Origin of the sequence: Lelliottia jeotgali (assembly GCF_016771845.1) — a bacterium.
Taxonomy (GTDB): Bacteria; Pseudomonadota; Gammaproteobacteria; order Enterobacterales; family Enterobacteriaceae; genus Enterobacter; species Enterobacter jeotgali.
This window is the reverse complement of sequence record NZ_JAENMQ010000004.1, coordinates 173,015-230,685: the sequence shown is the minus strand read 5'-3', so window position 1 is coordinate 230,685 and position 57,671 is coordinate 173,015. Positions and strand designations below refer to the sequence as shown.

General features: G+C 51.9%; 54 protein-coding genes and 1 tRNA gene (1 of these 55 cut by a window edge). 24 read left to right on the top strand and 31 right to left on the bottom strand.

Annotation, left to right across the window (positions count from 1 at the left end; all coding sequences use genetic code 11):
- Positions 1-684 carry the 5' portion of an MFS transporter gene (locus JBO43_RS11860; protein ID WP_103949535.1) on the bottom strand. 537 nt of this gene lie to the left of the window's left edge, so 684 of the gene's 1,221 nt are visible here — the first part of the coding sequence; it begins with the start codon at positions 682-684; the stop codon falls past the left edge of the window.
- Positions 685-847: 163 nt separating this feature from the next.
- On the opposite strand from JBO43_RS11860, the gene ushA reads away from it, so the two are divergent.
- Positions 848-2,500 carry a bifunctional UDP-sugar hydrolase/5'-nucleotidase UshA gene (ushA, locus tag JBO43_RS11855; RefSeq protein ID WP_202674380.1) on the top strand — a complete coding sequence of 551 codons (1,653 nt, stop codon included), beginning with the start codon at positions 848-850 and terminating at the stop codon, positions 2,498-2,500.
- Between the two features lie 91 nt (positions 2,501-2,591).
- On the opposite strand, the gene ybaK is transcribed toward ushA, so the two are convergent.
- The 3 genes from ybaK to copA form a co-directional block, all read right to left on the bottom strand.
- The gene (gene ybaK, locus JBO43_RS11850) at positions 2,592-3,071 is read right to left on the bottom strand and encodes a Cys-tRNA(Pro)/Cys-tRNA(Cys) deacylase YbaK (protein WP_095281053.1); all 480 of its coding nucleotides are present in this window, start codon (positions 3,069-3,071) and stop codon (positions 2,592-2,594) included.
- A gap of 201 nt (positions 3,072-3,272) precedes the next feature.
- Entirely contained in the window at positions 3,273-4,067 is a 795-nt protein-coding gene (locus JBO43_RS11845) for a TraB/GumN family protein (RefSeq protein ID WP_103946776.1), read from the bottom strand.
- Positions 4,068-4,220: 153 nt separating this feature from the next.
- Positions 4,221-6,719, bottom strand: coding sequence for a copper-exporting P-type ATPase CopA (gene copA, locus JBO43_RS11840; RefSeq protein ID WP_202674379.1), 2,499 nt, complete (start codon positions 6,717-6,719; stop codon positions 4,221-4,223).
- Between the two features lie 97 nt (positions 6,720-6,816).
- Here copA and cueR point away from each other — a divergent pair, with 97 nt between their 5' ends.
- Entirely contained in the window at positions 6,817-7,227 is a 411-nt protein-coding gene (cueR, locus tag JBO43_RS11835) for a Cu(I)-responsive transcriptional regulator (RefSeq protein ID WP_095281056.1), read from the top strand.
- Here the strand turns inward: cueR and JBO43_RS11830 are convergent.
- Together JBO43_RS11830 and JBO43_RS11825 are read right to left on the bottom strand one after the other, a co-directional pair.
- Positions 7,224-7,676 carry an NfeD family protein gene (locus JBO43_RS11830; protein ID WP_103949532.1) on the bottom strand — a complete coding sequence of 151 codons (453 nt, stop codon included), beginning with the start codon at positions 7,674-7,676 and terminating at the stop codon, positions 7,224-7,226. The genes cueR and JBO43_RS11830 overlap by 4 nt on opposite strands.
- Positions 7,673-8,587: an SPFH domain-containing protein gene (locus JBO43_RS11825; RefSeq protein ID WP_095281058.1), complete on the bottom strand. Its 915-nt coding sequence runs from the start codon at positions 8,585-8,587 to the stop codon at positions 7,673-7,675. The genes JBO43_RS11830 and JBO43_RS11825 overlap by 4 nt, the downstream gene beginning before the upstream one ends.
- Positions 8,588-8,739: 152 nt before the next feature.
- Between JBO43_RS11825 and fetA the strand changes: the two genes are divergently transcribed.
- Both fetA and fetB read left to right on the top strand, forming a co-directional pair.
- The gene (gene fetA, locus JBO43_RS11820) at positions 8,740-9,417 is read left to right on the top strand and encodes an iron efflux ABC transporter ATP-binding subunit FetA (protein ID WP_202674378.1); all 678 of its coding nucleotides are present in this window, start codon (positions 8,740-8,742) and stop codon (positions 9,415-9,417) included.
- Positions 9,404-10,186, top strand: coding sequence for an iron efflux ABC transporter permease subunit FetB (fetB, locus tag JBO43_RS11815; RefSeq protein ID WP_202674377.1), 783 nt, complete (start codon positions 9,404-9,406; stop codon positions 10,184-10,186). The genes fetA and fetB overlap by 14 nt, the downstream gene beginning before the upstream one ends.
- 122 nt (positions 10,187-10,308) lie before the next feature.
- Here the strand turns inward: fetB and JBO43_RS11810 are convergent, their stop codons facing one another.
- The 3 genes from JBO43_RS11810 to tesA are packed head-to-tail and all read right to left on the bottom strand — an operon-like array spanning position 10,309 to position 12,648.
- Positions 10,309-11,163: a co-chaperone YbbN gene (locus tag JBO43_RS11810; RefSeq protein ID WP_103946772.1), complete on the bottom strand. Its 855-nt coding sequence runs from the start codon at positions 11,161-11,163 to the stop codon at positions 10,309-10,311.
- A 59-nt stretch (positions 11,164-11,222) separates the two neighbouring features.
- Positions 11,223-12,032 (bottom strand): SDR family oxidoreductase, encoded by an 810-nt coding sequence (locus tag JBO43_RS11805; RefSeq protein WP_095281061.1) that lies wholly within the window; start codon positions 12,030-12,032, stop codon positions 11,223-11,225.
- On the bottom strand, positions 12,022-12,648 hold the full coding sequence (gene tesA / locus JBO43_RS11800; RefSeq protein ID WP_100780759.1) for a multifunctional acyl-CoA thioesterase I/protease I/lysophospholipase L1: 627 nt from the start codon (positions 12,646-12,648) through the stop codon (positions 12,022-12,024). Before tesA ends, JBO43_RS11805 begins: the two co-directional genes overlap by 11 nt.
- On the opposite strand from tesA, the gene ybbA reads away from it, so the two are divergent.
- From ybbA to JBO43_RS11770, 6 genes are all read left to right on the top strand, one after another.
- Positions 12,616-13,302: a putative ABC transporter ATP-binding protein YbbA gene (gene ybbA / locus JBO43_RS11795; protein ID WP_095281063.1), complete on the top strand. Its 687-nt coding sequence runs from the start codon at positions 12,616-12,618 to the stop codon at positions 13,300-13,302. The two genes, tesA and ybbA, sit on opposite strands and share 33 nt — an antisense overlap.
- A complete protein-coding gene (gene ybbP / locus JBO43_RS11790; RefSeq protein ID WP_202674376.1) occupies positions 13,299-15,713 on the top strand; it encodes a putative ABC transporter permease subunit YbbP in 2,415 nt (804 codons plus the stop codon). The genes ybbA and ybbP overlap by 4 nt, the downstream gene beginning before the upstream one ends.
- Positions 15,714-15,889: 176 nt before the next feature.
- Complete coding sequence (locus tag JBO43_RS11785; RefSeq protein ID WP_202674385.1) at positions 15,890-17,041, top strand: porin; 1,152 nt, start codon at positions 15,890-15,892, stop codon at positions 17,039-17,041.
- Between the two features lie 409 nt (positions 17,042-17,450).
- Positions 17,451-18,284, top strand: coding sequence for a MetQ/NlpA family ABC transporter substrate-binding protein (locus tag JBO43_RS11780; RefSeq protein ID WP_202674375.1), 834 nt, complete (start codon positions 17,451-17,453; stop codon positions 18,282-18,284).
- A gap of 58 nt (positions 18,285-18,342) precedes the next feature.
- Complete coding sequence (sfbB, locus tag JBO43_RS11775) at positions 18,343-19,356, top strand: virulence-associated ABC transporter ATP-binding protein SfbB (RefSeq protein ID WP_103949528.1); 1,014 nt, start codon at positions 18,343-18,345, stop codon at positions 19,354-19,356.
- Positions 19,349-20,008 carry a methionine ABC transporter permease gene (locus tag JBO43_RS11770; RefSeq protein ID WP_095281068.1) on the top strand — a complete coding sequence of 220 codons (660 nt, stop codon included), beginning with the start codon at positions 19,349-19,351 and terminating at the stop codon, positions 20,006-20,008. The genes sfbB and JBO43_RS11770 overlap by 8 nt, the downstream gene beginning before the upstream one ends.
- Before the next feature lie 4 nt (positions 20,009-20,012).
- Here the strand turns inward: JBO43_RS11770 and mnmH are convergent, their stop codons facing one another.
- The 5 genes from mnmH to ppiB form a co-directional block, all read right to left on the bottom strand.
- A complete protein-coding gene (gene mnmH, locus JBO43_RS11765; RefSeq protein ID WP_202674374.1) occupies positions 20,013-21,083 on the bottom strand; it encodes a tRNA 2-selenouridine(34) synthase MnmH in 1,071 nt (356 codons plus the stop codon).
- A gap of 98 nt (positions 21,084-21,181) precedes the next feature.
- Positions 21,182-22,249: a 5-(carboxyamino)imidazole ribonucleotide synthase gene (gene purK / locus JBO43_RS11760; RefSeq protein WP_202674373.1), complete on the bottom strand. Its 1,068-nt coding sequence runs from the start codon at positions 22,247-22,249 to the stop codon at positions 21,182-21,184.
- Positions 22,246-22,755: a 5-(carboxyamino)imidazole ribonucleotide mutase gene (gene purE, locus JBO43_RS11755; RefSeq protein ID WP_095281071.1), complete on the bottom strand. Its 510-nt coding sequence runs from the start codon at positions 22,753-22,755 to the stop codon at positions 22,246-22,248. The genes purK and purE overlap by 4 nt, the downstream gene beginning before the upstream one ends.
- A 116-nt stretch (positions 22,756-22,871) precedes the next feature.
- A complete protein-coding gene (gene lpxH, locus JBO43_RS11750; protein ID WP_202674372.1) occupies positions 22,872-23,594 on the bottom strand; it encodes a UDP-2,3-diacylglucosamine diphosphatase in 723 nt (240 codons plus the stop codon).
- A gap of 3 nt (positions 23,595-23,597) precedes the next feature.
- Positions 23,598-24,092 (bottom strand): peptidylprolyl isomerase B, encoded by a 495-nt coding sequence (gene ppiB, locus JBO43_RS11745; protein ID WP_095281072.1) that lies wholly within the window; start codon positions 24,090-24,092, stop codon positions 23,598-23,600.
- Between the two features lie 173 nt (positions 24,093-24,265).
- Here ppiB and cysS point away from each other — a divergent pair, with 173 nt between their 5' ends.
- Positions 24,266-25,651: a cysteine--tRNA ligase gene (gene cysS / locus JBO43_RS11740; protein WP_202674371.1), complete on the top strand. Its 1,386-nt coding sequence runs from the start codon at positions 24,266-24,268 to the stop codon at positions 25,649-25,651.
- Between the two features lie 66 nt (positions 25,652-25,717).
- On the opposite strand, the gene malI is transcribed toward cysS, so the two are convergent.
- The 4 genes from malI to folD form a co-directional block, all read right to left on the bottom strand.
- Complete coding sequence (malI, locus tag JBO43_RS11735) at positions 25,718-26,734, bottom strand: Mal regulon transcriptional regulator MalI (protein WP_095281074.1); 1,017 nt, start codon at positions 26,732-26,734, stop codon at positions 25,718-25,720.
- 83 nt (positions 26,735-26,817) lie between these two features.
- Positions 26,818-28,317 carry a PTS transporter subunit EIIC gene (locus JBO43_RS11730; RefSeq protein WP_095281075.1) on the bottom strand — a complete coding sequence of 500 codons (1,500 nt, stop codon included), beginning with the start codon at positions 28,315-28,317 and terminating at the stop codon, positions 26,818-26,820.
- 361 nt (positions 28,318-28,678) lie between these two features.
- On the bottom strand, positions 28,679-28,891 hold the full coding sequence (gene ybcJ, locus JBO43_RS11725; RefSeq protein ID WP_095281076.1) for a ribosome-associated protein YbcJ: 213 nt from the start codon (positions 28,889-28,891) through the stop codon (positions 28,679-28,681).
- A 3-nt stretch (positions 28,892-28,894) separates the two neighbouring features.
- Positions 28,895-29,761: a bifunctional methylenetetrahydrofolate dehydrogenase/methenyltetrahydrofolate cyclohydrolase FolD gene (folD, locus tag JBO43_RS11720; RefSeq protein WP_095281077.1), complete on the bottom strand. Its 867-nt coding sequence runs from the start codon at positions 29,759-29,761 to the stop codon at positions 28,895-28,897.
- Between the two features lie 306 nt (positions 29,762-30,067).
- Between folD and fimA the strand changes: the two genes are divergently transcribed.
- The 6 genes from fimA to sfmF all read left to right on the top strand — a co-directional run bounded on the left by fimA (position 30,068) and on the right by sfmF (position 36,095).
- Complete coding sequence (gene fimA, locus JBO43_RS11715) at positions 30,068-30,631, top strand: type 1 fimbrial major subunit FimA (protein WP_095281078.1); 564 nt, start codon at positions 30,068-30,070, stop codon at positions 30,629-30,631.
- A 66-nt stretch (positions 30,632-30,697) separates the two neighbouring features.
- Positions 30,698-31,243 carry a type 1 fimbrial protein subunit FimI gene (gene fimI, locus JBO43_RS11710; RefSeq protein ID WP_103949524.1) on the top strand — a complete coding sequence of 182 codons (546 nt, stop codon included), beginning with the start codon at positions 30,698-30,700 and terminating at the stop codon, positions 31,241-31,243.
- 43 nt (positions 31,244-31,286) lie between these two features.
- Positions 31,287-31,979 (top strand): type 1 fimbria chaperone FimC, encoded by a 693-nt coding sequence (gene fimC / locus JBO43_RS11705; protein WP_095281080.1) that lies wholly within the window; start codon positions 31,287-31,289, stop codon positions 31,977-31,979.
- Between the two features lie 14 nt (positions 31,980-31,993).
- Positions 31,994-34,561, top strand: a complete 2,568-nt coding sequence (locus JBO43_RS11700) for a fimbrial biogenesis usher protein (protein ID WP_202674370.1) — start codon at positions 31,994-31,996, stop codon at positions 34,559-34,561.
- A complete protein-coding gene (gene fimH, locus JBO43_RS11695; RefSeq protein ID WP_095281082.1) occupies positions 34,554-35,561 on the top strand; it encodes a type 1 fimbria D-mannose specific adhesin FimH in 1,008 nt (335 codons plus the stop codon). Before JBO43_RS11700 ends, fimH begins: the two co-directional genes overlap by 8 nt.
- Before the next feature lie 9 nt (positions 35,562-35,570).
- The gene (gene sfmF / locus JBO43_RS11690; protein ID WP_202674369.1) at positions 35,571-36,095 is read left to right on the top strand and encodes a fimbria assembly protein; all 525 of its coding nucleotides are present in this window, start codon (positions 35,571-35,573) and stop codon (positions 36,093-36,095) included.
- Between the two features lie 51 nt (positions 36,096-36,146).
- Here sfmF and fimZ read toward each other — a convergent pair whose 3' ends face one another.
- The 3 genes from fimZ to JBO43_RS11675 all read right to left on the bottom strand — a co-directional run bounded on the left by fimZ (position 36,147) and on the right by JBO43_RS11675 (position 39,024).
- Entirely contained in the window at positions 36,147-36,779 is a 633-nt protein-coding gene (fimZ, locus tag JBO43_RS11685; protein WP_095281084.1) for a fimbria biosynthesis transcriptional regulator FimZ, read from the bottom strand.
- A gap of 798 nt (positions 36,780-37,577) precedes the next feature.
- Positions 37,578-38,297: a helix-turn-helix transcriptional regulator gene (locus tag JBO43_RS11680; protein WP_202674368.1), complete on the bottom strand. Its 720-nt coding sequence runs from the start codon at positions 38,295-38,297 to the stop codon at positions 37,578-37,580.
- Between the two features lie 10 nt (positions 38,298-38,307).
- Positions 38,308-39,024 carry an EAL domain-containing protein gene (locus tag JBO43_RS11675; RefSeq protein WP_331251894.1) on the bottom strand — a complete coding sequence of 239 codons (717 nt, stop codon included), beginning with the start codon at positions 39,022-39,024 and terminating at the stop codon, positions 38,308-38,310.
- Between the two features lie 283 nt (positions 39,025-39,307).
- Here JBO43_RS11675 and JBO43_RS11670 point away from each other — a divergent pair.
- Positions 39,308-39,384 (top strand) — tRNA-Arg (locus JBO43_RS11670).
- A gap of 64 nt (positions 39,385-39,448) precedes the next feature.
- Here JBO43_RS11670 and JBO43_RS11665 read toward each other — a convergent pair.
- From JBO43_RS11665 to JBO43_RS11635, 7 genes are all read right to left on the bottom strand, one after another.
- Positions 39,449-40,273, bottom strand: a complete 825-nt coding sequence (locus tag JBO43_RS11665; protein WP_237730021.1) for a fimbria/pilus periplasmic chaperone — start codon at positions 40,271-40,273, stop codon at positions 39,449-39,451.
- 9 nt (positions 40,274-40,282) lie between these two features.
- Positions 40,283-40,861 carry a fimbrial protein gene (locus tag JBO43_RS11660; protein ID WP_202674367.1) on the bottom strand — a complete coding sequence of 193 codons (579 nt, stop codon included), beginning with the start codon at positions 40,859-40,861 and terminating at the stop codon, positions 40,283-40,285.
- Between the two features lie 8 nt (positions 40,862-40,869).
- Positions 40,870-41,403 carry a fimbrial protein gene (locus tag JBO43_RS11655; RefSeq protein WP_202674366.1) on the bottom strand — a complete coding sequence of 178 codons (534 nt, stop codon included), beginning with the start codon at positions 41,401-41,403 and terminating at the stop codon, positions 40,870-40,872.
- Between the two features lie 11 nt (positions 41,404-41,414).
- Complete coding sequence (locus JBO43_RS11650; protein WP_202674365.1) at positions 41,415-42,482, bottom strand: fimbrial protein; 1,068 nt, start codon at positions 42,480-42,482, stop codon at positions 41,415-41,417.
- A gap of 103 nt (positions 42,483-42,585) precedes the next feature.
- On the bottom strand, positions 42,586-45,261 hold the full coding sequence (locus JBO43_RS11645; RefSeq protein WP_202674364.1) for a fimbrial biogenesis usher protein: 2,676 nt from the start codon (positions 45,259-45,261) through the stop codon (positions 42,586-42,588).
- A 66-nt stretch (positions 45,262-45,327) separates the two neighbouring features.
- Complete coding sequence (locus JBO43_RS11640; RefSeq protein WP_095284200.1) at positions 45,328-46,026, bottom strand: fimbria/pilus periplasmic chaperone; 699 nt, start codon at positions 46,024-46,026, stop codon at positions 45,328-45,330.
- Between the two features lie 194 nt (positions 46,027-46,220).
- Entirely contained in the window at positions 46,221-46,781 is a 561-nt protein-coding gene (locus JBO43_RS11635) for a fimbrial protein (RefSeq protein WP_103946758.1), read from the bottom strand.
- A gap of 538 nt (positions 46,782-47,319) precedes the next feature.
- Between JBO43_RS11635 and JBO43_RS11630 the strand changes: the two genes are divergently transcribed.
- The 6 genes from JBO43_RS11630 (at position 47,320) to JBO43_RS11605 (ending at position 53,359) form a co-directional block, all read left to right on the top strand.
- Positions 47,320-48,051: a fimbria/pilus chaperone family protein gene (locus JBO43_RS11630; RefSeq protein WP_095281092.1), complete on the top strand. Its 732-nt coding sequence runs from the start codon at positions 47,320-47,322 to the stop codon at positions 48,049-48,051.
- Positions 48,052-48,094: 43 nt separating this feature from the next.
- Complete coding sequence (locus JBO43_RS11625; protein ID WP_095281093.1) at positions 48,095-48,832, top strand: DUF1120 domain-containing protein; 738 nt, start codon at positions 48,095-48,097, stop codon at positions 48,830-48,832.
- Positions 48,833-48,851: 19 nt separating this feature from the next.
- On the top strand, positions 48,852-49,598 hold the full coding sequence (locus tag JBO43_RS11620; protein WP_202674363.1) for a DUF1120 domain-containing protein: 747 nt from the start codon (positions 48,852-48,854) through the stop codon (positions 49,596-49,598).
- A gap of 90 nt (positions 49,599-49,688) precedes the next feature.
- Positions 49,689-52,166 (top strand): fimbria/pilus outer membrane usher protein, encoded by a 2,478-nt coding sequence (locus JBO43_RS11615; protein ID WP_202674362.1) that lies wholly within the window; start codon positions 49,689-49,691, stop codon positions 52,164-52,166.
- Positions 52,135-52,695, top strand: coding sequence for a DUF1120 domain-containing protein (locus JBO43_RS11610; RefSeq protein ID WP_202674361.1), 561 nt, complete (start codon positions 52,135-52,137; stop codon positions 52,693-52,695). The genes JBO43_RS11615 and JBO43_RS11610 overlap by 32 nt, the downstream gene beginning before the upstream one ends.
- Positions 52,688-53,359 (top strand): DUF1120 domain-containing protein, encoded by a 672-nt coding sequence (locus JBO43_RS11605; RefSeq protein WP_202674360.1) that lies wholly within the window; start codon positions 52,688-52,690, stop codon positions 53,357-53,359. The genes JBO43_RS11610 and JBO43_RS11605 overlap by 8 nt, the downstream gene beginning before the upstream one ends.
- A 223-nt stretch (positions 53,360-53,582) precedes the next feature.
- Here JBO43_RS11605 and JBO43_RS11600 read toward each other — a convergent pair whose 3' ends face one another.
- The 3 genes from JBO43_RS11600 to JBO43_RS11590 all read right to left on the bottom strand — a co-directional run bounded on the left by JBO43_RS11600 (position 53,583) and on the right by JBO43_RS11590 (position 57,669).
- Positions 53,583-54,539 carry a LysR family transcriptional regulator gene (locus JBO43_RS11600; RefSeq protein ID WP_165790614.1) on the bottom strand — a complete coding sequence of 319 codons (957 nt, stop codon included), beginning with the start codon at positions 54,537-54,539 and terminating at the stop codon, positions 53,583-53,585.
- Between the two features lie 262 nt (positions 54,540-54,801).
- On the bottom strand, positions 54,802-55,653 hold the full coding sequence (locus JBO43_RS11595) for an EAL domain-containing protein (RefSeq protein ID WP_237730020.1): 852 nt from the start codon (positions 55,651-55,653) through the stop codon (positions 54,802-54,804).
- Positions 55,654-55,731: 78 nt separating this feature from the next.
- Positions 55,732-57,669 carry a methyl-accepting chemotaxis protein gene (locus JBO43_RS11590; protein WP_237730019.1) on the bottom strand — a complete coding sequence of 646 codons (1,938 nt, stop codon included), beginning with the start codon at positions 57,667-57,669 and terminating at the stop codon, positions 55,732-55,734.
- Positions 57,670-57,671: the final 2 nt, after the last annotated feature.

Genomic DNA, 57,671 nt, shown 5'->3' with positions numbered 1-57,671 from the left:
GGCCAGAATCACCTTATCGCGCGGCAGCGGATTGATAATCGCAGCTTTAGGTTTGCCCTTGTTTACACGATGCTGCGCCGCATACCAGCGGCTGATCTGAATCAGCACCACAATCGCCAGCAGTGCGGCGAGAACAAACCAGGCAACGTTACCTTTTCCGTATGGCGCAATGATGACGGCAGCCAGTAATGGGCCGAGGGAGCTACCAAAGTTACCGCCAACCTGGAACAGCGACTGCGCCAGACCGTGACGTCCGCCGGAAGCCATACGTGCCACGCGTGACGATTCAGGGTGGAACACCGACGAACCGGTTCCCACCAGCGCAGCAGCGATGAGTACCATCTCGAAGCTTCCCGCCAGCGCCAACAGCACCAGCCCGCTCAGGGTAAAGCACATGCCGATCGGCAGCGACCACGGCATCGGATACTTATCCGTCCAGTAGCCAACCACCGGCTGGAGCAGGGATGACGCCATCTGGAAGGTCAGGGTGATCATCCCGATCTGTACAAAGGTTAATGAAAATTCTGACTGCAGCAGCGGATAGATCGCCAGAATCAGCGACTGAATCATATCGTTTAGCAGATGCGACAGACTGATTGCGCCCAAAATACCAAATGAGGTGCGCGATTTTGGCGGTGACGCCGGGGTGCCCGTAGCGGGCGGAGTCGTTTCACTGATTGCCATAAATACCACGTGTTTTGTTATTAGAAGTGCAGGGAGTCATTATTATCTCGCTAACATACCTTTCCGCGAGATTTGAAGAAAGTCGCAATTCTGAAAACATATTTGTCTATTCTTCTTACTCATTGTAATTTTTGCGTTTGTCTTTTGGTCAGGGAGCGAGAATATGAAGTTAATGAAGCGAGGCGTCGCGTTGGCGCTGATAGCCACATGGGCGCTGGCAAGCCAGCCTGTGCAAGCATACGAAAAAGATAAAACCTACAAAATAACGATTCTGCATACCAACGATCACCACGGTCATTTCTGGCGCAGTGAGTACGGTGAGTACGGCCTGGCAGCGCAAAAAACGCTGGTGGACGGTATCCGTAAAGAGGTTGCGGCAGAGGGCGGCAGCGTACTGTTGCTGTCGGGCGGCGACATCAATACCGGCGTACCAGAGTCTGATTTACAGGACGCCGAGCCGGATTTCCGCGGGATGAATTTAATCGGCTATGACGCGATGGCGGTTGGTAACCATGAGTTCGACAACCCGTTAACCGTTTTGCGCCAGCAGGAAAAATGGTCCAAATTCCCGTTCCTCTCCGCCAATATTTATCAGAAAAGCACCGGCGAGCGCCTGTTTAAACCCTGGGCGTTATTCAAACGCAACGATCTGAAAATCGCGGTCATCGGTTTAACCACTGACGACACGGCGAAAATCGGTAATCCGGAATATTTCACGGACATCGAATTCCGCAAACCGGCTGACGAAGCGAAACTGGTCATTCAGGAGCTGAATCAAAACGAAAAGCCGGACGTGATTATCGCGACGACCCATATGGGGCATTATGATAACGGCGAGCACGGTTCGAATGCGCCGGGCGATGTCGAAATGGCCCGCAGCCTGCCGGCAGGCTCTCTGGCAATGATTGTGGGTGGTCACTCACAAAATCCGGTTTGCATGGCATCCGAGAACAAAAAGCAGGTCGATTACGTGCCGGGCACGCCTTGTGCGCCCGATCGTCAGAACGGGATCTGGATTGTTCAGGCTCATGAGTGGGGCAAATACGTCGGTCGCGCAGACTTTGAATTCCGCAACGGCGAAATGAAAATGGTGCGTTATCAGCTGATCCCGGTGAATCTGAAGAAGAAAGTCACTTACGACGACGGTAAAAGTGAGCGCGTACTTTACACCCCTGAAATCGCCGAAAACGCCCAGATGCTGTCGCTCCTGACGCCGTTCCAGAACAAAGGCAAAGCGCAGCTCGATGTGAAAATCGGTACCGTGAATGGTCGCCTTGAGGGCGAACGCAGTAAAGTACGTTTCGTGCAGACCAACATGGGACGCCTGCTGTTGGCGGCGCAAATGGCCCGTACTGGTGCGGACTTTGCGGTGATGAGCGGCGGTGGTGTGCGAGATTCCATCGAAGGCGGGGATATTACCTACAAAGATGTGCTGAAGGTCCAGCCGTTTGGCAACATCGTGGTGTACGCAGACATGAGCGGCAAAGAGGTGGTCGACTATCTGACCGCCGTTGCGCAAATGAAACCGGACTCCGGCGCCTATCCGCAGTTTGCCAACGTCAGTTTTGTGGCGAAAGACGGTAAGCTCAACGATCTGAAAATCAAAGGCGAACCGGTCGATCCTGCTAAAACTTACCGCATGGCAACGCTGAGCTTTAACGCCACGGGCGGCGATGGCTATCCGCACATCGATAACAAACCGGGCTACGTGAATACCGGATTTATCGACGCCGAAGTGTTGAAGCAGTTTATTCAGCAGAATTCACCGCTGGACGTGAATGCCTACGAGCCGAAAGGTGAGGTGAGCTGGCAGTAACGGGGGGTTGTGCCGGGTGGCGGTTTCGCCTTACCCGGCCTACATTCCGGTTTTGTAGGCCCGGTAAGCGTAGCGCCACCGGGCAATTCTTTTAATCCCGACGCGCGATATCCGCAAATTTCGCATCCAGCATCTTCGCCAGATCGTCCGCCGCCAGCTCAATGTCCAGCCCGCGCTTACCGCCGGAAATGTAGATGGTGTCAAAGGTCTGCGACGGCGCATCAATCAGCGTTGGCAGGCGTTTTTTCTGTCCGAGAGGGCTAATCCCACCCACCAGATAGCCGGTCGTGCGTTGCGCAACCATCGGGTCCGCCATATCGACCTTTTTCGCGCCCAGCGCTTTGGCGACTTTCTTCAAATCCAGTTGACCGGCGACGGGCGTCACGGCCACGGCCAGATGCTTCATATCACCGTTCACAGCGACCAACAGCGTTTTATAAACCTGATCGGCATTCAGGCCCAGCTTACGGACCACTTCGTCGCCAAAATTGGTTTCACTGGGATCGTGATCGTAGGTGTGTATCCGGAAAGAAATGTTGTTTTTTTCGAGTAATTTAACGGCGGGAGTCATAATGATCCTTCTTACCACAGACAATTTACACGCAAAGCATACGCCTGACTGCTGTCTAAAAAATAGCACCATCTTGCGCAATAGTATTGGCAGTGATGGTTACTTTGAGCGACAATCGGCTCTGACCGAAGGTCTCCTTCGGCATAATAATAACGATGAAATTCCTCTTTGACGGGCCAATAGAAATATTGGCCATTTTTTTTATTTTAACAGCGACGGCAAATTCCCTTCCCCGTATAAATGCAGCGCGCCAACGGCGACTACGTAACGGCCAGCGGGCAAGGCATGTAACGTTTCTCGCCATGCCTGATTGCGTTCATGCATCAGCACATCATACAGCGATTCACTAAAGGTCGAGGGCAGCTCCAGCTTGCCGTCATCGGGCGGCGACTTGAGCCACCAGCCGATCATCATCTGCAAAAGACGCGCGTTGGTATGCCAGTGGGTGAGCGTGTCATCCAGCAGCAGCAGACCATCTTCAGGAAGCTGACGTAACAGCGCAACCTGGCTGTCGGCGCCTTCCAGTTCGATAATGGCAAGATGGCGCGCGCGAGCAGCGTTCAGCAACTGGTAGTCGATACCAAACTCACCGCGTAACCCCAGACGTTGAGCCTGCGTGGCCTGCAGCACCATCGCGATTTGCCATAATGGCTGGGTTTCGAGCATTGAAAGGGAGAGCCCCAATTCATTGGCGACGCGTTCAAGCTCTGCAAGCTGCGACTCGTTAAGACGCTCGCTCAGCGGAGGGGGAATATCGAGATTTGCGAAAGGGGATTCGCTGCCGGAAATATCGGCTTCGACGACCAGCGCATCGGCTTTGCGCAATAGCTGTACCAGCGCGGGCGGCAGCGGTGACATATCGCGCGTGCCCATATGAATACTGCCGACGAGGTGCAAATGCTGACCGCCTGGGAGAGAAATATCCAGCCCCGGCCAGGGATAGCGGCGGGGAAACAAAGCGCGGAAGGTGGTTTTTATACGACTAAACAGACTCATACGCGCTCCATAAACGGAAAAGTTCATGCTAGCGCGTGGTGACAGATGACGCAACCGTGGCAACCTTGTCAACCCGTAGGCCTGATAAGCGCAGCGCCATCAGGCAAAAAATGCCGGGTGGCGGCTTCGCCTTACCCGGCCTACAAGGTCAGATTACTCTTTCGGTTTAAAGCGCAACAGACGGTTGGCGTTACTCACCACGGTGATGGAAGAGAGCGCCATCGCTGCTCCCGCGACCACCGGGTTAAGCAAGGTGCCGGTCAACGGCCACAGGATCCCGGCAGCAATCGGAATACCCAATGAGTTATAGACAAACGCCCCGAGCAGATTTTGCTTCATATTGCGCAACGTGGCTTTGGAGATCGCCAGCGCATCGGCAACGCCCATCAGACTGTGGCGCATCAGGGTAATCGCCGCTGTCTCAATCGCGACATCGCTCCCGCCGCCCATCGCAATCCCGACATCCGCCTGCGCCAGCGCGGGTGCGTCGTTGATGCCATCACCGACCATCGCCACCTGTCGACCCTGGCTTTGCAGTTTGATAATCGCGTCGGCTTTGCCATCAGGCAGCACGCCTGCGATCACCTCATCAATACCTGCTTCTTTCGCAATCGCATTCGCGGTTGTTGGGTTATCGCCGGTTAGCATCACCAGACGATAGCCCGCCTGATGCAGACGTTTCAGGGCCGCCACGCTGTCGGCACGCAGCGGATCGCGGATGGCGAACAGGGCCGCCGCTTTACCGTCGACCGCCAGCAGCACTGGCGTCGCGCCCTGCGAGGCCTGCGCAGTGAGTTCATCATCCAGCGCGCGGGTATCAATGCCGTTTTCATTGAGCAATGCTTTATTGCCGAGAAGCAACGAATGGCTATCGACCTCACCACTGACGCCTAAACCGCGCAGGGTGCGGAAGTTGTTCACCTGCGGCAACGCGGTGTTTCCGGCTTTATCGAGAATGGCTCGTGCCAGCGGATGGCTGGAACCTTGTTCGAGCGCCGCCGCGAGACGCAGGCCATCCTCTTCAGATACAGCAATCGTTTTCACCGCCACGACCTGTGGTTTGCCTTCGGTGAGAGTGCCGGTTTTATCAAACACCAGCGTATCGAGCGTACTGGCACGCTGAAGTGCATCGGCATCACGTACCAGCACCCCAAACTCAGCCGCACGGCCTACGCCGGAGATGATCGACATCGGCGTTGCCAGGCCTAATGCACACGGGCAGGCGATAATTAGCACGGTGGTGGCGATAACCAGCGTGTAGACGATCTGCGGTGCAGGGCCGAAGAAATACCAGATGGCGGCACTGAACAGCGCGATAGCCACGACCACTGGCACAAAAATGGCGGAAATTTTATCAGCAAGCTGGCCGATCTCCGGCTTGCTGCTCTGTGCCTGACGTACCATGCGAATGATGCGCGACAGCGTAGTATGGCTGCCGACCGCACTGGCGCGGAACAGCACGCTCCCGTCCTGCACCACCGTCCCGGCGTGTACTGCATCACCGGCGGATTTTTGCTGTGGCACCGGTTCACCGGTGAGCATCGCTTCATCCAGCCAGGCTTCACCCTGGGTGATTTCACCGTCGACCGGAACCCGATCGCCGGTCGTTAAGCGCAGCGTCATGCCCGGCTGCACTTCTGCCAGCGGCAGGCTGATTTCGCCGTCCTCCGTCACCACGCGGGCCGACGGCGGCGTGAGGTCGAGCAGTCGTTCCAGCGCTTTAGAAGAACGCTGGCGCGCGCGGGCTTCAAGCATATGGCCTAAGTTAATCAGACCAATAATCATTGCGCTCGCTTCGTAATAGAGATGGCGTGCTTCCATCGGGAACCACTGCGGCCAGACGTTGACACTCATTGAGTAAAGCCACGCGGCGCCGGTACCGAGAGCAACCAGCGTATCCATCGTCGCGGTTTTATTTTTCAGGCTTTTCCAGGCGCTGGTATAGAAATGACCGCCCGCGAAGACCATTACGCCGAGCGTGACCAGACCAATCACCAGCCACAGCGTTCGGTTGTCCTCGGTGACCATCATATTGTCGCCGAGCATTCCCCACACCATCACCGGAATACCGACCAGCAGGGCGACAATCGCCTGCCAGCGGAAGCGTTTCATGGTGGCGATGGCGGTTTCTTGCTGACGTTCACGGCGTTTTACGTCATCTTCGATGGCCTCCGCGCCGTAGCCGGCTTTTTCCACCGCCTGTACTAATTCAGCGGCGGACGCATTGCCCATAATTAGCGCCGTGCGTTCCGCCAGATTGACCCGTGCCTGTGAGACGCCCGGTACGGCCTGCAACGCATTTTGTACGCGAGAGACGCAGCTGGCGCAGGTCATGCCATTGATCAGCAGCTGTTGGCTGTCGTCAATGTCATGCGCTGCCGGAAGCTCAGGAGTAGCCGCTGTCAGTGCTTCCGACGGGATTGATGACTCTGTCAGCGGTTTAGCCTTTGGGTGGCTTAACTCCGCCCCGTAACCGGCTTGTTTAACGGTATCGATCAGCGCTTCGGCGCTGGCGCTGCCCGTTACGACAGCGTTTTCAACGGTCACTTCAGCAGTTTCAACGTCAGGACGTTGTTCGAGACTTTCTTTTACACGTTTAACACAGTGACCGCAGGAGAGGCCATCCAGTGTCAGGTTGATTGTGTGAGACATAACAAAACTCCTGTATGATTATTAAGCCAACATACTCTGTTTGGGACAGTGTGATGAAGCTTAAACCTTCCATCAAGGGGAAGGTCAAGGGGGGAATGTGAATATCAGTGATGTGGCAAAAAAAACCGGTTTAACCAGCAAAGCGATTCGATTTTACGAAGAGAAGGGGCTGGTTACGGCACCGCTGCGCAGTGAAAACGGCTATCGGAGCTACACGCAGCTGCACCTGGATGAGCTCACGCTACTGCGACAGGCTCGTCAGGTGGGGTTTAACCTCGAAGAGTGTGGCGAACTGGTGCATCTGTTTAACGACCCTAAACGGCACAGCGCCGATGTGAAAAAACGCACTCTGGAAAAGGTGGCGGAAATCGAGCGTCACATTGTTGAGCTTCAGGCGATGCGTGAACAGCTGCTTACCCTTGCCGAATCCTGTCCGGGGGATGACAGCGCCGAGTGTCCAATTATCGATAATCTCTCCGGCTGCTGCCATCGTAAAGCCAGTGCTTAACTGGCTTTGACCCGCAGGGTAATCCCTTCGACGGCGATGACTTCAACGCGTGTCCCCGCGACGAGGTCATCATCGGCAACTACCGGCCACGAGCTGTCACCGATGCGGACATGCCCACGACCGTTGATTAACGTGGTATCCAGTGTATAACGCTTACCCACTAGCTGTTGGCCGCGCTGATTCAGTGCGGCATCGGCAGGTTTTTGCCTGCGAACCTGACGTGACAACCAGCGATACCACAGCCATGCAGCGACGAGCGTCAGGACGGCGAAGAGCGCGCCTTGCCACTCCCAGCCGAACGGCGCAACCCAGACCAACAGCCCGGTAACCACCGCTGCGACGCCGCTCCAGAGTAGATAGCCATTACCGCCCAGCATCTCAGCCGCCAGCAGCAGCCCGCCAAGGCTGAGCCAGAAAACATGGGGATGTGCTGCGATCATCTCAATCATTTTTTGCGCTCGTTTCCGCTGTCCTTGATAAGTTCTGCAATCCCGGCGATGGAACCCATCAGGCTGCTGGCTTCCAGCGGCATCATCACCACTTTACTGTTATTGGCGGAGCCAATTTTCTGCAGCGCATCGGTGTATTTCTGCGCCACAAAGTAGTTGATCGCCTGGATATCACCTGCGGCGATAGCTTCAGAAACCATCTGCGTCGCGCGGGCTTCTGCCTCGGCGGAACGTTCACGGGCTTCTGCCTGTAAGAATGCCGACTGGCGCTCACCTTCGGCTTTCAGAATTTGAGACTGCTTTTCGCCCTCAGCTTTCAGAATCTCGGCCTGTCTGATCCCTTCGGCTTCGAGAATGTAGGCGCGCTTGGTTCGCTCGGCTTTCATCTGGGCGTTCATCGATGAAATCAGCTCAGCCGGTGGACGCACGTCGCGGATTTCGATACGGGTGATTTTAATCCCCCACGGATTGGTGGCTTCATCAACAATATGCAGCAGGCGGGTATTGATGTTGTCGCGCTGGGAGAGCATTTCGTCCAGCTCCATCGATCCGAGCACGGTACGGATGTTGGTCATCGTCAGGTTGATGATGGCAAGCTCAAGATTACTGACTTCATAGGCCGCTTTTGGCGAGTCGATCACCTGAATAAAACAGACGGCATCAATGGTGACGTTAGCGTTGTCTCGGGAAATAATCTCCTGAGAAGGAATATCCAGTACCTGTTCCATCATGTTGATTTTACGACCAATACGGTCCATAAACGGAACGATGAGGCTCAGACCCGGCTGGAGGGTATTGGTATAGCGACCAAAGCGTTCGACCGTCCACTGATAGCCCTGCGGTACGATCTTCACGCCTGCGCCGACGATCACCAGCACGACGAAGATAAGAATAGGGATAACGATCAACATGAAAAAACCTCCTGTTTTGTATTCCGTGTAGTCGCAAAAAATCGCTCGTTTGTTGAACTTAAGTATATCGACTATTGCAGGGAAGTTCGCCTCTAATCCATTAACCTGTTTACAATATTGATACGAAGCAGAATGAAAAAATGGGAAATAACATGAAGGATAATTGCGCGCTTCTGGAACTCAGGAACGTTGGTTTTCGCGTGGGCGAAATCCCGATTTTACAGCAGATAAATTTCAGCGTGCGGCCTGGCGAATTCAGGCTTATTACCGGGCCGTCGGGCTGTGGAAAGAGCACGCTTCTGAAGATCATAGCCTCATTGCTCAGCCCGACCGAAGGGCATATTTTCTTTGAAGACAACGATATCACCGCGCTTGCGCCCGAGGAGTATCGTCAGCAGGTTTCCTACTGTGTACAAACGCCCGCGCTGTTTGGCGAGACGGTTTACGACAATCTGATTTTTCCCTGGCAGATCCGCAATAAAGCACCGGAACCGGAAAAATTCATTGCCGATCTGGCGCGTTTTGGCTTATCTGAGGACACCCTGACTAAGTCCGTAAACGAACTTTCTGGCGGTGAAAAACAGCGCGTCTCGCTGATTCGCAATCTGCAATTCCTGCCAAAAGTGCTGCTACTCGATGAAGTCACCAGCGCTCTTGACGAGAGCAACAAGCGCAATGTGAATGAGATTATTCATCGCTATGCCAAAGAGGAAAATATCGCGGTGCTATGGGTGACGCATGATGCCGGTGAGATTGCCCATGCCGACGAGGTGATCACCCTTCAGCCGCACGGCGGGAAGATGCAGGAGGCAAATCGTGAACGAGCATAATATTACCAACGAATCGCTGGCCCTTTCGATGGTGCTGGTGCTGGTGGCGATCCTGGTCAGCCACCGGGAAAAGCTCGGTCTGGAAAAGGACATCGTGTGGAGCATTTGCCGCGCGGTGATTCAGCTGATTATCGTCGGCTATGTACTGAAGTACATTTTCAACGTCAACCACGCGGTGCTGACGCTGCTGATGGTGCTGTTTATCTGCTTCAACGCGGCGTGGAATGCGCAAAAGCGCAGTAAATACATCGACAAAGCGTTTATCTCATCGTTCATTGCCATCACCACCGGCACGGCGTTGACGCTGGCGGTGCTGGTGCTTTCCGGCTCCATTGAATTTGCGCCAATGCAGGTGATCCCCATTTCCGGGATGATCGCGGGGAACGCGATGGTGGCGGTGGGGCTGTGTTACAACAATCTCGGACAGCGGTTTAGTAGCGAGCAGCAGCAGATCCAGGAAAAGCTCAGCCTGGGCGCGACGCCAAAAATGGCGTCGGTGCGGTTAATTCGCGAAAGTATTCGATCGTCACTGATCCCAACGGTCGATTCAGCGAAAACGGTCGGGCTGGTGAGTTTGCCGGGGATGATGTCCGGGCTGATTTTTGCCGGTATCGATCCGGTAAAAGCGATTAAGTATCAGATCATGGTGACCTTTATGCTGCTCTCGACCGCCAGCCTGTCGACCATCATTGCCTGCTATTTAACCTATCGGAAGTTCTACAACTCGCGCCACCAGTTGGTGGTGACGCAGTTGAAAAAGACGGGGTGAGGTGCGGGCGTTTTGCCGGGCGGCACTGCGTTTTCCCGGCCTACAATTCGGCATGTTGCGAATTTCGTAGGCCCGGTAAGCGTAGCGCCACCGGGCGTTTTGCCGGGTGGCAGCGCGTGGGATTAATACAACAACGCGTAAAGCTGGCGACGATATTTAGACGCCAGCGCATCGCCGGTACCGAGCGCTGCGAGGATCTCCTGGAACATCTTCCGCGCCTGACCATCGGCAGCCGCCAGATCTTTTTTCAGATGGCTAAACAGCAACTCCAGCGCCTCTTCGTTGCGTCCTACCTGATGCAGCTGTAACGCCAGTTGGCTGGCCAGCGCGGCATCGTCCGGGTTCTCTGCAACCTGCTGCTGCAACTGCTGGATTTCTGGAGTGTCCGCCGCCTGTTTCAGTAGTTCAATTTGCGCGACCAGCCCCTGGTAACGGGTGTCCTGATCCTGCAACGGAATGGTTTTCAGTACCGCTTCGGCGTCTTCTGAACGATGCAGTTCGATCTGCGTCTGTGCCAGCAGCAGGCCAATCTGACTGTCCTGATTCGACAGTTGCCACGCGTCTTTCAGCAGCGGCAGCGCTTCGTCGTGTTTGCCTTCCTGAATCAGCGCCAGCGCCTGCTGTGCTTTCAGCTCTTCTTCGCGCGGCAGCACTTTGTCGAGCAGAGCGCGAACCGCTTCTTCCGGCTGCGGGCCCTGGAATCCGTCGACCGGCTGACCATTCTGGAACAGATACACGGTTGGGATCGCGCGCAGCCCAAACTGGGACGCCACCATCTGCTCAGCGTCGCAGTCCAGTTTTGCCAGCAGGAACTGACCATTGTACTGCGCCGCGAGGCTCTCCAGTACCGGCGTCAGCTCCAGACAGTGCTGGCTACGTTCGGACCAGAAATAGAACAGCACGGGTTTGGTCATCGACACTTCAAGTGTCTGGTGCAGGTTCGCTTCAGTGATGTTGACAATATTCTGTACGGACATACGGCATTCTCTTTTATCAATTTGACAAATAGATGGGGGATGAGGAGCCAGGCTTCAACTCATCCGCGTAAAATTTTATCCATCATGCGGCCCGGCAGCAGGCGCTTAAGCCAGCCCACGGCATGGGTCACAAGGGTGACCGGGTAGCGAATTTTTGGCCGTTCGCTTTCAAAAGCATGGCGCACTTTGGCGACCACCGCCTCTGGCCCGAGGGTAAATCGTGCGGCAATACCGGGGTTTTCGACCGGATGGTCGGACTGGGTCTGGTTGACGTTTTCTGTGAAACGGGTACGAATCGGTCCCGGTTCAATCAGGCTAACCTTAATCCCGCTGTGGCGCAGTTCCATGCGCAGTGCGTCGGACCAGGCTTCGAGCGCATATTTGCTGGCGGCGTACGCCCCGCGACCCGGTGTAGAGATCAATCCCATCACCGAGGAGGTCATCACAATACGGCCTTCGCCGTGCGGGAGCATTGCCGGGAGCAGCGCCATCGTGAGCTGGTGGATGCCAAAAAAGTTGGCCGAAAACTGCTGCTCAAGCTGCTCGCGCGAAATGGTTTGTAGCGGGCCGTAGACACCGAAACCGGCGTTATTAAACAGCCCAAACAGACGATTGTCGGTCAGGGCGATCACCTCGGCGGCGGCGCGTTCAATGCTTTCCGGCGAGTCCAGATCCAGCAACACGCCCTGAAAGCCTTTGCTGTTCATGCGTTCTACATCTTCGGGTTTTCGGCATGCGGCTAATACCCAAAATCCCTGGCGCTTCAGTTCGAGTGCGCTCTCAAGGCCAATTCCGCTGGAACATCCTGTTATTAAGACCGATTTTTGCATAACTTTACCTGTCAGGATCTCCGCTGAATTACGAGTCATGTTTAACTAGAGGTGCCAGTCGTGTCGCCATCCAGTCCGCAATAAACGGCTGGGCGTCGCGATTGGGGTGAATACCGTCATCCTGCATCCATTGCGGTTTCAGATAGACCTCCTCCATGAAAAATGGCAGCAGCGGAATATCGAATTCTTTGGCAAGCTTGGGATAGATGGCGCTAAAGGCCTCATTATAACGGCGTCCGTAGTTCGCAGGCAGACGAATTTGCATTAAAAGCGGCTGGGCGTTGGCGGCCTGAATATCCGTAATAATTTTGCGTAAGGTTTCTTCTGTTTGTTGCGGCTGGAAGCCGCGTAAACCGTCGTTACCGCCCAGTTCGACCAGTACCCAGCGCGGCTGATGTTGCTTGAGCAAAGCAGGCAGGCGTGCAAGCCCCTGCTGGGACGTATCGCCGCTGATGCTGGCATTCAGCACCGGCGTTTGAGTCTGCCACTTATCGTTGAGCAGCGCAGGCCAGGCGGCAGTGGCCGCCATCCGGTAGCCCGCACTCAGGCTGTCACCCAGCACCAGTAACGTGTCCGCCGCAGCGGCGCGAAAGGTCATCAGAATCAGAAACAGGAAGGGCAAATGCCAGCGGAAAACATTGTTGCAGTTCATCATCTTAAGAAGTCCGTCGGTCAGGGTGAGCACGAGTTGTCCATCCTCACCGGAGTTGAACTCGTTGTCAAACGCGCTGAAACCATCGCGCTGATTGGTGAATCCGGGTCCGGTAAGTCCACGCTGCTGGCGATCCTGGCCGGGCTGGACGATGGCAGCAGCGGCGAGGTGAATCTGGTTGGCCAGCCGCTGCACACACTCGATGAAGAGGCACGCGCGGCGCTGCGGGCAAAACATATCGGCTTTGTGTTTCAGTCGTTCATGCTCATCCCGACACTCAATGCGCTGGAGAACGTCGAGCTGCCAGGCCTGCTGCGCGGTGAGAACGCCAGCCAAAGCCGGAGCAGTGCAAAAGCGCTGCTGGAGCAGCTTGGGCTGGGCAAGCGTCTGGACCATCTCCCGGCGCAGCTTTCCGGCGGTGAACAGCAGCGCGTGGCGCTGGCGCGGGCGTTCAACGGTAGTCCGGAGGTGCTGTTTGCCGATGAGCCAACCGGAAATCTGGACCGGCAGACGGGCGATAAAATTGCCGATTTGCTCTTTTCCCTCAACCGCGAGCATGGCACCACGCTGATTCTGGTCACTCACGACCTTGAGCTGGCGGCCCGCTGTGACCGCCGACTGCGTTTGGTCAACGGGCAATTGCAGGAGGAAGCATGATTGCACGCTGGTTCTGGCGCGAATGGCGCTCGCCCTCGTTGCTGATTGTCTGGCTGGCGCTAAGTCTGGCGGTGGCCTGCGTGCTGGCACTCGGCAGCGTCAGCGATCGCATGGAAAAAGGCTTAAGCCAGCAAAGCCGCGAGTTTATGGCGGGTGACCGCACGCTCAGCAGTTCGCGCGATGTGCCGCAGGCGTGGATCGACGAGGCGCGTAAACAGGGGCTGAAAGTCGGTCAGCAGCTTAGCTTTCAAACCATGACTTTCGCCGCCGACACGCCGCAGCTAGCGAGCGTTAAAGCCGTTGATGACGTCTATCCGATGTACGGCGATTTGCAAACCAATCCGCCCGGCCTCAAACCGACGCCGGGTTCTGTTTTGTTAGCTCCACGCCTGATGGCCCTGCTGAACCTGAAAACCGGGGACAGCATTGACGTCGGTGACGCGACGCTGAAAATTGCCGGGGAAGTGGTGCAGGAGCCGGACTCCGGCTTTAACCCGTTCCAGATGGCGCCGCGCCTGCTGATGAACACCGCGGACGTGGCAAAAACCGGGGCCGTGCAACCTGGCAGTCGCGTCACCTGGCGCTACAAATTCGGTGGTACGCCCGCGCAGCTTGAAGCCTACGAAAAGTGGCTGAAACCGCAGCTCAAGCCCGAGCATCGCTGGATCGGCATGGAGCAGGACGACGGCGCGTTGGGGAAATCTCTCGAGCGTTCGCAGCAGTTTTTACTGCTCTCCGCGCTGCTGACCATGCTGCTGGCTGTCGCCGCCGTGGCGGTGGCGATGGGGCACTACTGCCGCAGTCGCTACGATCTGGTGGCGATCCTCAAGACCCTTGGTGCGGGCCGGGCGCAGCTGCGTAAGCTGATCGTCGGCCAGTGGCTGATGGTGCTGATGCTCTCAGCCATCACCGGCGGGGCGATTGGCTTACTGTTTGAAAAAGTGCTGATGGTATTGCTCAAGCCAGTGCTGCCCGCTGAACTGCCGCCCGCCAGCCTGTGGCCGTGGCTTTGGGCCATTGGCGCGATGGTGGTGATTTCTCTGCTGGTGGGCCTGCGTCCGTATCGTCTGCTGCTGGCGACGCAGCCGCTGCGGGTGTTGCGTCGTGACGTGGTCGCCAGTGTCTGGCCGCTGAAGTTTTATCTCCCGGTTGTGGTCGTCGTAGTCGTGATGTTGCTCGCCTGGCTGATGGGCGGGAGTATGCTGCTGTGGGCCGTGCTGGCCGGTGCTGTGGTGCTGGCGCTGCTGTGCGGCGTGCTGGGATGGATGTTGCTAAACCTGCTGAAAGGGCTGACGGTAAAATCGCTACCGGTACGTCTGGCGATCAATCGCCTGCTGCGCCAGCCGTGGTCGACGCTCAGCCAGCTGTCGGCGTTTTCGCTGTCGTTCATGCTTTTGGCGATGCTGCTGGTGCTGCGAGGCGATCTGCTCGACCGCTGGCAGCAGCAGCTTCCACCGGAAAGCCCGAACTATTTCCTGATTAACATCGCGCCGGAACAGGTCACGCCGCTGAAGGGCTTCCTCGCGGAACATCAGATTGTGCCTGAGTCGTTCTATCCGATCGTTCGTGCGCGCCTGACACAAATTAACGGCAAGTTGACGGAAGGGAATCAGGACGAATCGCTTAATCGCGAGCTGAATCTGACCTGGCAGGATAAACGCCCGGACCACAACCCGATCACCGCCGGTAACTGGCCGCCAAAAGCGGGCGAAGTGTCGATGGAAGAAGGGCTGGCGGCGCGTCTGAAAGTCGGTTTGGGCGATACGGTAACGTTTACCGGCGACACTCAGGATTTTAGCGCCAAAGTGACCAGCCTGCGTAAAGTGGACTGGGAAAGCCTGCGCCCGAACTTCTTCTTTATCTTCCCGTCCGGCGCGCTCGACGGGCAGCCTCAAAGCTGGCTGACCAGCTTCCGCTGGGAGAACGGCAACGGCATGCTGACGCAGCTGAACCGTGAATTCCCGACGGTAAGCCTGCTGGATATCGGCGCGATTCTGAAGCAGGTCGGCCAGGTGCTGGAGCAGGTGAGCCGTGCGCTGGAGGTGATGGTGGTGTTGGTGACTGCCTGCGGCGTGCTGTTGCTGCTGGCCCAGGTGCAGGTGGGCATGCGTCAGCGCCATCAGGAGCTGGTGGTGTACCGCACGCTCGGAGCGAGTAAATCCCTGCTGCGCACCACGTTGTGGTGTGAGTTTGCGCTGCTCGGCCTGGTCTCCGGTCTGGTGGCGGCGATTGGCGCTGAAACTGCGCTGGCCGTACTGCAGACCAAGGTGTTCGACTTCCCGTGGGAACCGGACTGGCGGCTGTGGCTGATCTTGCCGGTGTCGGGTGCGGTGCTGCTTTCCCTGTGCGGCGGCTGGCTGGGGACGCGCCTGTTAAAAGGTAAAGCGCTGTTCCGTCAGTTTGCCAGTTAATTCCCTCTCGTGATGATTACGCGCCGGTTTATATACTGGTGCGTAATCCTTTAGTAGCACAAAACGATAATACCTCCACTTTTAGCAGCACAAATCATTAAAAACCCAACCCCACGGCCTGTTTAATTCCAGATATTATTCATCCGCTAAATAATTAGCAGCGTGTCTATCAAGGAATAATAATGACCATAAAAAAAACAGCGCTGGCGGCAACGATCGGCGCGGCAGTGGCATTGGCGTCTTTCGCAGCACAAGCGGAAATCACCGTACTGAAGCAAGATCCGCAGGCGGGCAACCCGCTGAGCCGTCTTAACTTCACCGTTGGCGGCAGCATCCGTCCCCAGTTCAACATGATGACGGGCGACGGCGACAAAGGTTCTTACAAGCGTAACGGCTTCGATGGCGGCACCCGTTTCCGTTTCGCAGCAGATTACTACCTGTTCGACGACATCAGCTGGGTAAGCTACTACGAGCTGGGTGTGAACATTCCAGCGCTGTTCGACTGGGATAACCACCACGCAGAAGGCGCGAATGATACGTCTCGCCGTATGCTCTACACCGGCCTGAAAAGCGATACCTGGGGTACGCTGACCTTCGGTCAACAGAACAGCGTCTATTACGATGTGGTCGGCGCGAAAACCGATATCTGGGACTACGACATGGTAGGTCAGGCACCGGGTAACGGTATCAACGGCGACTACGACGGCTCTTATCGTTCACGCAAAATGCTGAAATATAAGAAAACCGTCGGTGATGCAGACATTTATGCATCTTATCTGTTCGAAGACGGTGAATACCTGCCGGGTAACGGTTTGCGTTACAAACGTAAAGGCGGCGGTTCACTGGGTATTGATTACCACCTGACCACCGATCTGACCTGGGGTACGGCGTGGAACTATACCCGCGCGGATATGCGTAACCCGGATAACGGCGACAGCAAATCTTACGACCAGAACATCCTCGGTACGGCGCTGAGCTGGACCCCGGACAACTGGACCTTCTCCGCAGGCGGCGGCTGGTATCAGAACTTCATGACCACCAAAAAAGTGTCGGTGAACGACTACTTCGCCGGTGATGCGTGGGGTATTGAGTACTTCGCGGGTTACAAAATCCCGGTTGGCCAGTACGCGCTGAAATCAGTTCAGCCATACGTGATGGGCGATCGCATTGAGTATGTGAATGGCCGCAACTACCAGCGCATCGATAACGGCGTGGGTATCAGCTTCCAGCTGGATTACGGTTTCCGTGTTGATTACGAACACGTGTTCACCTCCAGCACTGACGATCTGGGTGATATGAACCTGGTCCGTCTGCGTTACGACTTCTAAGTCGGAGCCGTTTGTCCCCGGTGGCGCTTTGCTTACCGGGGCTACGGACTGTCGGTTTGTCCACGGTGGCGCTTTGCTTACCGGGGCTACGGACTGTGCGGTTTGTCCCCGGTGGCGCTTTGCTTACCGGGGCTACGGACTGTGCGGTTTGTCCCCGGTGGCGCTTTACTTACCGGGGCTACAAAACCCGTAGGCCGGGCAAACGCAGTGCCGCCCGGCATAATGCGCGCACGGTCTATCATTTCCCACAAATTGCCTATCCCAATCTCCTGCACATTCAACGACATATTCCGCAACATCATGAAATAATTTCAAGGACAGCCGCTTGTGATCTGTGTCATGTTAAACAGACTCTGCGCCGCATCGTACGGTGCAACACAACGCCACACCGCTTTGAAATGGAGATCTCATGGGATTACGTCACACGCTTCGCACCGCTGCCGGTGCGCTTCTGCTGGTCTGCGGTTTGCAGGCTGCCCACGCTAACAGCGATCCGCACACCATCGTGTTTGGCGTCGCGCCTGGCCCGTACGGCGACATGGTCAAACAAGCCATTGCTCCCTCGCTGAAAGAGAAAGGCTACAAAGTGGTGGTGCGCGAATTCAGCGATTATGTGCAGCCGAACATGGCGCTCTCTAACGGCAGCATCGACGCCAACTTGTTCCAGCACTCGCTCTACTTCACCAAATTTACGGCCGACAAAGGGCTGAAGCTGACCAAATTACTCACCGTGCCGACGGCTGGGATGGGTTTCTATTCCCACAAGATAAAGGGCCTGGATGAGCTGAAAAAGGGCGATATCGTGACCCTTTCGAACGATCCGACCAACCTCGCGCGCGGCCTGCGTTTCCTGCAGTCTCTGAAGCTGATTACCATCAAAGATAATATCGACCCGACCAAAGCCTCCGAGCGTGATATCGCCAGCAACCCGAAAGGGCTGGTGTTCAAACCGCTGGAAGCGGCGCAGCTGCCGCGCACGCTGGATAGTGTCACCGCCTCTCTGGTCAACGGGAACTTCGCCATTGCTGCCGGAATGGATCTTTCCAGCGCGCTGGCGCAGGAGCACCTCGACGAAAACCTGAAAAATATCATCGCTGTGCGTACGGAAGATGCTGATAAACCGTTCGCCAAAGATATCGTGGCGGTGGTCGAGTCTCCGGCCTATCGCGCGGTGATCGACGATCCGAAAAACGTGTATACCGCTTTCCAGAAACCCGACTGGATGACGGCGGCAAAACCGTAATTGCGCACAGGTTTGACAGGGCAGCTGAGTCTGCCCTTTTCGCATTTCTGAGGTAGTCATGATTGAGTTAGACAAGGTATGTGTCGACTTCCAGACCGGGCGCGGGCCTTCCACCCGCGCGGTCTCCGACGTCAGCCTGACCATTGCAGCCGGTGAGATTTTTGGCATTGTCGGCACCAGCGGCGCGGGGAAAAGCACCTTGCTGCGCACCCTGAATGCGCTCCAGCGCCCGAGTGCGGGCCGCGTTAACGTCAACGGCGTAGAGATTTCTGCCCTTGATGGCGTGAATCTTCGCAAAGCCCGCCAGCGTATTGGCATGATCTTCCAGCATTTCAATTTGATGCACACCCGCACCGTGGCGCAGAACGTGGCGTTTAGCCTGAAGGCCGCCGGATGGGAGCGCAGTAAAATCGTTCCGCGCGTGACGGAGATCCTCGCCCTCGTCGGGCTGACGGACAAAGCCAATCGTTATCCGGTGCAGCTGAGCGGCGGGCAAAAACAGCGTGTGGGCATTGCTCGCGCGATTGCCAACCACCCGGACGTTTTGCTGTGTGATGAACCGACGTCTGCTCTGGATCTGGAAACATCGGCGACTATTCTGGCGCTGCTCAAGCAGATCAACCAGCAGATGGGGATCACGATCGTGCTGATCACCCATGAGATGAACGTGATCAAATCCATCTGCGATCGCGTGGCGGTGATGTCCGGTGGCGAAGTGGTGGAGCTGGGCGAGGTATTCGACGTCTTTGCCCATCCGCAGCATCCGTTCACCCAACAATTGGTATCGCATACTCTGAACCTGACCCTGCCGGAGCGTTTGCAGCAGCATCTTCCTGGGCAACTGCTGAAAATCCTGTTTATCGGGGATTCCGCTGAGCAGCCAGTGCTCTCGGACGTGGCAATCAAATTTGGCGTAGCGGTGAATATTCTGCACGGCAAAATTGAGTACATCGGCGAGCGAGCGCTGGGGATTCTGGTGGTGCAGCTGACGGCGGATGATCCTGCCGTTGTGGAAACGGCTGTAGAACATATTCGTCATCGTACTGCGCAGGTGGAGGTGATCCGTGGATGATTTAGTGGCCGATCTGGGCCTGGCGTTTAACGAAACCTTCCAGATGCTGAGCATCTCCACGGTGCTGGCAATTCTCGGCGGACTGCCGCTGGGCTTTTTGATTTTTGTCACCGACCGACATCTGTTCTGGCAGAACCGTTTTGTTTACCTGGTGAGTTCGGTACTGGTGAATATCATCCGCTCGGTACCGTTTGTGATCCTGCTGGTTCTCCTGCTGCCGCTGACGCAATTGCTGCTTGGCAACACCATCGGCCCGATTGCAGCATCGGTTCCACTTTCTGTGGCGGCGATTGCGTTTTACGCTCGTCTGGTGGACAGCGCGTTGCGCGAAGTGGATAAAGGGATTATTGAAGCGGCCGAGGCGTTTGGTGCGAGCCCGATGCGTATCATCTGCACCGTCCTGCTGCCGGAGGCGAGTGCCGGATTACTGCGTGGTCTGACGATCACGCTGGTCAGCCTGATCGGTTATTCCGCGATGGCTGGGATCGTTGGCGGCGGCGGGGTAGGGGATCTGGCGATCCGCTACGGCTATTACCGCTACGAAACCCAGGTGATGGTCGTCACCGTGATCGCGCTGATCGTGCTGGTGCAGATCGTCCAGGTGCTGGGCGACTGGCTGGCGAAACGCGCCGACAAGCGCGATCGCCGCTAGAGAATCAGGCCGCCAGCCAGGCGGCCACCGCGTTAAACGCGCCCCGAAAGACAATCTTATCGGCTTTTTTTTCCAGCTGATAACGGTACATCGGGTCGTAATAGTCATTGAGCAGTGGCGCAAGCCAGGAATAGTGCGCCTCGGTACGTCCTGTGCGCTGCTGCTCGATGAGCGCGGAATCCAGTAACGCGGTGAATTCTGCAAAGCGCTGCAATCCCAGCCGACGGCGGATAGCAAACAGGCCGTGATGCAGATACTGCGCGTACTCCTTCCAGCCTGCCTCTTCCCCGTATGCGGCAGAAAATTCCTGCCACATGTGTGCGAAATACTCCTCGCGCAGGCGTTCAAGGCGAATCTCAAACGGGTCATCGACCACTACGATCGAGGCCTGGATCATGCGCTCGCGCAGGCATTCCGGTAGATGGTTAGAACCAATCATCCGGCCCTCGTCCTCCAGCACCCAGCGCGGAGCATCCTTTTTCAGCAGTTCCACGGCCAGATGATTTTCAAAACTGGCCTGCGACAGTTGAGCCTGTAAAGTGCGGCCAAAGGACGAGCCGCGATGATGCGCCAGCCCTTCGAGATCGATGCCCTGCACGTGCTCTCTGACCAGTATCGTTTTCCCGCTGCCGGTACAGCCGCCAATCAACACCATTGGTTTTTGTACCTGTTCAACGGTGGCTTGGATCGCCGTCTGACGCAGAGCTTTATAGCCGCCTGCGATCAGCGGGTAATCGATCCCGGCTTCTTTTAACCAGGCCTGGGAGATATGCGAGCGCTGCCCGCCGCGCGCGCAGCAAAGATAACCGTTGGGATTTTGCAGACAAGCTTCGCGCCAGGCGTTGATGCGCTGTTCCCGCACATCGCCGTTAACCAGACGATGGCCCAGGGCCAGAGCGGCGTCAGGCCCTTGTCGTTTGTAGCAGGTGCCCACGGCGGCGCGCTCGTCGTCATTCATCAGCGGCAAATTGCGTGCCGCTGGCATTGCGCCCTGGGCAAATTCGACCGGCGCGCGAACGTCGATTAAGGGTGTAGCGGTGGTGAGAATGGCGCGATAGTCCGTTCCATCGTTCATGTAAAATCCTGAAAAGTGCAAAACAGCAATGGTGTGGGATTTTACGCGCGTCGGGAGAAGCCGGGGAAGGGGAAGATCAACTCCCCGGCATTTAGCACTTATTTGAGTTTACTCTGCGCCCATGCGATACCGCTCGCGTACTCTGGCGGCAGCAGCGGAATGATCGCTTCGAGTGTGGCGCTCAGGCGGCCGGTATCATCATCATTCAGATTGAGATGGCCGACTTTGCGTCCTTCACGCACCGCTTTGTCGTACCAGTGCAGATGCACCAGCGGCAGTTTCAGCCAGTCATAGTTTAAATCGGTACCGATGAGATTGATCATCACCGACGGGCTGTTGACCACCGGCTGCGGCAGCGGCAGATCGGTAATGGCACGCAGGTGCAGCTCAAACTGGCTGATGGACGCGCCGTTTTGCGTCCAGTGACCGCTATTATGCACGCGCGGGGCCAGCTCGTTGATCAGCAGACCGGCTGGCGTGATAAAGCACTCCATAGCCATGACACCCACGTAACCCAGCTCATGCATGATCGCCGAGAGCATATCCTCGGCCTGCGCCTGCTGCGCGGCGTTCGCCTGCGGGAACACCACGCTGGTGCGCAGAATGCCATCCTGATGAAGATTGTGGGTCAGCGGATAAAACACCGTGCTGCCGTCATACGCGCGCGCGCCAACCAGCGACACTTCGCCGCTAAAATTGATGCCTTGCTCGACGATACATTCGCCGTAGCAGTCGTCCGGCAACTCGGCGATTTCGTTCTCGCGTAAACGCCACTGACCGCGACCGTCATAGCCACCCGTGCGGCGCTTCACGATCGCCAGCTCGCCGAGGGTTTCAAACACCGCAGGCCACTCGCTTTTATCCGCCAGCAGCTGCCACGGCGCGGTGGCGAGACCTAGCTTGTCGAAAAGCTGCTTTTGCGTCAGGCGATCGGCAATAATCGGGAACACGTCGCGATTGACGAAGGCGTTGTGACGCGCCAGCTCGCGGGTTAATGCCGTTTCTGGCCAGCGTTCGATTTCGGCAGTGATGACGCTTTGCTGAAACGGCACGGCTTCAGGCTCTGCGTCCAACCCGACGGGCCAGACGGTGATGCCCAGCGGTTCACCCGCCTGGCGCAGCATTCGGCCTAACTGACCGTTTCCGAGGACGCAGACTTGCTTCATGCATCACCTCGCGGGTCGGGATTCTCTAGCACCTCGTCGGTCTGCGCTTTGCGCCACTCCACCAGACGCTGATGCAATTCTTTATCGTGTGTCGCCAAAATCTGTGCGGCCAGCAGCGCAGCGTTCGCCGCACCCGCTTTGCCAATCGCCAGCGTACCGACCGGAATCCCGCGCGGCATCTGCACGATAGAGTAGAGGCTATCAACACCGCTCAAGGCTGCGCTCTGCACCGGCACACCGAGCACCGGCACCAGCGTTTTGGCGGCAATCATGCCTGGCAAATGTGCTGCACCACCCGCACCGGCAATGATCACCTGATAGCCGTTCTCTTCCGCGCCTTCGGCGAAGCTGAACAGTTTATCGGGGGTACGGTGCGCGGAGACCACTTCAATGTGGTGGGGAACATTCAGGATTTCGAAGATTTCGGCGGCAAACTGCATGGTAGCCCAGTCGCTTTTGGACCCCATCACGATGGCGACACGCGCCGGATTATTGCGAGAAGACATGCGTCTTAAAACTCCTGTGGTGCGGAACACACTGCTTTGAGGGCACAGAGAATAGCATTAAATTGTGCCAAGGAAAACGATTGCGTGGCGATGCGTTTGGTGAAAAGGAGAGGGAATTAAAACGGAAACTGAATCAGTTCTACGCCGTCTGGCGTGACTTTCACCATCGAGCCTTCCGTGTGCCAGGCACCCAGCACCACGCGGTGTGCGGGCTCGCCGTTGGCCGTCAGGGAGTGAACGTCCGGGCGATGGGTATGGCCGTGGATCAGCCACTGCACGCGGTGTTTTTCCATCACCTCGATAACCGCCTGCGGATTGACATCCATGATGGTCATCGATTTGCTGCTGTTGGCGGCTTTACTGCCTGCACGCATTTTGGCGGCGATGCGATTGCGGATGAACAGCGGCAGGGCGAGAAACAGCGTTTGTATCCACGGCGTGTGGACTTTGGCGCGAAACGCCAGGTAGCCAGTGTCGTCGGTGCAGAGCGTGTCGCCGTGCATGATCAGTACCTTGCGACCGTAAAGGTTGAGCACTTTTTCTTCCGGCAGCAATGTCATTCCGCTTTCGCGGGCAAAGCGTTTGCCAATCAGAAAATCGCGGTTGCCGTGAATGAAGAAGCAGGGGACACCGGAGTCGACCAGCGCTTTAATGGCGGCGGCCATTTCGCGATGCAGAGGGTTGGGATCGTCGTCGCCAATCCAGGCTTCGAAGAGGTCGCCCAGAATATAGAGCGCGTCGGCGGTTCGAGCTACGCCTGCTAAAAAACGCAGAAAACCGGCGGTTATCGCCGGTTCTTCTGTTTGCAGATGAAGATCTGCAATAAAGAGTGTCGCCACCAATTACTCGCTAACGGTCACGCTGGTAATGATCACGTCTTCTTTTGGAACGTCCTGGTGCATACCGCTGCGGCCAGTAGAAACGCCTTTAATTTTCTCAACCACGTCCATACCTTCAACCACTTCTGCGAATACGCAGTAGCCCCAGCCTTGCATGCTTTCGCCGGAGAAGTTCAGGAAGTCGTTGTCAGCCACGTTGATGAAGAACTGGGCAGTCGCAGAGTGTGGAGCCTGAGTACGCGCCATCGCCAGCGTACCACGGGTGTTTTTCAGACCGTTGTTGGCTTCATTTTTGATCGCTTCTTTGGTCTCTTTCTGGTTCATGCCAGGTTCAAAACCGCCGCCCTGAATCATAAAACCATTGATCACGCGGTGGAAAATGGTGTTGTTGTAGAAACCTTCGCGGCAGTAGTCCAGGAAGTTTTTGACTGTTTCAGGCGCTTTATCATCAAAGGTTTTAATAACGATATCGCCATGATTAGTGTGGAAAGTAACCATTTTTGCATCCTGTTCCGGTATTGTGGGGCGTCGACCCAAGTGAGGGTCACAGATAGACGGGTGTTATAGCATAACCGCCAGACGGGATCATCTTGCATTGTGTGCTGATTCCGGTCTGAATTATGGGTATTATACCGTCTTTATTGTCCACACACGTCTACACGGAATCTTCGATGTTAAAAATCTTTAATACTCTGACGCGCCAAAAAGAGGAATTTAAACCTATCCATGCCGGGGAAGTCGGCATGTACGTGTGTGGTATTACTGTTTACGATCTCTGTCATATCGGTCACGGGCGTACGTTTGTCTCCTTTGACGTGGTCTCGCGTTACCTGCGATTCCTCGGTTATACGCTCAAGTACGTGCGTAACATCACCGACATTGATGACAAAATCATTAAACGCGCGAATGAAAATGGTGAAAGCTTTGTGACGCTGGTGGATCGCATGATCGCCGAAATGCACAAAGATTTTGATGCCCTGAATATTCTGCGCCCGGACAGCGAGCCGCGCGCCACGCATCACATCCACGAAATTATCGACATCACCGAAAAGCTGATCGCCCGTGGTCACGCCTATGTGGCGGACAACGGCGATGTGATGTTCTCGGTGCCGACGGATCCAAACTACGGTCAGCTTTCTCGCCAGGATCTGGACCAGCTGCAGGCCGGTGCGCGCGTTGACGTGGTCGACGTAAAACGCAATCCGATGGACTTCGTGCTGTGGAAAATGTCCAAAGAAGGCGAGCCAAGCTGGCCATCTCCGTGGGGCGAAGGGCGTCCGGGCTGGCACATTGAATGTTCAGCGATGAACTGCAAACAGCTGGGCAAGCATTTTGATATCCACGGCGGCGGTTCGGATCTGATGTTCCCGCATCACGAGAACGAAATCGCGCAGTCAACCTGTGCGCACGGCGGCGAGTACGTCAATTACTGGATGCACTCCGGTATGGTCATGGTCGATCGCGAAAAGATGTCCAAATCACTGGGCAACTTCTTCACCGTGCGCGACGTGCTGAAATATTACGATGCCGAAACCGTGCGTTACTTCCTGATGTCGGGCCACTACCGCAGTCAGTTGAACTACAGCGAAGAGAACCTGAAACAGGCACGCTCTGCGCTGGAGCGTCTGTATACCGCGCTGCGCGGGACTGACAAATCGGTGGCACCGGCGGGCGGCGAAGCGTTTGAAGCGCGCTTTATCGAAGTGATGAACGATGACTTCAACACGCCGGAAGCGTACTCGGTGCTGTTTGATATGGCGCGTGAAGTGAACCGCCTGAAAACCGAAGACATGGCGGCGGCGAATGCCCTGGCTTCTCATCTGCGTAAACTCTCCGCGGTGCTGGGCTTGCTGGAGCAAGAGCCTGAAACCTTCCTGCAAAGCAGCGCGCAGGCAGATGACGGTGAAGTGGCGGAGATTGAAGCGTTGATCAAGGCGCGTCTCGAAGCGCGTCAGGCGAAAGACTGGGCGGCAGCTGATGCCGCGCGTGCGCGTCTGACCGAAATGGGTATCATCCTGGAAGATGGTGCTCAGGGGACTATCTGGCGTCGTAAGTAAGCCTGTTATGCCCGGCGGTGCAATGCCTGCCGGGCAGCTATAACCCTCCGCACTCATCGATCTCTTCTACGCTGACTCGCGCGCGATCAACTGCCCGGAAAGGGTAATTCTTTGGGTTTGCAATTCTGGCTCTTTCAGTTTGCGAATCATTAACCCTGCAGCCTGACGGCCCGTCTCTTCACTGGCGGAAGAAACATAGGTGAATGACGGCGAGGTGAGGTTCACGTGCAGCATGTCTTCGAACCCAACCAGGGCGACCTGCTGTGTGAGAAACACATCTTTCCCGACCGTACGCCCAACCTGATGAATGCCGGAGATTGAGCCGATCATCGCATCAGGTGAGTGGCACAGCAGGGCGGTAATGGTGTTGTTTTTTTCCAGCAACTGACGAGTGACAAAGCCTGCCGCCTGGGTATCGTCGCTACAGACCGGAGCGGACTCTTCGCGATTCACCAGACCGTATTGCGTCATCGCGCTGCGAAAGCCGAGCAGTCGCTGTTCGCGGATCAAGCAGCCTTCCCGACCGCCAATATAGGCGATATTACGGTGGCCGCGTTCAATCAGATAACGGGTGGCGAGATTCGCTGCCTGACGATTATCACGCATCACCAGATTGCAAGATTCATTCAGCAAGGACTGGGAAACCACGACCAGCGGAAGTGGACATTCGCGGATCTGCGCGGGCAGCGCGGATGTGCGCGTATCGGACGCCAGATAAATCACGCCCGCCACGCCCTGCTGTTTAAACGACAGCAGGCAGCGTTCGAGATGCTCGTGATCGTTCAGTGGTTGCCCGAGAAAAACCATAAAGCCTTGTTTTTCCAGCTCCTGGACAATACTCGCCATCACTTTGATGGAAAAACTGTCACTGAAATCACGCAGGATTAAGCCGATAAGATTGGAGGTGTTGGCGCGAAGGTTTGCGGCAGCGACGTTATGGATGTAGCCGAGCGTATTGATGGCAGCCTGGACTTTCTCAATCGTTGCCTCTGAGATTTTCCCTTTCTGGCGTAACACCAGCGAGACGGTTGAAACCGACACGCCTGCGTGTTTGGCGACATCAATAATGCTGACTTTCTTCAAACTCGCTCCCTGAAATTTCTAAATTATCAGCCAGATAAGATACGTCTCCCAGAGTACAGGAGACGTATCGGTCAGGCATCTTATTATTTACCGATCATGGTGGACATGGTTTGGGCGATAAACTGTGCTCTGGCACCGAAAATCACCTGGATACCGTTATCCCCGACGAAGACGACGCCACGCGCGCCCAGTCCGTTGAGGCCGTCTTTATCCACTACATCGCTTTTTGCCACTTCCAGGCGCAGACGGGTGATACACGAACCTACGGAGTCGATGTTTTTCGCGCCACCCAGCAGGCCGATGATTTCGGTCGCGATTTCGGTGTCGGTTTTGTCGTCTGTGGTGGCTGTGACTTCGGTACGGCCCGGCGTTTTGACATCGAAACGACGAATCACGAAACGGAAGGTGAAGTAGTAAATCAGCGCCATCGGAATACCGATGATCACGGCGTTGAGGAAGTTGGTCTGATAGCCGTTAAACGACGGCAGGATGCCAAACGAAATGTAGTCAATCAGGCCCGCAGAGAACGATTTGGCGATGTGTGCGTGCAGCAGATACATCGTCATGTAGGCCAGACCCGCCATAATGGCGTTAAAGACGTACAGAATCGGCGCGACGAAAATAAAGGTGAACTCTACCGGCTCGGTGATGCCCGTCAGGAAGCAGGTCAGTGCCGCCGAGAACAGGATACCGAAGGCGATTTTTTTGTTCTTGGTGTGGGCTTCGTGGTACATCGCCAGACAGGCCGCAGGCAGTGCGAACAGCATCAGCGGGAACTCGCCCTGCATGAATTTACCGGCGTTCTGGTAGGTGTCGCTGCTGAAGGATTTGGTGCCTTCTTCCAGCATTTTGAACCAGATTGTCTGGTCGCCGTGAATAACCTGGCCTGCCTGAGTGGTGTAATCGCCAAACGAGTACCAGAACGATGGATACCAGATGTGATGCAGGCCGAGCGGAATTAATGCGCGCTCTACCAGGCCAAAGATAAAGGTCGATGCCGCCTGATTATCCCCGTTGACGATAACCGACAGAGCGTCGATCCCCGCCTGAATATGCTGCCAGACGTAGGGCAACAGCAGGCCGAGAACGAACGACAGGAATGCAGTAGCGATAGCCACGAAACGCTTGCCGGAGAAGAAGCCGAGGAATTCCGGTAGCTGCATGGTATGGAAGCGGTTATAACACCATGCCGCGAGAATACCGCAGATCAAGCCGCCGAAAACGCCCATTTGCAGCGTCGGAATGCCGACCACCATAGCGTATTTTCCGCCCTGGGAAGCCATTTCTGGCGTGATGCTCAGAACGGTTCCGATGGTGATATTGGTGACAAATACCGAAACGGCTGCCGACAGGGCGGCGATCCCGGATTCTGACGCCAGACCGACGGCAGAACCGATGGCGAACAGCATCGGCAGGTTATCAAAAATAACCCCGCCCGCGTTCATCATCAGCGGCATGTGGAATTTATCGCCGAAGGCCAACAGCAGACCGGCAGCAGGAAGCAGTGAAATTGGCAGCATTAATGCGCGACCAATCATGGAAAGCTTTGACAACGATTTAACAAACCCTGATATCAGACTCATGCTGATTTCCCCCGAGAAGCGCTTTGAGAGGCGCTGTTATTGTAAGTAGAACGTTTTAGTAGAACGTTCTACTTATCGTGCGAGAAGCCTGAAATTCGCGCAACTTAAATTTCACATTTCAACAGACGAAATAGTGATTCTTTGAAGTTGATCGAGAATTAACCGTTATAGAGGTCAATGCAAAACGGCAACAAAGTTGCCGTTTCTAGTGTTTTCGCCCTCTACCGTGGGAGAGGGTTGGGGTGAGGGCATCAGCGTACTGCGGGATGATGCCGGGTGGCGGCTGCGCCTTACCCGGCCTACAAAAACACTCTACAAATCGTAGGCCCGGCAAGTGAAGCACCGCCGGGCATCAGGGGACTCAGGCGATAACCGTAATGCTCTGGTTCTGGAAATTCACCGTCTGACCGGCGACAATCTTGCAGCGCTTGCGGGTTTCTACCACGCCGTCAACGGTGACCAGGCCGTCAGCGATGAAAATCTTCGCCTGGGCGCCGCTTTCGCTCCAGCCTTCCAGTTTGAGCAGATCGCACAGTTCTACGTGCGGGTGTTTACCTAATGAAAATGTTGCCATCTTTTACGCTTCCTTTACGTCGTGATATTCAACGCATGCCTGCAATGTATTCTGAATCAGGGTTGCCACGGTCATTGGACCCACGCCACCCGGTACCGGTGTGATGTAAGACGCACGTGCAGCAGCGTCTTCGTAAACCACGTCACCCACCACTTTGCCGTTTTCCAGACGATTAATGCCCACGTCCACAACAATCGCGCCTTCTTTAATCCATTCGCCAGGAATAAAGCCCGGCTTACCGACCGCGACGATCAGCAGATCGGCATTCTCGACGTGCTGACGCAGGTTTTTGGTAAAACGGTGCGTCACGGTGGTGGTGCAACCTGCCAGCAGCAGCTCCATGCTCATCGGGCGACCGACGATGTTGGACGCGCCAATCACCACGGCGTTCAAACCGTAGGTATCGATGTTGTAGCGCTCAAGCAGCGTCACAATACCGCGCGGCGTGCACGGACGCAGACGCGGTGCACGCTGGCACAGGCGTCCGACGTTATACGGATGGAATCCGTCGACGTCTTTATCCGGCGCAATACGCTCCAGCACCTTCACGTTGTCGATGCCCGCAGGCAGTGGCAACTGCACCAGAATGCCGTCGATCGCGTCGTCGGCATTCAGGGTGTCAATCAGCTCAAGCAGTTCTGCTTCGCTGGTGGTTTCTGGCAGATCGTAGGAACGGGAGACGAAGCCCACCTCTTCACATGCTTTGCGTTTACTGCCGACATAAATTTGCGATGCCGGGTTGCTGCCAACCAGCACAACGGCTAACCCTGGAGCGCGAAGTCCGGCCGCTGTACGCGCCTTCACTTTTTCCGCGACCTCAGAGCGCACCTGCTGCGCAATCGTTTTACCGTCAATAATCTTTGCTGCCATCAGAGAGAGGATTCCGTCTGTAACGTTTGAAAGGGGGATTGCCTATATTTTGTCAGAAGCGAGGCCCGCTGTCAGTCACCCATTGAGAGATTTCCACAATCAGGCGCTAAACCTTGCTCTTTAGGTGGTCTTTTCCTAACTGAAATTAGGATGCAGCCTGGATTAATCGCAGCGTTTTGACCTGTTTTATTATTTGCGTGTGGGCTACTTTGTCTCCTCCAAAATAAACATTCAATTGTGCAATTGATTGTGTTTTCTATTCCCGAATAAACGCGGGAAGGGCTTTTTATATTCAAAGGAACAGATATGAAACTTCGCAATATTGCTTCTTCCGTTATTGCTTCTCTGGTATTGGTTGCCGGTGCAGCTCATGCAGAAGATCCTGCTACTCCGGTATCCGTTAATGGTGGCACCGTTCACTTTAAAGGTGAATTAGTGAATGCCGCTTGTGCGGTAAATACTGAATCTGCGGATCAGATTGTTAATCTGGGACAATATCGTACGGCTAAATTCACCAAAGTGGGCGACACCACGTCGAATATTCCGTTCAACATTGAACTGAATGACTGCGATCCAGCCGTTGCTGCAAGCGCTTCAGTTGCGTTTACCGGCCAGATTGACTCCACCGATAAAACCCTGCTGGCTGTCACCTCTGGCAGCAACGACAATACCGCGAAAGGCGTGGGTATCGAGATCCTCGACAGCAAATCCGCCACTCTGACCCCAGACGGCGCGACTTTCTCTGCGGCTAAAGCACTGATTGAAGGCACCAACACCCTGAACTTCACCGCACGTTATAAATCCACTGCGGCGACTGCTGAACCGGGCCAGGCAAACGCGGATGCTACCTTCGTAATGAAATACGAATAAACCCGCTTTTCAGGGATGATACGGCCTCAGGGAGGAGGCCTGTTTGATGCAAATCGAGGGCTAAGGATGACCAGAAAAGGGCTCCTGTTTCTGCTGATAGTCTGCGCCGCACTGCCGGCGATGGCCCATACGGTGGTCGTGGATGGCGGGCGGGTACATATCAAAGGCGAGCTGGTCAACGGCGGTTGCGCCGTGGCGCCTGAGAGCCAAAGCCTGCGAGTAGAAATGGGGCAATATCGCACCAACACTTTCGCCGGTGTCGGCAGCTTTTCGACGGTTGAAGTGCCCTTTACCTTGCGGCTGGTGGATTGCAGCGTCGACGTTTCACGTACGGTAGGGATGATGTTCGAGGGCGTTACGCCCGCAGAAGATCCGCAGGTTTTTCTGGCGACATCCCGGCCCGGCGAAAGTCGCGTGAGCAGCGGATTAGGGCTGGCATTGTTTGATTCGCAGAAGCGCCAAATTATCCCCAACGCCACCGCTATAAATACGCTGCCAATCGACACCCGTGAGCTGAACTTTCATTTCAGCGCACGCTATCGGGCTATTTCAGAACACCTTGTACCGGGCAATATTCAGTCGGATGTCTGGTTTACGTTGATTTATCCATAACGCCGTACACGCCTGCGAACTTAATAATAAAGGTATTGATGTGATGAGCACCTTAATAAAACCAGGACTGATCTTCTCGTTTATTTTAATGATGATTTCTGCTCCCGTAAGTGCGTCCGGTGGGATCGCGCTGGGGGCTACGCGTGTTATTTATCCGGCGGATGCCAAACAGACCTCGCTCGCCATTACCAACAGCAATAAGCAAGAACGCTATTTAGTGAATGCATGGATTGAAAACGATCGCGGGCAAAAAGAAAAAACCTTTGCAGTCACACCGCCGCTGTTCGTCAGCGAGCCGGATAGCGAGAACACGCTGCGCATTATCTACGCGGGGCCACCGCTGCCGTCCGACCGTGAATCCCTGTTCTTCATGAACGTGAAAGCCATTCCTTCCGTGAACAAAGAGAATATGGAAGGGAAAAACGTGCTGCAACTGGCGATCTTGTCGCGCATTAAATTGTTTGTCCGGCCAAAAAATCTGGCGATGCCGCCCGAAGAGGCGCTGTCGCAGCTGCGATTTGAGCGGGCGGGAAACCACCTTAAAGTCAGCAATGCTTCGCCCTATTACGTCACGCTGGTGAACCTGCAATTGGGCGGGCAGAAGCTGGAAAATATCATGATTGCGCCGAAGAACTCAGCGCAGCAAGCCCTTCCGACCGGGGCCAGCGGTGCGCTTTCGTGGCAAAGCGTGAATGATTACGGTGCTATCACTCCCGCGCGCCGCGTCAGTCTTTGAGCAGAGTCAGGGTGATGAATAATCCACGATGGCGTTACCGTCCGTGTGCGCTGGCGCTGATGGCGGCGCTTTGCCCGGTCATCGCCGGGGCAGAGAGCTATTTTAATCCCGCGTTTTTGTCTGATGACACGGCAGGCGTTGCGGATTTGTCACGCTTCGAGCAGGGACATCAGCAGGCTCCCGGCACCTATCGCGTGGATATCTGGCGTAACGATGAGTTTATCGGCACGCAGGATGTCCGCTTTGAAACGGCGGCAGAAAACACCTCGCCTGTTGCTGGCGGGCTGACGCCGTGTATCACGCGTGCAATGCTTGACCGTTTTGGCGTGAATATTAGCGCGTTCCCGGAGCTAACCCACGTTACCGGTGAGACCTGCATTCCGCTGGCGACGGCGATTCCTGGTACTGAAATTGGCTTTAATTTTGCCTCACAGCGCCTGAACATCAGCTTGCCGCAGGTGGCGATGCAGAACAGCGCGCGTGGCTACATTCCACCTGAACAATGGGATGAAGGGATCCCGGCTATTTTGCTGAACTACAGCTTTAGCGGCAACCGGGGCAATGACGATGACAACAGCTATTACCTGAATCTGCAAAGTGGGCTGAACTACGGCGCATGGCGCCTGCGAAATAATGGAGCATGGCGTTATACCCAAAGCAACGGGGAAAGCCATCGTCAGTGGCAGAACATCAGTACCTCCGCACAGCGCACGGTGATTCCACTGAAAAGCGAGCTGGTATTGGGTGACAGCAATACCGGCAACGACGTTTTCGACAGCCTCGGTTTTCGCGGTGTGCGGCTCTATTCGTCCGATAACATGTACCCGGACAGTATGCAGGGCTACGCCCCGACCGTGCGCGGTATTGCCCGAACGCCTGCGAAAGTCGTTATCCGCCAGAACGGGTACGTTATCTATCAAAGCTATGTTCAGCCCGGGGCTTTTGCTATCAGCGATCTGAACCCGACGTCGTCGAGCGGTGACCTTGAGGTGACGGTAGAAGAGAAAGACGGCAACCCGCAGCGTTATACCGTTCCGTACTCCACCGTGCCGCTACTGCAGCGCGAAGGCCGCCTGAAATACGATCTGGTGGCGGGGGATTACCGCAGCGGCAACAGCGAACAGGATACCCCCTCTTTTGCCCAGGGCACGCTGATTGCGGGTCTGAATAACGGCTACACCCTGTATGGCGGCACGCAGCTTGCCGAGAAATACAGCGCACTGGCGATCGGTGCGGGGAAAAACCTCGGTGACTGGGGCGCAATTTCACTCGATTTCACTCAGGCCCGCAGCCAACTCGCCGATGACAGCCGTCACGAAGGGCAATCCTTGCGTTTCCTGTACGCCAAATCATTGAACGGTTTCGGAACCAACTTCCAGCTGCTCGGCTATCGCTATTCCACTAAAGGGTTTTACACCCTGGACGACGTGGCGTGGAAATCGATGGAAGGCTATCAATACAGTGACACCAAAAACGATGACGGCGTGTCGGATGTGCAGAGCTATCACAACCTGACATGGAATAAAAAAGGCCGCTTCCAGGTGAATATTTCCCAGTCGCTGGGAGATTACGGCTCGATCTACGTGTCTGGCAGCGAGCAAACCTACTGGGGAACCGATGATTCCAGCGTCTGGTATCAGCTGGGCTATGCCGGTGGCGTTCGCGGCGTGAGTTACTCCGTATCCTGGTCGTGGAACCAGGCGGTAGGCATTGGCGGTACGGACAAGCTGGCTTCGTTCAATGTGTCGGTTCCATTTAGCCTGTTTACCCAACATGGTTATCGCCGGGATAGCGCGTTTGATCGTGCCTACGCTACGGCTTCGGCCAGTCGTAACAGCAATGGTGATAACAGCTGGCAGACCGGGATCAGCGGGACATTGCTGGAAGACAGAAACCTGACCTACAGCGTGAGCCAGGGACACACCAGTAACAACGGCGCGAGCGGCAGTGCCAGCGCCAACTGGCAGGCGGCCTACGGCACCTTTGGCGCAGGATACAACTACGCCCGCGATCAGCACGATCTCAACTGGCAAATGTCAGGCGGCGTGGTGGGCCATTCGGACGGTGTGACGTTCAGCCAGCCGCTGGGCGACACCAACGTGCTGATTAAAGCGCCGGGCGCGTCTGGCGTGAACGTCGAAAACCAGACCGGGGTGAAAACCGACTGGCGCGGTTACGCCGTGATGCCTTACGCCACGGTGTATCGCTATAACCGTGTGGCGCTGGATACCAACACCATGAACAACAATACCGATATCGAAAACAACGTCAGCAGCGTGGTGCCAACCAATGGTGCGCTGGTGCGTGCCAGCTTTGATACGCGCATCGGTGTGCGTGCGCTGCTTACCGTGATGCGTGGCAATCAGCCGGTTCCCTTTGGCGCGGTGGTACGCGAAACCACAAGCGGCGTGACCAGCATGGTGGGCGACGATGGACAGATTTACCTGAGCGGACTGCCGCTGACCGGCGAGCTGCTGGTCCAGTGGGGCAATGGCGCAAACGCGCAGTGTCGTGCGCCATACACTCTGCCTGAAAAGAGCCTGCAACAGGCAATCACGCTGAAGGAGATCCGCTGTGATTAAAACTCGATACCTGGCCGCCGCGTTGTTGGCCAGCTTGCCCGCCGGTCAGGCGTTGGCGACGGTGTGTGCCAACGAAAACGGGGTGGCGACCGATATTTATTACGATCTGACGGATAAATTTAACAGTTCCAATAACCAGATTGGGCAGATTGTGACGCTCGCTGAAAAATCGCAGTGGGTGGGGGTCAACGCGGTGTGTCCGAAAGGCACATCGGGTAACACGACCAAGCGCAGCTACGTCACCGATTTCCCGATTACCAGCACCATTGACGGGTACAAGTACCTTAAGTTGAATGAGTATCTGGATGGGGCGATGAAGATCACTGACAGTTACTCTGGCGTGTTTTATCCGCCGCAGAATTTTATCCAGATGGGGAGCCACCCGAACGTATCGAAGGGGCAACCGTTTGGGGTGAAAGACTCGAACCTGGTGTTTCGCCTGAAGGTGACGCGGCGGTTTATTAATATGGTGGAGATCCCGCGTCAGACGATGTTCCGCGTCTATGTCACCACGACCTCATCTGATCCGCTGTCGACGCCGGTTTATACCATCAGCTACAGCGGAACCATTCAGGTGCCGCAAAGCTGTGCCATTAACGCCGGGAAGGTGGTGGAATTCGATTTTGGCGATATCGGGGCCTCGCTGTTTAGCCAGGCCGGGGCGGGCAATCGTCCACAGGGCATCAGCCCTAAAACGCAGACTATTGCGATTAAATGCACCAACGTTGAGGCCAACGCTTACCTCACCATGCGCGTCGAGGCAGAGAAGGTGTCCGGTAACGCGATTGTTTCTGATAACGCTGATTTAGGTTTTATCGTCGCCAGTGCCAGCGGTACGCCGCTCACGCCCAACAATCTTGCCAGTAAAATTCCGTTCCGGTTGGACGATAATGCGTCGGCGGTGGTCGGCATTAGCGCGTGGCCGGTGAGTATTACTGGCAATAAACCGAGCGAGGGACGTTTCACTTCACGTGGATATCTTCGCGTCGATTACGATTAAGGAGGGGGGATGCGCATACGGATTTTACTCGCCGCGATGGCCGTGGTGTTGACACCGACCAGCGGCGCGCTGGCGGCCAATGCGCTGGGGGAAATCAACATTGTGCTTTACGGCAACATTGTTGATTTTACCTGTGTGGCCGAAGGCAGTGACAGCGACAAGTCGGTCACGCTGGGCACCTGGCCGACAAAGCAGCTCAGCACCACGGGGAGCCGAACTCAGGCGATGCCCTTTACGTTAAAGCTAACTGGCTGTCCACCGGGCGCAGCCTCGGTGACATTTTCAGGAAAAGTGGATCCGCGCGATCCTGAGCTGCTGGCGTTAAACGATGCCAGTCAGGCGAGCAACGTGGCGGTAGAGATCCGCGATCGGGACAAAGCGCGCCTGCCGCTACAGCAAGCCAGCCAGGATGTAGTGGTGGATGCACAGGGAAATGCGGTTCTGGATTTTTATGCTAATTATATTGCCACTGCTAATAATCCTCAGCCGGGGCGTGCCGATGCCGATGCGACCTTTATGATTAATTATAATTGAGACTAACCGCACTCCCTGATACTCGATTGAGCGGCAGGGAGTGCCTTCAGATTACAGTAGTTCGTGGGCTTTAGCATAATCAATAAGCTCAACGATACTCTGTACCCCTAATTTAGAATAGATATTAGACTTGTGAGCGCTTATTGTTTTGTTGCTAAGTAATAATTGCTGTGCAATTTCCTTGTTCGATAATCCATTCGCCAGAAATCGTAACACAGTCACTTCCCGGTTAGATAACGGCATATCAGATACCGCCCCTCTGTTTGAGCCCTGATGGTTTATAAAACTCAAGGTTTCATAGGGAAAGAACGAATATCCCGCGAGTAACATTTCCACTGCGTTATAGATATCACTCAAATCTTTCCGCTTGCTGACAAAACCGTTCGCCCCGGCACGCATGGCACGACCGGCATAAAATGATTCTGACTTTGAAGACAAAAACAGGATCTTTATGTTTTCGTTTAAGTTTTTGATTCTCTTAAGTAAAGAGAAACCGTCTGTGCCTGGGAGTTCGATATCGAGGATCACCAGATCGATAGGGTGATTGCGGATGTAGTCCAACGCCTGGTGGCTATCTCCAGATTTGAGTTTAATCTCAATGTTCTTATTTTTCTGGAGCAGAACTTCAATTGACATTCTGACGATGGGATGTTCGTCAATTATGATAACGGATGCCGGTTTCATTTTTTATGCCTCAGGTTGATAAAGCGCTATTGAGCGTTGTGCAAAAGCGCCTGGTAAGCCGGAAGGATAATTCTGCAGTTCCTTATACGGGGGATTTCCCTGGATAAAGCGAAAGCATCCTTGTTTACGTTGCGATGAAAAATGGCTTCAGTGTGATGGCTGAATTTAAATTTCCCAGATGAGTAAAGGTATTTCTTATTCTCATTTGGAATACGCTTATTATACCTTGTAAGTTTTTTCCGAAAAGCCTGTAAATTATCCAGAGAGTGTTTCTTATTATGATCTTCTGGAGACGGAAAGTGATTATTTTAAATTCGGTCTAAATAACCATGCATTCCTCTTAGTAAAGATTATCCTATTTATGTAATTGCAAAAAATAATAGAATCCCCTCAATGTTAATTTAATGTTGTCATTTTAAGCCGTTTTAGCGGAACTCAGGGTACCTCTCTGGCGGAAGTTTTTTTACCGCCACCCCAGCGATACCTTCATTTGAAAGTGTTGTTCACCTTTCAGCAAAAATCTGTGCAATAGACAGCAGGATCTCCTGCCCACAAGGGTTTGCACTTTCTGCGACTCATTGAATAGTCACGATTTTACATCCTTATCATCTTCTTAACTGATTTGTCAGGATCTTAACTTCTGGATGAAAATGCTGAGTATCAAAACTTTTTCAGAGATTTACGTTGATAGAAGCAGCGGATTAGGAATAGTTGTAATCTTTATAAAAATGTTAATTTAAAACATAATTTTAATATTTTACGTAAGTAATTTCCTAAAGTTCTTTAGGAATTAAGAGGTTATCGGATAGGGGATAGAGAGATTCGATGCAGAAGATGCAGTAATTCTTGACGATGATGCAGACCCAGCTTACTTAAGATTCGGCCCAGGCGATAGACAATGCGGCTATAGGGACGCTGACGAAAAAGGGCAATATTCCGCAATGATTCCCCCTGGGATAAATATTGCAGGATGGTCCACTCTTCCCTGCTGAAGTAGATGCTACGGTTATTGACGGGAGCGCTGGTGGCGGTTAACGCCTGTTGCAACGCCAGAGCCGGGAGCTGGCGTTCAAGCACGTCGAAAGGGCCGCTGGTTTTACAGAGCAGGCGGGTATCGTAATCATCGGCGCGTACCAGCAGGCTGACGGCAGTAAAAGGGGGATACAGAATAATCCGCCGTAGCATGTCGAGCATCTGTATAAGCGGCATCGTCCTGCTTTCAATATCGACGACTAACCTTGCTGACGGCCAGGTTTCCAGTGCGCTGAACGCGGATTCAAGCGTGTCGTATCCGCAGCAATGGCGCAGGGGGGCGGGACCACGTTGAATTCCGGCGTACAGAAAATGATCGTGAGTTACGAGCACAATGAAGGGAGTGTCGGGTCTGCGTGTCTGATTGATGGATTGACTCAGGTAAACAAGGCGATCAAAAAAAGGGGCGCTGGAATGCGATTGTGAAAATCCCAGCGAATCGCTTCCTTGTCGACGACGCCGGTAACGGCGTACGGTCATGCGCATAGAGTCTCTTTCAGGCTAACGTCCTTTTCTTCTCAGACCAGCCAGTAGATGGCCAGTAATAACCCTGACCGAATCCCGCCCCAGCCTGTAGTGCGCACTCCCGATCCATTTTTGATTCAATACCTTCTATCAGCACATGGCGCGCAACCTGTGTGCAAAGGCCCACCAGTTCGGTAAGTGCCGGCGTTGACCGCTTACGCCAGAACGCCATTTTATCGATCTTGACGCCGCTTAAAGGTAAACGACAGGATAAAAATGGGCGGATTAAGGCCGTGTTTACATCGTCCAGCCAGATGTGGCAACCGCGATCGGCCAGCATCCCCCAGTGCCGGGCGACGCGTTGGCGTAATTCGGCAGGCAACTGAAAGAAAGTACCCGGCTCGACAATTTCAATATTCTGACCGGGATGCATGAGCGGCAGGATTCGGGCGAAGGATTCCGGCTCAATAAATACGGTTATCGGCAGGTTGATAAAAAGGTCATAAGCGTAACGTGTGTTTTTTAAGGCGGCGAGTTGTATCTCAAGCAACGTAAGGCACTGATTCACAGATTGATGCTGAAAGTATGCTTCACTGTGTTCGGGAGATTTGAGAAGACTGAGCACTTCCATACCGACGATACGGGAAGAGGGGAGAGCGACGATCGGCTCAAGTTTGATACCAATAATCTCTTGCGATACACAGCGCAGTGTAGAGATATCGTTTTCTGTTGGGGCTGAGAGGGGCACAACACTATCCTGTTATCTTCCGGCTCCCTGGCGCCGGGATACCATAGGCTAGTGTGCTGGGGATTGGAAGCCGAAAACAGGAGGCGTTACTTAAAGAGCATTAAGGCTTTTCGCAGTGTTAGCAGTGACAGAAAAATGAGGGCAGTGTCGAAAAAACAGGCATATTTTCAAGGGGAAGGCAGAAGGAAGATGAGAAGGCAGGCGATCGCGCTAAAAGGCATTGACTCACTGGTCATTGACCGTATAATTCCAGGCGTTTCACACCACAAGTGCACTTGTCAGTGCGCCCTTAGCTCAGTTGGATAGAGCAACGGCCTTCTAAGCCGTAGGTCGTAGGTTCGAATCCTACAGGGCGTACCATTCTCATGGCAAACCCCTCTGAAAATTCTTTCTATACTGCTTACTCGCTTGTAGGAACTTCCTGTTAATTTTCAATTTTATCTTGATTTGGTACCTTAAGCTTTGGTCTCTCTGTTTGTGTCTTCGCCTGAGGAATAAAAGGCTTTCCTGCTTGCGCTACCGACTGAGGCATAACCACCCACTCTTTAGTTGGCATACCATTATCATCCAGGCTTTGCCATTGCAGCTGACATGCCCCCGTTTTCGGACACCAGGACTCGGTACGGCTTCCAAAGGGGGAGACCACGCCCTGAGGAGATTGTACTTTCCCATTAACGGATAACTGAAATAACGTCACATAATAGGGCGTTGGGTTTTCAACCTTTACAGAATCACCGCTTTTTTGCCAGTTCAGCATCTGGTAAGCCTGCTCCGGCGAACCTTTAAGGCCGTCTGGCCGGTACAATAATTTATATCGTGAGCGGATGGCGATCTGCAAATCATTGCTTGTGGGTTTCCCAGATGGAATGACGGCGACACTTAGCTGGAACAAACTTTCTCTGTCGTCAGGCAGTTTCCCTTCCGTGCGGATGATACGGATATAATTTTCCTTTTGCTTTTTGAGTGGCAAAAGTGGGGGAGTAGCGACGAAGTGACCTGATGCTGATTGCGGTAACTTCTGCTGTTCATTATTACCTTTTGTATCGTCTGGGAGTATTTTTGTTTGAATTAGAACCGGTGAGTCACCTGAATTTCTGACCAGAAAAGGGAGACCGTTTTCATTGCCTTGATGATAAATGAAACGGGTGCCGCCGATCATGACGCCAGAATATCCATTTTCAGAAAATAATGCTAATAGCAGTATCCCATAAAGCATTTTATGAGATTTATTAATAGATAAAGGATTCATAGTGGGCCTCTATGGATAGGCGGTAACAAATGTCGCATTTGAATTTACATTTCCAGTTTTTAAGGCGTCACCATTAGTCACCATCTTAGCGTAAAAGACCAGGGATTTAGTTGTTGCGCCACTTGTAATTAGATAAGACTTTGATTTCCCGTCAACGGGGATTATTTTTCTGGCATCATCCATAATTTCTACCGCGATGCCGCTCGCAGAATCATCTGAACCATCATTCGAGAGTTTAAAATAATCAGGGACATTGTCATCCGGTGTCCCTGAAAATGTAACCTGTACCCCACGACTGACGGCACCGCAATTTTCAAGATTAATTTTAAATTCAACTGGGGCTGAACTCATTGGATATTGATAAAAGGTTTTAAGGGGAATGTAACCCAGTAAAACAGGTTTATAAATAGAGTCCGATGAGACGGTACAGGTTGCATTGGTTACCTTTCCGGTAAGGTTAACCGTCACGTCATGGGCGAGCGCAGGTAGAGTGAGGGCCGCATTTAAGAAGATTATTGCGACCCACCTGATTTTAAGACAAGCTTTCCCATTGCGCTCTTTTACAGGATTGATACTATTTTTGATCATGATTAATCCTATTGATAAGCCAAATCGAGATATAACACAGAGTTTGCATTACCTACGGTCACTGGTAATGCTGTCACTTTATAGGCAAGCTTAAATGTGATTTCGTTATCGCCAGCAACCAGTTTCTGCTGTGCCGATTTTCCGTTTACAGGAATGAAATTATCCGCTTTATCTTTGAGTTGGATAGCCAGACCCTTTGCTGTCTCATCAGCGTCCGGATTACTCAACGCCAGTAAAGTAGGGTCATTGATATCGGGTGCCCCTGAAAGCGTCACCACAGTACCTATAATTCCCTCATTACAACCTGTCAGCGATATTTTTAAATCTTTTGATGTTAATATTTGCCCGACCGTTTTCAATGAATTATTCGGATAAGAACCAAGGTCGATGCTTTGTGTTTTACTTTTATCTGCGACAGTACAGGAACTGGCCATAATTGTGCCTGATATTGTTATAGGCGTACTGCTCAGCGTCGCTGAAAAACCTGCGCAAGGGAGTAAGCAGCTAAGAAGAAAAATACCCAAATTCCATTTGTATTTCATAATACCTCCCACTAATCTATTGATAATGACATAATTACTGTCGCCTGATAATGTGTGGGTTTTGGCGCTGTCCCGGTTCGTGAAATGAGCTGGAAACTCATCGGGTATTTAAACAATCCCATTTTTTGTTCACCGACAATTCTTTGCTCCGTCAGGACGGTTCCAGCCTCGGTTCCATTTACCGGGAGCATTTTTCCGTCGTTGTCACTCACGGTCAGTCCAATTTCCGGCACACCCGGCACACCGATCATGTTCGCATTGTCACCTTGAGTCATTGAATATAAAGAAATATGAATCAAGTCGGCAACGCCCTCATGGCCCCCTCCTGTGCATACCCCCTGAACTTCCAGCCTGGTTGGTGTTCCGACGGGTCCGCCAACGCCCGCAGCGGCAAAATCAGCGGCAAACATAGCTGGCATTTCCACTGTGAGCGGGCTCGGAGTCAGCGTACAGGTTGGGGGGATATGTATGACTCCTTTTACAAAAACATGGGTCAAGCCATCATTACTCGAAGTGGCTGATGTAATATTATTCAAATCATTTTCTGAAACGACGATATATCCCAAATCAATTTCATCTTTAATCACAATATCTTGTATGCCGGGACGAGTAGTCGCCGGAGGATAGAGTAAAACCGCAGCGTAAACGGGCTGTGAAATAACGGGTGAACTTCCCCCTTTGATGCCCCACATGTTCATGGTAGCGAAACCGGGCGTCCTACCGACTTGTAACCTGAATTTATACCCTTCGCCAATATCTACAGATGCTTCAGCAAACGTTCCCAAAGAACCATTATTTTCGGCATACACGCTGTAGGTTTTTGGCGCTGGGTCCGTCGGCTGACAGGTGATAGCCCCTGGAGCAGCAACCACAACGGGATAGGTATATCCCTGTCCTGTCGTCACACCAAGAGGTGGGGCTGTCATGTTAATATCAATATGTAATTCGGGTATCGTGCCATTACTGGGTGAGCACACACCAGGGTCGGCACTATAAGCTATTTGACTATATGAGCTGATAATGAGCAGTGTAAAGAGTATTACCTGGCGAGCAGGAAATAAGAGTAATCGGTTGCGCATGGTATTCCTTCTTCCAGAAGTCACAATCTGTTTGATGATATATATTCGGTTAGACACATTTTTTAATGTTATAAGGACTGCACAACATTATAAAAATACTTACCTATTTACAGACTACATTCGAATAGGTGATTGCCTTTTTAAGGCTGTCCTCTGGTAAAACATAATCTGCCTGGCACTGCTCATTTGCACCCGCACCCCATTGTGATTTCAAGGTGCCTTTTAACGGTAGCCCTGACATATAAACCTGGCCTTCATCTCCAACGATCTGGCTGCCAGTAATGTCGGTTCTGCTCACGCTGGTACCAAAGGGTAATGGTTTACCATTGTGAGTGAGCGTTATAAGCGCTCGCACTCCGTTGTGCGCGGTAAATTTAGCCCGGACAATGGCTCCTTGTGTGGGAACCACATTAATAACGGCATCATCGATATCTGTATGGTTATCTAAAGTATTGGTATCGAGCGCTATTCGGTTTTGGCGATAGGTGCTTGCATACGGAACGATGGCATATCCACGCCAGTCAGTTGTCACACCCGTATTATTTTCAATGCCGACATTATCTGCGCCGGGTGCAGCGATGAGCACGTTGGTGTCGCCAAGGGGTTGCCCCAGCGTAATACCATTACGGTGAGCCACTATGCCACCAGATACGCCGTAGTTAATCTGTTTATAGTTAGTGCTGTAGTTATAAGCCAGGTTTGTATTACCATAACCCCCCTGGTAGTTTGCGCTCACGCTGCCACTATTACCGACGCCATTATTCCCGTAGCCTTCCATCACACTGTATCCGAGGTTATTATCATCGAGCAGTGTCCCACTGATACCGGCCAGTTGGGTTGCATTTCCCTTATTATCCCGGCTCCCGCTGTAGGTTGCATAGGCATTATGCCCAGGATGCATTGAATCGCCTTGTGCTGGGGATAACCACTGCGACAGAGGGATGGAAATATTAAATGAGAAAATCTGATCCGCTTCTGGCTGGTTTTGCATTTTATTATAGTTGTATGTCACGCCATAATTGACATTCCAGACCATACTGTTAAACCCTGCCTGTAATAGGGTGTCGGTTTCATCGGTATGCCAGTAAGTTTGTTGGCTGGCGGTGACAAAAATATTACTTTCTTTACCAATTTGCTGTGAAAGATTGGCCTGCAGTTTTCCACGTTTGGTATAGGTCAGATTGTAATAATCAAAGTAATCGGGCTGATCATCTTTATCATCTTTGGTTTCAGTATCATTATAACCACTCATTCTTTTATAGGTGGTATCGCTTAATGTATAGAAACCCTCTGTTGAATAACGATAGCCGAGTAGCTGGAAGTTAGTCCCATATTCATTAAGCGTTTTAGCATACAGAAAGCGCATTGATTGCCCTTGATGGGTGCTGTCATCAATCAGCGTACTGCTTGCCTGAGTGATATCAATGGACAACGCGCCTAAATCACCGAAGTTTTTACCCATTCCCAGTGCGAAGCTACGGTATTTGCTGGAAAACTGCGTTCCGCCATACACTGTCATCCCATGAGATAAACCCAAGAGTACAGTTGCCTGGCCAAATTCAGGGTTATCCTGTTGATCGCCACCATTACGATATTCTCCAGCACTCACTGCATATTTGACCCGACCCTCTCGTTGCAAAATGGGTACACCGGAAAATGGCACTGAGTAAGAATTAACGCTGCCATCTTTTTCTTCAACCAAAACAAGTAAGTCGCCACTGGATGAGGTTGGGAATAAGTCATTAATCTCAAATGCACCAGGTGCGACATACGTTTGATAAATAACGTAGTTGTTTTGTTTTATCGTCACCTTTGCGTTGCTTTTCGCGATACCGCGAATGGTCGGCGCAAACCCTTTCTGACTGTCGGGAAGCATATTGTCATCAGAGGACAGTTGTATGCCACGAACGGGAACGCTGTCGAAGACATCGCCAGACGTGCTGGTATCTCCGGCAACCAGCTCAGATTTTAGAGGAATGATGGTGCGTTCTACATAAGTACTAATATGCTGAACATCGCTGCTGTGACTGTTGCCGGAATCGTTGCTGGTCCACGACGCGCTGTCGCGTAAGCGCCAAGGCCCGAGGTTAATCCCACTTTGCAAACTGAGAAATTTATCAGACTGATTGCTGTTGTCAGATTTTGTTTCATCACCCGTAAAATTATAATTTAAAAGCAGGGCATTGATCCCTTCATCCCACTGATCTGGTGGAATATAACCGCGAGCATCATTCTTCATCGCAACCTGTGGAATACTCAAATCAAGACGCTGTTTCTCAAAATCGAAAGTGGATTTACTGCCTGGAATGATCGTCTCCAGATTGACCGCTTTATCCTGAGGATAGTCTTTGAGGGTATCCAGGGTTTTTGTGTTTATACCAAAATCGTCCAGTTCCTTGACGCTGAAAAAGGGAACAAGCGTTTCAGTTGAGCCTGGCAATTTTACTTTTGACGTGGCTCCATCGGTTGCAGCCACTGTGCTGTCTGGTTCTGTCGCGGGTGTTGAATTTTTAAATTCAACATCACGTGTAGATATCAAGGTGTCATTAATATAAAGCTCAACGCGATAACTTCCCGGAGCCTGGCCACCATCAGTGTTGAAGCGAGACAGATCCGCTACTGCAGCGGGATCGCTGGACAGGAATGCTGGGTTAAAATACTGCTCAGCAAATGCTTGCGCGGGTGTAATGATAGCCAACGATGAAAAAACAACAGGGGAGTAACGACCAATAGCCGCTCTCGCCCGCTGAGCTAAAATGAAATAAAGTTGTTTTTTCATCTGACTTTCAATCCTGAAAAATATAGAAATAGATAATGCTAATTCCTGACAGCGTTCTCAGGCATGTTACATGGAGCATGTTTGTTGTTCAGTTCTGGAGCCAAAATCATTCATTGTCTGGAATGTTACTGCCCCCTCCAGGCCGCCTTTTAAGGGCACCTGTGCTTCCGATTTTGGCGGAATCATTGTGTTTGGCAGTTGCTGGTTACCGACGCTGAGGTTAACGAGGGTGATATAATAAGGAGACGGATTATTCACGCTCAGATTGGTGCCACTGAGTTTGCAGTGTAAGGATTTAGGTGCATCAGTGCTTTGCGTCGGAAGGTTATCAGGGCGTACGAATAATTTAATCGTTGTTTCGGTAGCGATCTGCAGCGTATTCTTGCCTTCTTCAGGTTTTCCAGAGGGTATTGCTTTGCTGCTCAGGTAATAAAGAGATTCACGATCTGTTGGAAGTGGTTTTTTACCCACAAACATAATGCGAACCGTGTTTTCTTTATTCGGCTGAATAACGAAAATAGGCGGAGTGATAATGAAATCGGTACTTTTTTTGCCTTCCCTATCTGATACCCAGGATTGAATCAGAAAAACCTTGGCAGGATCGCTGTTCTGGATAGAGAGTGATACCTGTGAACTATTCTGCGGGTAAATCACTCTTGTTGTGCCGAGAGATACACCACCAGCCATTGCTGTTGATACTCCACAGAGTGAAATAGCACTGAATAACAATATGTTTAGCAGTAAGCCGGTTTTCGATTTTTTCATGATCCCATAACCTTTATTTGTATTTGTTAATGGCATTGCGTAATTATATTTTAAGGCAATGATGTTTAATCGATGTTCATTAAAAATAACGAGCATTGATTAACACCATAATGATGCTTTGATATAATTCAAATTAGCGCCATGAGATAAATCCATAGCGCTATTATTAATAATATTATTTATCTAATAATTGATTATTCGTAATGAACGTTAAAGGTGGCCATTGCAGTCACGTAACCACTTTTTACATTAGTTGCATCATCGGTGCCATACAGTGCAGCAGAGAAGCTGGCAACGTTAGTACCCTTGATCAGCTTCATTTTGGCGCCTGCATTGCCGAAAGTGACGACTTTACCATCCATATCTTTCATCTGTACGCCTACACCCTGTGCCCCACCTGCGCCATAGTTGTTTGCCAGAGCGGATGGATCTTTTGTATCAGGCTGACCGTTAAAACTGAAGGAAGCGTTGGTGTAGGTATCAATAGAACAGTCTTGCAAAACAATACTGAAAGGCATGCTTTTACCCGGCTGACCTTTAACCACGTCCTTAACTTGCATAGAACCTAACGGAACGTTCTGGTCAGAAGATGCTTGATCAACAGTACATGCACCGTCAGTTACTACACCATTAAAATGGATTGTACCGCCAGTAACGTCAATCGGAGTAACAACACCCTCTGCCATTGCAGTACCTGCAGCCATCATCAGTGCCAGTGCAGATAAAGTTGATACAGCCATTTTTGAAGCTTTCATACTTATATTTCCTATATTAATATGTTTGTTAAGTAATAACCGTTCTCGTCCAAATAAATTGAACTTAGTTCAAATAACATCTCAGAGAGCGGTTTAAATAAATTGACGTGCGGGTGTTATTCGTCAGGACATCCCAGGACAGGGACATGCTTTTAGAGTCAGACCATCAATTCGACGGAAGAACTTTAACTCAGATGTATTTTTTAGGAAAGTGGGGGGGGGATATGGATGGGAGTGCAAACTCATTATTATCAGTCAGTTATGATTATTAATGCTTTGTAATTAATATAGTAAGCTTTGCTTAGTATATAAAAAACAAGGAAAAACAAAGGAATGAATAATTTGGCTGGATAAAGCATCCCCTATAATATTTTTAAAGCTACAAAAGCATGTACTATTAGGTTAACTACTCATTTAATCTTAGCTGAACTGTTTTTTTGGAATGACTATCTTGTTTTTATAGGATATTCCTTCACTGATTATAGAAACTTACCCCTGATTGGGTATCGATGTGTTATCAAATAATAGTAATGAGATTATGCCAATGTTATCAAAAAATCCAGAGTTACTCTTTACGCTTAAAAATGTTTTTTTGATCTCTACGATCTGCCTTCTTCCGTTGATTATTTCCGGCAATACATATGCATCTGGAATGAAGCTTGAGACCTCTGTCGTCGTAGTCAATACCGATGAAGGTGAAGGGGTTATGACACTAAAAAACACTGACCCAACACCAGTATTGCTGTATTCATCGGTAGAGAATCTGCCGGGAGACCATGAAGAGTCATTGATTGTTACCCCTCCGGTTGTGCGTGTTAACCCTGATGACAGCCAGACTGTCCGTTTTATGCTGAAGACCCCGCCGACAAAGGTAGAGCAATTTAAACGCGCCATTTTTGAAGGCATCCCGGCATCAGATAAAACGGCTGATAAATTGCAAATTACCCTGCGCCAAAATGTACCGCTTATCATTCACCCTGCAGGTCTGAAAGAAAATTTAGAGCCCTGGAAGCTGCTTAAATGGGAGCAAAATGGGCCTGATAGCCTAAAAGTCACTAATACCGGCGCTTACGTGGTGCGAATGTCACCGACAGTGAATGTGTTGCCACAAAGCATTAAAGGATCGTTGCCACGCTCTTATTTGCTACCGGGAGATATTGCCATTGTCAACCTCGTGGGCAAAGCATCTGATGTTCAGAAAGTGCAGATTACCCCGGCAAACCTGTATGGCTATTTTGTGGACCCATATGAAGCAGATGTAACGCATTAAGTCTTATCACTTGTTTTGTTAGTCATCTAAAAAGGAAAGTAAAATGTCAGGTAAGAAAACAAAGCTTTCGCTGTATCTTTTAGCATTGCCCGCTTTGGTAATGTCTGCCTCCAGTGCTTTTGCAGACCCTATCGTTGGGCCAACAGGAAAACTGACTGTTACGGGAGAATTTACGCCTCCGCCATGCAATGTGACACTTGCCGCAAATGGCACCATTGATTACGGCCACATTTCTACCGCGACTCTGCACAGCACATTTAGTACCAACTTACCGGTTAAAACACTTCCCAATGCCATTACGATAACCTGCGCGTCTGAAACCAGTGTGGCAATTAACTGGGAGGATAATCGATCTGCAAGTCTCGCTATTCCTGTTATTGATTCTATTGGCCGCTATGACCAGCTTGAGCCTGGTGGAACAGGTACGGGCTATGGTTTGAACATGGGCTTAGGCTTTGACTCAAAGGTTCACCCACTGGGCAACTATATTTCTACCCTTTCGTCATTAAAAGTCGATGGGGTACCGCAATTCTTTGCGAGTACGGCTTCTGTACCCTTCCAAAAAAGCTCTGCAAAACCCACTGAGGTTTTTGAATACATGGGAAATCGAGGGCCATCAGTTGTGTTTAACTTCCTGGACAGCAAGGGCGATCCGGTAAAAGGAAGTGTATACACCATGGACTTTAACGTGCTGGCTACCATTACACAGACAAACAACCTCGATTTAAGTAAAGAGCTGACTTTGGATGGCTCCTCCACCATTAGCCTTTATTATCTCTGATCATTAGATAAGGATTACTATGAAAGCTTTAACATTGAAAAATAATGGCATGGCATGGACTCTTTTGCCTTTATTATGTTCCGTGGTGTCACCTGTTTTTGCCATCGCTACCTTAAATGATACTGCTGAATTAAAAGTAGCAGGCACAATCAGTCCGTCCAGCTGTACGGTGACTTTGGGGACTGAAGGGGGAAAGGCGGGTGAGGTTGCGTATGGCAATATTAACTCGGCTATGGCACCCGCTTTGTCCGGTGACTATCAGTTAATGGACGCAAAAATTCTGAAGGATGCCATTACTCTTAACTGTGAATCAGCAACGATAATTGGTGTATCGACGACCGACGACCGTGCGACATCGGTCACTAAATCAACATCTCCAGTGCCGACTTATAATAATGATGGTAGTGAGGCGGGTAATGCCACTCATTTCCTTGGGCTGGGTACGGATAGTAAAGGTAATGATATTGGGCAGTATAGTGGCACCTTTACCAATCTGAGAGTGGACGGTTCAGCGGCTAAATTCTCGAAATGTATTAGTGAAAGTGATTATAGCGGTGCGACAACGGAACAAGGTGGCGCCCTGGTAGTGAATAACTGTCCTGCAGGACAAGCTCACCTGGTCATGGATACCAGCAATAAAGCGTTGTCGGGTACAGATTTTAGCTGGGATTACACGGTGCGTCCTTTGGTAAAATCACCCAAAAATTTGGATCCGTCAGGTTTCAAACTTGATGGAGCAATTACAGTACAGGTTGATTATCTTTAATTTTATGATCTTTCAGAATTAAAATGACGTCATCGAACGCGCATAGTTAGATAACATAATGGTAATTATTATTTTTAGTGTTAGGTTGTTATGACTAGACGCGTTCTTTTTTACTTTGTTTTTTTTAGAAACAAAGCAACCGGTTTTCTTTGCTTTTTAGGTCTTTCATTTTCGACTTTTGCGGCAAATGAAACCGTTGATTTCGATATATCAACATTACAGGCTCGCGGTTTGTCGTCGACGTTGAATGAGTATTTTAGAGAAGGGAAGAAGTTCTCTCCAGGTGTGAACAAAATTACACCTGTTATTAATGGCGAGGAACGAAAATCAATATCCATTCATTTCGATGAAAAAGGTCAACCTTGTCTTCATTCCGATGATTTGGCCACGCTAAGAATTAAAGGTAATCAATCTGAGAGTGATTCCTGTAGTGATTTAAAATCCCGCTTCCCGCAATCAGAGATCCATTTAGACCCAGGGGCGAATAAGATTGTTTTTGTTTTGCCTCCAGACGCTATTGAAGATAAAGACAATTTTGATATTAGCCAATATGCGGTGGGTGGAACGGCAGCTATGCTGAATTACGATCTGCTTGTGATGAAAAATTACAGTAAAACGGTGGGGAGCGAAAATGACTCCGAAGATAAAAAGTCATCCAGTAATAATATTGATACTTTTCAAAGCAATACCGAAGAAGGTTTCAATATTAATGACTGGATAATCCGCAGTCGTCAGTCATACAGCAGCAGCGGTGAAACCCGTAGTTTTGATCAACTTTATACCTATGTTCAGAAGACTTTGCCCACGTATAAAACGGTGATGCAGGCAGGGAAAATCAGCGTTGCTAATTCATTGTTTTCAATGCCACAGATTTACGGGGTTCAGTTTTCTCCAGAAAGTGCTCTGATGGCCAGTAAGCAGAGCGGTGCGACAGTCACCGGTATCGCTCAGACTCAGGCGCGCGTTGAAGTGCGCCAGGCGGGTGTTTTGATTTATTCGACTCAGATCCCTGCTGGGTCGTTTACGCTGACGCGTTTGCCGACACTGAATACAACCTCTGACCTGAATGTCAGCGTGGTGGAACAGAATGGGATAACGCGTACTTTCCTTGTTCCTGCCTCCTCTTTTACCCATGCTTATAGCCAGCAGGAAACCAGCTATTCCGCCGCGCTCGGTAAGATAGACCAAAGCAATAACGACAGCATTGGTGCCAGCGAGCTCGCAACATTCAGTATGTCGACTGCATTGGGTATTCGCTCCATGCTGGGGGGAGGGGCGCTAATCGCGCAGCGCTATCAGAGCGTTGGGGCACAGCTCAGTACCGGTCTGGCGAATGGCCTGAGCGTAAGTGGCAAAACGATATTATCCAGCGATGCGCGCAGCCAAACCCAGGGGATACAACATAATCTATCCGTCACTATGCCGTTAACCGCGCATTTGAATACCAATGGTTCGGTCACTTTGCAGAATTCAGGTTACCGTGACCTGACAGACGGTACTCCTGATATTAATAAGGGCAATGACGATGCGAATGCCTATGCCGACTCTCGATATAAATCTCAATATAACCTGGGAATTGGATATGCATTCGGCGACGCAGGGGCATTCAATATGGGGTGGTCTCGTGTAACGATGTTTTCTCCGCCAGATGTGACCAGTCGCTGGACTGCGGGTTGGTCGAAAACGTTTTCCGAAGGCACATCACTCTCCCTAAATGCTGAACAGGATAGCGGAGATGATGGCGACTCTATGCTTTTTATGAATATCAGCATTCCGTTGGGGTCCGCGCGCATAGGTGTGAATATGTCCCGCACCGGAGAGAACAGTAGCGAAGGTGTGACTTTTGATAAAACCGTTAGCGATCGCTTCAATTACTCACTCTCTGTGAATAAAAACAGCAACAGCGATGTCACTGCTTTTAGTTCTAATATCCATGCGTTGCCAAAGTATTCCCAGCTGAGCTTAGGTTATTCACGTTATGGCGTTGACAGCAGCATTTACACAGTAGGGGCCGCCGGGGGCATCGTCGCGACTGAACAAGGGGTTCTGTTCTCTCCCTATCCTTTACAAGACACTTTTGCCGTTGTTCAGATACCCAATATTAGCGGCGGAGAGATCTTGACGCCTCAGGGACCGGTATGGACCAACAGCGAGGGATATGCAGTTTCTTCCGGCATGGCCGCCTATGGCGAATCTCGAATGACTCTGGTGACAAAAAGTTTGCCGAAGAATGTGGATATCAATAATGGTATTCAGATTGCTCATGTAGCACGCGGTTCTGTGACGAGTTACATCTTTGGTACCGTGCTTAGTAGGCGTGCACTGATTCGTATTCATCTGTCGGAAGGGAAATTGGCAGATAAAGGCGCTCTCCTGTACGACGCGCGCGACAACTACATCACGACCGTGGCGGGTGATGGCTCGGTATTTCTGATCGACAGTCAGTTAGAACAAACGTTATGGCTCAAGCCACCAGCAGGGCCACGCTGTCAGGTGATTTTCACTCTCAGCGAAATCCCGGATGTGGATAAACTCTATGAAGACTATGATGCGCAATGTAAATTTTAATAATTTGATTTTTGTCCTGGCGCTATTTGCGGGCCATGCTGGCGCCAGTGATTGTGATATTAATGTCAGCCAGCCTCATATTGACTTCGGTACTTTTAACCGAGGCACGTTGTCACAAGCAACCAGTGGCACGCAAGTTAACATTATTGGTCAAAATATCTCGACGCTAACTGTTATCTGCCCCCGACCTGAACATATCGCTGTCTTCTACAGGACTGCCGCGAGTCACTCAGCAGAAGGATACCCATTAGGAAATTTAGCCAATGTATCGCTGATCCTCAGCAACGCTCAGGCAGACGGGAAATCAACGCTGCTCTCGTATCAACAAGAGGGCAGTTCCAGGATTTCTGGTCACGAAAAATATTTGCCTTTAAAACCGAACATGGGCGTGTCTCCCGATAACAGCGAGCCGGTTAAAACCTTGGTAATGCAGCTGACATCAATCGCGACAGTAAACGACGAAAATGTTCGTGTAAAAGAGCATAACACTTTGAACAGTAACGGTACTCTGGAAGTGGTCAGTGAATAATTGGTGCTCTGCCCATATTGCCGCGATCGGCCTTTTAAGCTTGTCAGTAGTCGCCGCACCTCAGGCTGAACTCACTTTTACTGCAGTGGGGGAGCCACCTCCTTGTCATATTGTGCAAGTCCCTGGGACGCTGGATTATGGGAATATCAACCGGAATCAATTGGCAGCGAAAAAACCAACTCAGCTTCCCGTTAAAACATTCGTGGGCGGTATTACGGTTCAGTGTGAAGCAAAAACCAGTATTGGTCTTAGCGCTGTCGATAATAGCGGCGGTAATGCGTTGAGCACGGGTAATCTGCAATGGAATTCGCCGAAGGTGATGGTCACACCGGCACAAACTGACCAGCGTTTTGGACTGGGTATGACGCAGGGAGGCAATGCTATCGGAGTATGGAACGTTGTCTTTCATTCAGCACAGGTCGACGGTGTATCAACTCAGACCGGTGTGGCAAGCAACGGGATTGTGGATTTTGCAGATACCGCTCCCACGATGCGTAACAACGGAAAAGTGACTACCTGGATTCAAAATAATGCCATTGCATCTGGCGAGATATTTACGATCCAGGCTGACGCGGCGGTAGCTATCGCTCCTCTGGAAGATCTCCCATCCGGTTCAAAGATTAGCTTTGCGGGTTCAGCAACCTTAGAAATTATTTATTTGTAATAATGAGTACTAAAGTGTTGACTGGCTTTTTATTAATCCGTGGTTGCCTGGAGTTTGAGGGGCTTACGATATTCGAAAGTTACTTATCTAACGTGTTTCAGCATCCCGTTTATACAATAAAGAAAAAATGAGCAGGCACGCTAATTGAACCGATAGGATTGTGGCTAAGTGTTAAATGAGATGGAGATAAAACACCACCATCTCATTTTTATTTGTTTATGAATTAATCATTGTTGCCTTCCTGCGCCATTTTTGAAGAAAAGTGTTCTTCAATTTTGGTAATGATATTGACGAAATTCCCATTGCTCATCGCACTTTTATTGTAATTGATGTAAAAATCAACGGGTTCGATGTCAAAATTTGCCTGGAGTACTTTTAACCCCAGTGCTTGTGCGAAATTATCAGCAAACCATTTTGGTACAAAGCTTAAATTGTCTGTTTTAGCGGAGACGGCGGAGTTGACGAAGACCGAACTACTGTTGAAGGTAAAACGACGTGTTTGTAGGTTTTCATCAATATCGCGCTGAACTCTTTTCAGGCCTTCCGTATTTACATTCAAAAACGTTGCTGGCTCGGCGCTCATCCCCTCAAGCGTCAGAAGTTGGTCCATGCGCGGATGATCTACCCGGCAGACCGGTACCACATGTTCTTTCATACAGCAGCGAGAGATAACTGAAGCGCTATAATAAGGATGGGTGTCAAGAACAATATCTGCTTTACGATAGGTGAGAATATCCTCCCCGTTATTAAGCAGTGAGTCGGCCGAAAGATGAACAATTTCACACGGAATTCCGCTGTTTTGAATATCGGCGCATAAGTCCGGTAACATACGCAGCGCTAAATAGGGTGGTGCATAAATAACAACACGATGTGGTGTAGCTTGCGTTGAAAAATTTATAATCGCTTCGATCATATTCCCGAAGTCTTGCCCTATTTGAGCGTGAAGCTTTATCGCGACAGTCGTAGGCTCTATCCTTTGTCCTGTGCGGACGAAGAGTGGGTCTGCAAAATGCAGGCGAAGCTTACTCAGTGATTGACTAATAGCAGAGCCGCTGGAATTTAGTGTCTCGGCTGCTTTCTTAACACTACAATGAATAAATACGGCTTCGAAAACTAATAATAAATTAAAGTCAAAGGTATGGATTCGTTCAAAATTTGAGACATTTTTATCATTGACCATGAGGTATGTACTTCCTAATAGTAGGTTTGAACAAATAGTCGACTGCAAATGAGCCATTTCTCTGTGGCTAAATGATGCATCAAAAATAAATGAAATTAAATGAAAATAATAAAATGTATTAAATTCATAACTATCAATGAATTTATATTCTTGAAGTATAGCCCAATTAAATGAATTGAGTGGATTATTTGCAGTGAAAGTCGTTAAGCCTGTTGCGCTATATCGGTTTCTTTGTCCGGCTCTGGATATTTCAGTTATAGATTTATGCCACAATCATTTTGAGCAACGCTTCGACAGGCATGGGTTTGCAAAAGTAAAATCCTTGCAGAAAGTCGATCTGTTTGGCGCGAAGATAATCCGCCTGGGCCTGGGTTTCTACTCCTTCGGCGATGATTTTCAGGTGCATGTTTTTTGCCAGTGTAATCAGGCTATCAACCAGGCGTGTATCGTCGCTGACACCAATCTGGCTTACAAACATTTTATCGATCTTAATAAACTCAGGATTTAGAGCGGAAATGTAGGACAGATTGGAATAGCCGGTGCCAAAATCATCCAGCGCCACGGAGATGTTAGAACGCCTCAGCGCGGCAAACCAATTGCTGAGCTGCGGAGTGAAATGTAGCGGATGCCTTTCGGTAATCTCCATGACCACATGGCTCTGATTCGCTGTGAATTTTTGTAGAAGCTCGCATGTGTCGATTTCAAAGTTCGGATCGAGACAATTTTGTGCGCTGATATTGATGCAAATATATGTCCCAACCGGGAAGAGATGAATTTGATGCTCAAGATCGGCAATCACCTGCTGAATCAGCAGATGGGTAAGCGGCACAATCAGATCGTGCTTCTCTGCCATAGGGATGAATACGTCAGGCGAAACATAGCCGTAAATGGGGTGGCGCCAGCGGGCGAGCACCTCGATACCGGCGACTTGCCCCGTCTCTGCATTGATGAAGGGTTGATAAAAAGGAGTGATATGACGCTGAGCGATAGCCGCTTTCAGGGTTCTCAACGTCGGGTCGATCTGCGAGGTTTTGAGCCATGAAAGTGCGCGGGTCCACGAGGAACCCATACCGGTCAGGATCGCGTGTTCTTTTTTAAGGATGTTTTCCATCATTCACTTTCATCGCAATGTCGTCAGACAATCCGTTAGAGACAGCCTGACGAGGGTGGGGAGTAAATCAGTGGACCGGGATTAAAACTGTACCCAGTCATTCTGATCGCGAGCCGCATCTTTTTTGGCGGCATTCAGGGAAACCACGTGGCCCTTCGTGGCCGGGCGCACATCGGTGCGCGTTTGTGGCGTCTTCGACACGCGGAAAATCGACACCACTTTTTCAAGTTGTACGGCCTGGTCTTCCAGCGAGCTGGCGGCGGCAGAAGATTCTTCGACCAGCGCCGCATTTTGTTGCGTGGTGGTGTCCATCTCGGCCATCGCCTGAGCAATCTGGGAAATTCCACGGCTTTGCTCGTCCGTCGCGCTGGCAATCTCGCTCATGATGTCGCGCACCTGAGCAACGGATTTCTCGATTTTCGCCATCGCCTCTCCCGCCCCTTCTACCAGGTTAAAGCCGGTATCGACGTGAACCGCAGATTCGTGGATCAGGTTTTCAATCTCTTTTGCCGATTGCGCACTGCGTTGGGCCAGGGTGCGAACTTCTGCGGCGACGACCGCAAAACCTTTACCCTGATCGCCCGCGCGCGCCGCTTCTACGGCGGCATTGAGCGCCAGAATGTTAGTCTGGAACGCGATGCTGTTAATGACGGTGGTGATTTCTGAAATTCGGTGCGAGCTCAGGCGCACATTTTTCATGGTATCAATCACTTTCTGTGAAATTTGGCTGCCTTCGCTGGCATTTTGCGAGGCTTCTTCCGCCAGCAGGCGTGCCTGATTGGCGTTTTCAGCATTCAGGGCGACGGTGGATGTCAGCTCTTCCATGCTGGCGGCTGTTTCGACGACGGCGGCAGACTGCTGTTCGGTACGCGACGACAAATCCATATTACCTGCGGCAATTTCAGTGGACGATCGTGCAACGCTTTCCACTCCATCGCGAACATCATTAATAATGTTTTTCAGATTATCGTTCATGGTCGACACGGCCTGCATCAGCAACCCAGGTTCGTCGCGGCGAGTGCTGGTCAGTGTGCTAGTGAGATCGCCTTTGGCGATTTGCTCGGCGACGCGCAACGTTTCAATCAGTGGACGGGTAATAGAGCGGGTGATCATCATCGCCAGTAAGATACCTAAAGCGATACCGATGGCGGCGACGATACTCATTTGCAGTCGAACGCTGTTGACGGTTTCACCCACTTTTTGCTGCTGTCTGGTAAACATCGACTGGATAGACTGCGTTAAGACGACGGCTTTGCCTGTTAAGGTGGTCGAGAGCGTCGATTGTTCCGTCCAGACGGCTTTGTAATTATCCAGCTCTCCGGCAATGCTCCTCATATCGTTGAGGCCGGTGTTGATCCAGGCTTTTTGGTCTTGCGGTACAAACGCTAAAAGTTGTTCTGAGTCGGATTTACCGATTTCCAGACGCGAAAGAATGCCTTGCTTGAGTTCTTCAGTCGGATTTTGTTTGTAGGTTGATACCTGTGAATCGATATCGCTCATGATAAAAGCGACATGCGCAGCGACCAGCGCCTGCTCGGGAGTGAGGTCGTTGCTGCGGCTCAGTTTAGAGGCGATTTCCGAGTTGTCGCATAAATTTTGGGTGCTGAGTCGGCGTTCACTTTCTTTCTTTTCAGATACCGCTTTAGTGAATGGCGTCAGGGACATCAAATAGTCTTTCACTGCAGCATCGGTGTTATCCACGCTGGTTTTACCCTCTGCTGTCCAGGTGAAGGTTTCCAGCTGTGCGATTTTATCCTGCATGCTTTGTGCGGCAGCATTGGTTTGATCGAGGTACTTTTGGTCAAGGGTGTACTGGTAGTTTAAACGGGCCAGGCGTACGGCAGACAAGGTGTTAAATAGCCCTGTCGTATGCTCGTTTTTCTCTACGCGATCCTGGATGCTGGAAATCCCCAGTATGCCGGACGCTAAGATTGCGAGGGTGACCAGCAGAATGGTGGCGAAACCTAATAATAATTTCCTGCTGACTTTTAAATTCTCAAAACGATTCATTACGCTCATCA

Excerpts from the sequence above, each read along its gene's own strand:
- fimZ (WP_095281084.1), bottom strand. The coding sequence starts at position 36,779 with ATGAAACCGGCATCCGTTATCATAATTGACGAACATCCCATCGTCAGA.
- JBO43_RS11825 (WP_095281058.1), bottom strand. The coding sequence starts at position 8,587 with ATGTTGATCGTTATCCCTATTCTTATCTTCGTCGTGCTGGTGATCGTC.
- sfbB (WP_103949528.1), top strand. The coding sequence starts at position 18,343 with ATGATTGAGTTAGACAAGGTATGTGTCGACTTCCAGACCGGGCGCGGG.
- fimC (WP_095281080.1), top strand. The coding sequence starts at position 31,287 with ATGAGCACCTTAATAAAACCAGGACTGATCTTCTCGTTTATTTTAATG.
- JBO43_RS11810 (WP_103946772.1), bottom strand. The coding sequence starts at position 11,163 with ATGTCCGTACAGAATATTGTCAACATCACTGAAGCGAACCTGCACCAG.
- JBO43_RS11780 (WP_202674375.1), top strand. The coding sequence starts at position 17,451 with ATGGGATTACGTCACACGCTTCGCACCGCTGCCGGTGCGCTTCTGCTG.
- JBO43_RS11665 (WP_237730021.1), bottom strand. The coding sequence starts at position 40,273 with ATGAATCCTTTATCTATTAATAAATCTCATAAAATGCTTTATGGGATA.
- ybcJ (WP_095281076.1), bottom strand. The coding sequence starts at position 28,891 with ATGGCAACATTTTCATTAGGTAAACACCCGCACGTAGAACTGTGCGAT.
- ppiB (WP_095281072.1), bottom strand. The coding sequence starts at position 24,092 with ATGGTTACTTTCCACACTAATCATGGCGATATCGTTATTAAAACCTTT.
- fetA (WP_202674378.1), top strand. The coding sequence starts at position 8,740 with ATGAAGGATAATTGCGCGCTTCTGGAACTCAGGAACGTTGGTTTTCGC.
- JBO43_RS11615 (WP_202674362.1), top strand. The coding sequence starts at position 49,689 with ATGACTAGACGCGTTCTTTTTTACTTTGTTTTTTTTAGAAACAAAGCA.
- JBO43_RS11600 (WP_165790614.1), bottom strand. The coding sequence starts at position 54,539 with ATGGTCAATGATAAAAATGTCTCAAATTTTGAACGAATCCATACCTTT.
- folD (WP_095281077.1), bottom strand. The coding sequence starts at position 29,761 with ATGGCAGCAAAGATTATTGACGGTAAAACGATTGCGCAGCAGGTGCGC.
- JBO43_RS11645 (WP_202674364.1), bottom strand. The coding sequence starts at position 45,261 with ATGAAAAAACAACTTTATTTCATTTTAGCTCAGCGGGCGAGAGCGGCT.
- purK (WP_202674373.1), bottom strand. The coding sequence starts at position 22,249 with ATGAAGCAAGTCTGCGTCCTCGGAAACGGTCAGTTAGGCCGAATGCTG.
- JBO43_RS11700 (WP_202674370.1), top strand. The coding sequence starts at position 31,994 with ATGAATAATCCACGATGGCGTTACCGTCCGTGTGCGCTGGCGCTGATG.
- JBO43_RS11650 (WP_202674365.1), bottom strand. The coding sequence starts at position 42,482 with ATGCGCAACCGATTACTCTTATTTCCTGCTCGCCAGGTAATACTCTTT.
- JBO43_RS11830 (WP_103949532.1), bottom strand. The coding sequence starts at position 7,676 with ATGATTGAGATGATCGCAGCACATCCCCATGTTTTCTGGCTCAGCCTT.
- JBO43_RS11660 (WP_202674367.1), bottom strand. The coding sequence starts at position 40,861 with ATGATCAAAAATAGTATCAATCCTGTAAAAGAGCGCAATGGGAAAGCT.
- JBO43_RS11610 (WP_202674361.1), top strand. The coding sequence starts at position 52,135 with ATGAAGACTATGATGCGCAATGTAAATTTTAATAATTTGATTTTTGTC.
- ybaK (WP_095281053.1), bottom strand. The coding sequence starts at position 3,071 with ATGACTCCCGCCGTTAAATTACTCGAAAAAAACAACATTTCTTTCCGG.
- purE (WP_095281071.1), bottom strand. The coding sequence starts at position 22,755 with ATGTCTTCTCGCAATAATCCGGCGCGTGTCGCCATCGTGATGGGGTCC.
- JBO43_RS11680 (WP_202674368.1), bottom strand. The coding sequence starts at position 38,297 with ATGCGCATGACCGTACGCCGTTACCGGCGTCGTCGACAAGGAAGCGAT.
- cysS (WP_202674371.1), top strand. The coding sequence starts at position 24,266 with ATGTTAAAAATCTTTAATACTCTGACGCGCCAAAAAGAGGAATTTAAA.
- ybbA (WP_095281063.1), top strand. The coding sequence starts at position 12,616 with ATGCCAGCGGAAAACATTGTTGCAGTTCATCATCTTAAGAAGTCCGTC.
- ushA (WP_202674380.1), top strand. The coding sequence starts at position 848 with ATGAAGTTAATGAAGCGAGGCGTCGCGTTGGCGCTGATAGCCACATGG.
- JBO43_RS11595 (WP_237730020.1), bottom strand. The coding sequence starts at position 55,653 with ATGATGGAAAACATCCTTAAAAAAGAACACGCGATCCTGACCGGTATG.
- JBO43_RS11805 (WP_095281061.1), bottom strand. The coding sequence starts at position 12,032 with ATGACTCGTAATTCAGCGGAGATCCTGACAGGTAAAGTTATGCAAAAA.
- JBO43_RS11620 (WP_202674363.1), top strand. The coding sequence starts at position 48,852 with ATGAAAGCTTTAACATTGAAAAATAATGGCATGGCATGGACTCTTTTG.
- JBO43_RS11625 (WP_095281093.1), top strand. The coding sequence starts at position 48,095 with ATGTCAGGTAAGAAAACAAAGCTTTCGCTGTATCTTTTAGCATTGCCC.
- ybbP (WP_202674376.1), top strand. The coding sequence starts at position 13,299 with ATGATTGCACGCTGGTTCTGGCGCGAATGGCGCTCGCCCTCGTTGCTG.
- JBO43_RS11630 (WP_095281092.1), top strand. The coding sequence starts at position 47,320 with ATGCCAATGTTATCAAAAAATCCAGAGTTACTCTTTACGCTTAAAAAT.
- JBO43_RS11655 (WP_202674366.1), bottom strand. The coding sequence starts at position 41,403 with ATGAAATACAAATGGAATTTGGGTATTTTTCTTCTTAGCTGCTTACTC.
- JBO43_RS11590 (WP_237730019.1), bottom strand. The coding sequence starts at position 57,669 with ATGAGCGTAATGAATCGTTTTGAGAATTTAAAAGTCAGCAGGAAATTA.
- fimI (WP_103949524.1), top strand. The coding sequence starts at position 30,698 with ATGACCAGAAAAGGGCTCCTGTTTCTGCTGATAGTCTGCGCCGCACTG.
- JBO43_RS11640 (WP_095284200.1), bottom strand. The coding sequence starts at position 46,026 with ATGAAAAAATCGAAAACCGGCTTACTGCTAAACATATTGTTATTCAGT.
- JBO43_RS11730 (WP_095281075.1), bottom strand. The coding sequence starts at position 28,317 with ATGAGTCTGATATCAGGGTTTGTTAAATCGTTGTCAAAGCTTTCCATG.
- sfmF (WP_202674369.1), top strand. The coding sequence starts at position 35,571 with ATGCGCATACGGATTTTACTCGCCGCGATGGCCGTGGTGTTGACACCG.
- mnmH (WP_202674374.1), bottom strand. The coding sequence starts at position 21,083 with ATGAACGATGGAACGGACTATCGCGCCATTCTCACCACCGCTACACCC.
- JBO43_RS11845 (WP_103946776.1), bottom strand. The coding sequence starts at position 4,067 with ATGAGTCTGTTTAGTCGTATAAAAACCACCTTCCGCGCTTTGTTTCCC.
- copA (WP_202674379.1), bottom strand. The coding sequence starts at position 6,719 with ATGTCTCACACAATCAACCTGACACTGGATGGCCTCTCCTGCGGTCAC.
- fimA (WP_095281078.1), top strand. The coding sequence starts at position 30,068 with ATGAAACTTCGCAATATTGCTTCTTCCGTTATTGCTTCTCTGGTATTG.
- JBO43_RS11635 (WP_103946758.1), bottom strand. The coding sequence starts at position 46,781 with ATGAAAGCTTCAAAAATGGCTGTATCAACTTTATCTGCACTGGCACTG.
- tesA (WP_100780759.1), bottom strand. The coding sequence starts at position 12,648 with ATGATGAACTGCAACAATGTTTTCCGCTGGCATTTGCCCTTCCTGTTT.